General features: G+C 42.2%; 56 protein-coding genes, 1 tRNA gene and 1 other annotated feature (2 of these 58 only partly in view). Of the genes, 7 read left to right on the top strand and 50 right to left on the bottom strand.

Annotated elements, in window-relative coordinates; genetic code table 11:
* Positions 1–140: the final stretch of a putative ABC transporter permease gene (locus RIL182_RS22125; RefSeq protein WP_242655445.1), read on the top strand. It extends 367 nt beyond the left edge of the window; only the last 140 of its 507 coding nucleotides appear in the window; its start codon lies off the left edge, out of view; its stop codon occupies positions 138–140.
* On the opposite strand, the gene RIL182_RS03325 is transcribed toward RIL182_RS22125, so the two are convergent.
* The 8 genes from RIL182_RS03325 to RIL182_RS03285 all read right to left on the bottom strand — a co-directional run bounded on the left by RIL182_RS03325 (position 137) and on the right by RIL182_RS03285 (position 6998).
* Entirely contained in the window at positions 137–655 is a 519-nt protein-coding gene (locus RIL182_RS03325) for a DUF2798 domain-containing protein (protein WP_006855148.1), read from the bottom strand. The genes RIL182_RS22125 and RIL182_RS03325 overlap by 4 nt on opposite strands.
* Before the next feature lie 309 nt (positions 656–964).
* Positions 965–1219: a sporulation transcriptional regulator SpoIIID gene (gene spoIIID, locus RIL182_RS03320; RefSeq protein WP_006855150.1), complete on the bottom strand. Its 255-nt coding sequence runs from the start codon at positions 1217–1219 to the stop codon at positions 965–967.
* Positions 1220–1287: 68 nt separating this feature from the next.
* Entirely contained in the window at positions 1288–1584 is a 297-nt protein-coding gene (locus tag RIL182_RS03315) for a nucleotidyl cyclase domain-containing protein (RefSeq protein ID WP_022111986.1), read from the bottom strand.
* A 2-nt stretch (positions 1585–1586) separates the two neighbouring features.
* On the bottom strand, positions 1587–1856 hold the full coding sequence (locus tag RIL182_RS03310; RefSeq protein WP_006855152.1) for a DUF4230 domain-containing protein: 270 nt from the start codon (positions 1854–1856) through the stop codon (positions 1587–1589).
* A gap of 215 nt (positions 1857–2071) precedes the next feature.
* The gene (locus RIL182_RS21120) at positions 2072–4372 is read right to left on the bottom strand and encodes a penicillin-binding Tp47 domain C-containing protein (RefSeq protein WP_172606695.1); all 2301 of its coding nucleotides are present in this window, start codon (positions 4370–4372) and stop codon (positions 2072–2074) included.
* 26 nt (positions 4373–4398) lie between these two features.
* On the bottom strand, positions 4399–5439 hold the full coding sequence (locus RIL182_RS03295; protein ID WP_006855156.1) for an FAD:protein FMN transferase: 1041 nt from the start codon (positions 5437–5439) through the stop codon (positions 4399–4401).
* Positions 5440–5634: 195 nt separating this feature from the next.
* Complete coding sequence (locus RIL182_RS03290) at positions 5635–6243, bottom strand: ECF transporter S component (RefSeq protein WP_044998458.1); 609 nt, start codon at positions 6241–6243, stop codon at positions 5635–5637.
* A gap of 146 nt (positions 6244–6389) precedes the next feature.
* Positions 6390–6998 carry an ECF transporter S component gene (locus RIL182_RS03285; RefSeq protein WP_006855158.1) on the bottom strand — a complete coding sequence of 203 codons (609 nt, stop codon included), beginning with the start codon at positions 6996–6998 and terminating at the stop codon, positions 6390–6392.
* Positions 6999–7421: 423 nt separating this feature from the next.
* Here RIL182_RS03285 and RIL182_RS03280 point away from each other — a divergent pair, with 423 nt between their 5' ends.
* Positions 7422–7715 carry a metallopeptidase domain-containing protein gene (locus tag RIL182_RS03280; RefSeq protein ID WP_006855159.1) on the top strand — a complete coding sequence of 98 codons (294 nt, stop codon included), beginning with the start codon at positions 7422–7424 and terminating at the stop codon, positions 7713–7715.
* A 25-nt stretch (positions 7716–7740) separates the two neighbouring features.
* Entirely contained in the window at positions 7741–7962 is a 222-nt protein-coding gene (locus tag RIL182_RS03275; RefSeq protein WP_006855160.1) for a hypothetical protein, read from the top strand.
* 311 nt (positions 7963–8273) lie between these two features.
* On the opposite strand, the gene RIL182_RS03270 is transcribed toward RIL182_RS03275, so the two are convergent.
* From RIL182_RS03270 to RIL182_RS03240, 6 genes are all read right to left on the bottom strand, one after another.
* A complete protein-coding gene (locus tag RIL182_RS03270; protein WP_006855162.1) occupies positions 8274–9320 on the bottom strand; it encodes an electron transfer flavoprotein subunit alpha/FixB family protein in 1047 nt (348 codons plus the stop codon).
* Positions 9321–9346: 26 nt separating this feature from the next.
* On the bottom strand, positions 9347–10129 hold the full coding sequence (locus tag RIL182_RS03265; RefSeq protein WP_006855163.1) for an electron transfer flavoprotein subunit beta/FixA family protein: 783 nt from the start codon (positions 10127–10129) through the stop codon (positions 9347–9349).
* A gap of 56 nt (positions 10130–10185) precedes the next feature.
* Positions 10186–11340, bottom strand: coding sequence for an acyl-CoA dehydrogenase (locus RIL182_RS03260; protein WP_006855164.1), 1155 nt, complete (start codon positions 11338–11340; stop codon positions 10186–10188).
* A gap of 29 nt (positions 11341–11369) precedes the next feature.
* Positions 11370–12242 carry a 3-hydroxyacyl-CoA dehydrogenase family protein gene (locus RIL182_RS03255; RefSeq protein ID WP_015520873.1) on the bottom strand — a complete coding sequence of 291 codons (873 nt, stop codon included), beginning with the start codon at positions 12240–12242 and terminating at the stop codon, positions 11370–11372.
* A gap of 93 nt (positions 12243–12335) precedes the next feature.
* Entirely contained in the window at positions 12336–13517 is a 1182-nt protein-coding gene (locus RIL182_RS03250; RefSeq protein WP_015560964.1) for an acetyl-CoA C-acetyltransferase, read from the bottom strand.
* A 345-nt stretch (positions 13518–13862) separates the two neighbouring features.
* A complete protein-coding gene (locus RIL182_RS03240) occupies positions 13863–15002 on the bottom strand; it encodes a cell wall hydrolase (protein WP_242655433.1) in 1140 nt (379 codons plus the stop codon).
* Between the two features lie 225 nt (positions 15003–15227).
* On the opposite strand from RIL182_RS03240, the gene RIL182_RS03235 reads away from it, so the two are divergent.
* Entirely contained in the window at positions 15228–16523 is a 1296-nt protein-coding gene (locus RIL182_RS03235) for an HD-GYP domain-containing protein (RefSeq protein ID WP_006855174.1), read from the top strand.
* A 254-nt stretch (positions 16524–16777) separates the two neighbouring features.
* Here RIL182_RS03235 and carB read toward each other — a convergent pair whose 3' ends face one another.
* The 21 genes from carB to RIL182_RS03120 all read right to left on the bottom strand — a co-directional run bounded on the left by carB (position 16778) and on the right by RIL182_RS03120 (position 41921).
* A complete protein-coding gene (gene carB / locus RIL182_RS03230) occupies positions 16778–19984 on the bottom strand; it encodes a carbamoyl-phosphate synthase large subunit (RefSeq protein ID WP_006855176.1) in 3207 nt (1068 codons plus the stop codon).
* A gap of 46 nt (positions 19985–20030) precedes the next feature.
* The gene (locus RIL182_RS03225) at positions 20031–21089 is read right to left on the bottom strand and encodes a carbamoyl phosphate synthase small subunit (protein ID WP_006855177.1); all 1059 of its coding nucleotides are present in this window, start codon (positions 21087–21089) and stop codon (positions 20031–20033) included.
* Positions 21090–21446: 357 nt separating this feature from the next.
* Complete coding sequence (locus RIL182_RS03220) at positions 21447–22067, bottom strand: manganese efflux pump (protein WP_006855180.1); 621 nt, start codon at positions 22065–22067, stop codon at positions 21447–21449.
* Positions 22068–22211: 144 nt separating this feature from the next.
* Complete coding sequence (locus RIL182_RS03215; RefSeq protein ID WP_022112346.1) at positions 22212–22562, bottom strand: Hpt domain-containing protein; 351 nt, start codon at positions 22560–22562, stop codon at positions 22212–22214.
* 156 nt (positions 22563–22718) lie between these two features.
* Positions 22719–23921 (bottom strand): homoserine dehydrogenase, encoded by a 1203-nt coding sequence (locus RIL182_RS03210; protein WP_006855182.1) that lies wholly within the window; start codon positions 23919–23921, stop codon positions 22719–22721.
* Positions 23922–24053: 132 nt separating this feature from the next.
* On the bottom strand, positions 24054–24497 hold the full coding sequence (locus tag RIL182_RS03205; RefSeq protein WP_006855183.1) for an ACT domain-containing protein: 444 nt from the start codon (positions 24495–24497) through the stop codon (positions 24054–24056).
* A 143-nt stretch (positions 24498–24640) separates the two neighbouring features.
* On the bottom strand, positions 24641–25462 hold the full coding sequence (locus RIL182_RS03200; RefSeq protein WP_134523023.1) for a TPM domain-containing protein: 822 nt from the start codon (positions 25460–25462) through the stop codon (positions 24641–24643).
* Complete coding sequence (locus RIL182_RS03195; RefSeq protein WP_006855185.1) at positions 25459–26619, bottom strand: hypothetical protein; 1161 nt, start codon at positions 26617–26619, stop codon at positions 25459–25461. Before RIL182_RS03195 ends, RIL182_RS03200 begins: the two co-directional genes overlap by 4 nt.
* 2 nt (positions 26620–26621) lie before the next feature.
* The gene (locus RIL182_RS03190) at positions 26622–27956 is read right to left on the bottom strand and encodes an SPFH domain-containing protein (protein ID WP_015560959.1); all 1335 of its coding nucleotides are present in this window, start codon (positions 27954–27956) and stop codon (positions 26622–26624) included.
* Positions 27957–28040: 84 nt separating this feature from the next.
* Entirely contained in the window at positions 28041–28826 is a 786-nt protein-coding gene (locus RIL182_RS03185; RefSeq protein WP_006855187.1) for a TIM44-like domain-containing protein, read from the bottom strand.
* Positions 28819–29956, bottom strand: a protein-coding gene (gene prfB / locus RIL182_RS03180) for a peptide chain release factor 2 (RefSeq protein ID WP_118413000.1) whose coding sequence is annotated in 2 segments (ribosomal slippage) — positions 28819–29880 and positions 29882–29956 — 1137 coding nt in all. Because the reading frame shifts where the segments join, the coding sequence is not laid out codon by codon here. Before prfB ends, RIL182_RS03185 begins: the two co-directional genes overlap by 8 nt.
* Positions 29957–29990: 34 nt before the next feature.
* Positions 29991–30491 carry a VanZ family protein gene (locus tag RIL182_RS03175; RefSeq protein WP_006855189.1) on the bottom strand — a complete coding sequence of 167 codons (501 nt, stop codon included), beginning with the start codon at positions 30489–30491 and terminating at the stop codon, positions 29991–29993.
* Entirely contained in the window at positions 30488–31783 is a 1296-nt protein-coding gene (locus RIL182_RS03170) for a S41 family peptidase (RefSeq protein WP_006855190.1), read from the bottom strand. Before RIL182_RS03170 ends, RIL182_RS03175 begins: the two co-directional genes overlap by 4 nt.
* Before the next feature lie 232 nt (positions 31784–32015).
* On the bottom strand, positions 32016–33281 hold the full coding sequence (locus RIL182_RS03165) for a murein hydrolase activator EnvC family protein (protein WP_006855191.1): 1266 nt from the start codon (positions 33279–33281) through the stop codon (positions 32016–32018).
* Positions 33278–34186, bottom strand: a complete 909-nt coding sequence (ftsX, locus tag RIL182_RS03160; protein WP_006855192.1) for a permease-like cell division protein FtsX — start codon at positions 34184–34186, stop codon at positions 33278–33280. Before ftsX ends, RIL182_RS03165 begins: the two co-directional genes overlap by 4 nt.
* Positions 34176–34934 (bottom strand): cell division ATP-binding protein FtsE, encoded by a 759-nt coding sequence (gene ftsE, locus RIL182_RS03155; protein ID WP_006855193.1) that lies wholly within the window; start codon positions 34932–34934, stop codon positions 34176–34178. Before ftsE ends, ftsX begins: the two co-directional genes overlap by 11 nt.
* 15 nt (positions 34935–34949) lie before the next feature.
* Positions 34950–36038, bottom strand: a complete 1089-nt coding sequence (locus RIL182_RS03150; RefSeq protein WP_006855194.1) for a PucR family transcriptional regulator — start codon at positions 36036–36038, stop codon at positions 34950–34952.
* Positions 36039–36330: 292 nt separating this feature from the next.
* Complete coding sequence (locus RIL182_RS03145) at positions 36331–37206, bottom strand: YitT family protein (RefSeq protein ID WP_006855195.1); 876 nt, start codon at positions 37204–37206, stop codon at positions 36331–36333.
* An 8-nt stretch (positions 37207–37214) separates the two neighbouring features.
* Positions 37215–37880: a WecB/TagA/CpsF family glycosyltransferase gene (locus RIL182_RS03140; RefSeq protein ID WP_242655434.1), complete on the bottom strand. Its 666-nt coding sequence runs from the start codon at positions 37878–37880 to the stop codon at positions 37215–37217.
* Between the two features lie 94 nt (positions 37881–37974).
* Complete coding sequence (locus RIL182_RS03135; RefSeq protein WP_044998461.1) at positions 37975–39660, bottom strand: carbon starvation CstA family protein; 1686 nt, start codon at positions 39658–39660, stop codon at positions 37975–37977.
* 281 nt (positions 39661–39941) lie between these two features.
* Positions 39942–40218, bottom strand: a binding site (T-box leader).
* A 506-nt stretch (positions 40219–40724) separates the two neighbouring features.
* Positions 40725–41921, bottom strand: coding sequence for a C40 family peptidase (locus tag RIL182_RS03120; RefSeq protein WP_006855200.1), 1197 nt, complete (start codon positions 41919–41921; stop codon positions 40725–40727).
* A gap of 332 nt (positions 41922–42253) precedes the next feature.
* On the opposite strand from RIL182_RS03120, the gene RIL182_RS03115 reads away from it, so the two are divergent.
* Positions 42254–42466: a YjfB family protein gene (locus RIL182_RS03115; protein ID WP_006855201.1), complete on the top strand. Its 213-nt coding sequence runs from the start codon at positions 42254–42256 to the stop codon at positions 42464–42466.
* 144 nt (positions 42467–42610) lie between these two features.
* Here the strand turns inward: RIL182_RS03115 and RIL182_RS03110 are convergent, their stop codons facing one another.
* From RIL182_RS03110 to RIL182_RS03090, 5 genes are all read right to left on the bottom strand, one after another.
* Positions 42611–42985, bottom strand: coding sequence for a RidA family protein (locus RIL182_RS03110; RefSeq protein ID WP_006855202.1), 375 nt, complete (start codon positions 42983–42985; stop codon positions 42611–42613).
* Between the two features lie 53 nt (positions 42986–43038).
* Positions 43039–43875, bottom strand: coding sequence for a CvfB family protein (locus RIL182_RS03105; protein ID WP_006855203.1), 837 nt, complete (start codon positions 43873–43875; stop codon positions 43039–43041).
* Positions 43876–43877: 2 nt separating this feature from the next.
* On the bottom strand, positions 43878–44621 hold the full coding sequence (locus RIL182_RS03100) for an acyl-[acyl-carrier-protein] thioesterase (protein WP_006855204.1): 744 nt from the start codon (positions 44619–44621) through the stop codon (positions 43878–43880).
* Between the two features lie 190 nt (positions 44622–44811).
* Positions 44812–44883 (bottom strand) — tRNA-Gln (locus tag RIL182_RS03095).
* Between the two features lie 91 nt (positions 44884–44974).
* The gene (locus RIL182_RS03090; protein ID WP_015520851.1) at positions 44975–45613 is read right to left on the bottom strand and encodes a YigZ family protein; all 639 of its coding nucleotides are present in this window, start codon (positions 45611–45613) and stop codon (positions 44975–44977) included.
* A gap of 276 nt (positions 45614–45889) precedes the next feature.
* Here RIL182_RS03090 and RIL182_RS03085 point away from each other — a divergent pair, with 276 nt between their 5' ends.
* The gene (locus RIL182_RS03085) at positions 45890–48679 is read left to right on the top strand and encodes a transglycosylase domain-containing protein (protein ID WP_006855207.1); all 2790 of its coding nucleotides are present in this window, start codon (positions 45890–45892) and stop codon (positions 48677–48679) included.
* 241 nt (positions 48680–48920) lie between these two features.
* On the opposite strand, the gene RIL182_RS03080 is transcribed toward RIL182_RS03085, so the two are convergent.
* The 8 genes from RIL182_RS03080 to RIL182_RS03055 all read right to left on the bottom strand — a co-directional run bounded on the left by RIL182_RS03080 (position 48921) and on the right by RIL182_RS03055 (position 55449).
* The gene (locus RIL182_RS03080; RefSeq protein WP_044998436.1) at positions 48921–49301 is read right to left on the bottom strand and encodes a hypothetical protein; all 381 of its coding nucleotides are present in this window, start codon (positions 49299–49301) and stop codon (positions 48921–48923) included.
* Between the two features lie 37 nt (positions 49302–49338).
* Positions 49339–49509: a hypothetical protein gene (locus RIL182_RS21115; RefSeq protein WP_006855210.1), complete on the bottom strand. Its 171-nt coding sequence runs from the start codon at positions 49507–49509 to the stop codon at positions 49339–49341.
* A 19-nt stretch (positions 49510–49528) separates the two neighbouring features.
* The gene (locus tag RIL182_RS03075) at positions 49529–49990 is read right to left on the bottom strand and encodes a YcjF family protein (RefSeq protein ID WP_006855211.1); all 462 of its coding nucleotides are present in this window, start codon (positions 49988–49990) and stop codon (positions 49529–49531) included.
* A 42-nt stretch (positions 49991–50032) separates the two neighbouring features.
* Positions 50033–50317 carry a Mor transcription activator family protein gene (locus RIL182_RS03070; protein WP_006855212.1) on the bottom strand — a complete coding sequence of 95 codons (285 nt, stop codon included), beginning with the start codon at positions 50315–50317 and terminating at the stop codon, positions 50033–50035.
* Positions 50318–50481: 164 nt separating this feature from the next.
* A complete protein-coding gene (locus RIL182_RS03065; protein ID WP_006855213.1) occupies positions 50482–50853 on the bottom strand; it encodes a hypothetical protein in 372 nt (123 codons plus the stop codon).
* Between the two features lie 59 nt (positions 50854–50912).
* Positions 50913–51101 (bottom strand): hypothetical protein, encoded by a 189-nt coding sequence (locus tag RIL182_RS03060; protein ID WP_006855214.1) that lies wholly within the window; start codon positions 51099–51101, stop codon positions 50913–50915.
* Positions 51102–51226: 125 nt separating this feature from the next.
* On the bottom strand, positions 51227–51424 hold the full coding sequence (locus RIL182_RS21110; RefSeq protein ID WP_006855215.1) for a hypothetical protein: 198 nt from the start codon (positions 51422–51424) through the stop codon (positions 51227–51229).
* A gap of 32 nt (positions 51425–51456) precedes the next feature.
* Entirely contained in the window at positions 51457–55449 is a 3993-nt protein-coding gene (locus tag RIL182_RS03055; protein ID WP_242655436.1) for a protein kinase domain-containing protein, read from the bottom strand.
* A 193-nt stretch (positions 55450–55642) separates the two neighbouring features.
* Between RIL182_RS03055 and RIL182_RS03050 the strand changes: the two genes are divergently transcribed.
* Complete coding sequence (locus tag RIL182_RS03050; RefSeq protein ID WP_006855218.1) at positions 55643–56971, top strand: hypothetical protein; 1329 nt, start codon at positions 55643–55645, stop codon at positions 56969–56971.
* Positions 56972–57165: 194 nt separating this feature from the next.
* Here the strand turns inward: RIL182_RS03050 and RIL182_RS03045 are convergent, their stop codons facing one another.
* Positions 57166–57543 carry a HEPN domain-containing protein gene (locus RIL182_RS03045; RefSeq protein WP_006855219.1) on the bottom strand — a complete coding sequence of 126 codons (378 nt, stop codon included), beginning with the start codon at positions 57541–57543 and terminating at the stop codon, positions 57166–57168.
* Positions 57536–57671, bottom strand: partial view of a nucleotidyltransferase domain-containing protein gene (locus RIL182_RS03040; protein WP_015560945.1) — the final stretch only. The gene runs 203 nt beyond the window's last position; the window shows 136 of its 339 coding nt (coding positions 204–339); the start codon falls outside the window, past its right edge — the gene reads right to left on this strand; the stop codon is at positions 57536–57538. The genes RIL182_RS03045 and RIL182_RS03040 overlap by 8 nt, the downstream gene beginning before the upstream one ends.

The following is a 57671-nucleotide window of genomic DNA, read 5'->3' as shown; positions in this document are numbered from 1 at the left end:
CTGAAATTTTCCGAAAACTCTGGTTTTCCCTGCCGCCAGGCTTCAGACGTGGCTTCAACAGTGTGCTGATACTCTTATTTCTCGCGGACTGCGCTGCTGCGCTGATTTTTCCCAATACCGGACATGGAATAACTTTTTAATTTCTGACACTTCCGCCCTCTAAAAATTCGCTTTCCTCTTTCATGACCTGTTCTTCTTTTTCTTTAAAGATCATTCCGAAAATAGTTCTCACAAGCGGACCTGCAAAAAAGATCTGCCAGAAAAATGCCATTGGGAAATTCAGTGCTGTTGTCTGAAGCCACACTGCGATCACTTCTTTTCCTGCATGTTTAAATAAAAGTGTTGCTGCCAGGCTCATTGTCGGACACATCAGACAGACTGTGATTGATGAAATGGCAAGGATCAGCATGATCGGTTTGTCCACGCCCGGTGTCACGATACGAAATGCAAGTTTTTTGGACAGTGATCCATAGAGGAAAAAGTCAAGAATAAACGCAAGCGGTCCCATAATGATCAGTTCATGAAATGCATTTAAAAATACAACGTTGCTCATTCCTCCCATGTTCAGTGCAATGTTGTAGCAGATCATTGCGTACACCATGACGAACACCATTAAAATAGTAAATACGACTTCCTGTAACTTTGTTTTTGGCATATTTTTCTCTCCTCATTCTTTTGATAAAATAATTATTTTTGCCGACAAAAAAACAGAGAAAGCAATCTTTGCGATCGCTTTCTCTGCTGCACGTCGTGTGATTATTATAGCGTATTCCAAAAGCTCATATAATAGTTTTAATTTCACAAACTTTTTTTGTAATTCATGGAACTCATTGTGCAATTTTGTAAATTGTATTTTTCCATCTCCTGAAATACATTTTCCCGTTTTATGAAACACGTTTTTGTTTTAATAAACTTTTGTTTTATGAAACACGCCCATTTGTTTTAATAAACACGCTTTTACGTTTTATGCATGCTGATGCAGATATTTCTCCCTTGTTGCAAGTCCACCACGGATATGGCGCTCGGATTTATTGACATCTAACACTTTGCGTGCCTCCGCTGCAAGCGATGGATTGACCTGGACAAGGCGTTCTGTAACATCTTTATGTACCGTACTCTTGCTAATCCCAAAATGTTTCGCCGCCTGACGCACCGTCGTATTATTATCAATAATATATCTGGCTATTTCCATAGCTCTTTCCTCAATATAGGTTTTCACAAAAACTCCCCTGCAATACTTGTTTTTACATTGTATGCAGGGGAGTTATATACTATTCTTTCAAACATTTATTGCAGCAGTTCCTGTTGTGCAGCCTGCTGCTGTTGATGATATGCATTTTTCTGTTCATACATCCGCCAGTCAGCTTCCATGATCTTCTCATTAAATTCTTTTCCGTGCTCTGCCCAGGTAACTCCCACTGAAATGCTAATATTGTTGTTCATCATTTCACAGACAGATCTTACATTATCATAAAATTGCGTTTCTGTCGTACCCGGATCAAATACTGCAATGCCAACCTGAAACTGATCCATACTCTGATATTTTTCTATTTCCTCATTGTATCTGTTACGATTATCTTTCATATTTACATCCGACATGTCGATTTCAGTCTTAGCAACTCCGGTGTATTCGATCCAGAATTTTTTTCTTTTTCTCCCACATGTGCCAATCCGGTACCTTTTGTTTTCGCGGACTTTTCCACATTGTGATAATAACATTCTAGTGTTGCAAGTTCACAGATCGACCGGATCTGTGACAGGGCAGGTTTATTGACAACAATATTTTCCTCTTCCTTTGCCAGCACAAGCATATCCTTCTCTTCTACTGCACGCTCTGTCAGATCCGCTCTGCACATTTCATACGCTTCCTGCGATATCGTTTCTGTTTCATATTTTTATTTTCAAAAATATAATCCATAGAACCAAAACCTACCGCCATGTTCTGTATCTCACTCTCCGGAAGTGTGAGGGTGATTGTTTTTGTTTCCTCCTCAAAGGTTCAATTACACATTCCATTCTACAATAAGGTCTCTTCACCCCCTGTTTTTTAACAAAAGAATATTTTTTCACCCTACAGTTTCTTTATCTTAATATTTTTTCCAGCACCCTTTGACTTAAAAATAGCTTTATAATCAGAAACTTTTTTTGCCGGTACTTTAAAGGTTGCATTTTTCTTAATGTTCTTGAATGCATCCTTTCCAACACCTGATTTTTTCAGTTTTGTTGTCTTTAATGTGATATTTGCAAGTTTTTTATCACCGGAAAACGCTTCCTTTCCAATCTTGTTTAATCCGGTAGAAGATGCCGTAAATGTGGTAAGTTTTGTACATTTATAAAATGATTTATTTCCGATTGCCTTTACATTAGAACCAACCGTAACTTTCGTAAGTTTACTGCATCCGGAAAATGCGCTGTCTGCAATTGCAGTTACCTTAAATGTATATCCGTTGATTTTAACCGTTGCAGGAATAGATGCCTTTGTAATGTTTTTCTTTGCATATTTATTTACAGTTACTGTATTTTTTCCGGTTACTTTATACTTGATCTGTCCAACTGTTTTCACCGTTCCAACTGCCGGTTTTTTCTTTTTGTCTGTAGTTCCGGTATTTTCCGTATCAGCTTTTACCAGCGCCAAAATCGCTGTTTCCAGATCACTTGCTGCCTGATCTACTACAGTCTGTTCTGCTGTTGCATCTGTAAGTTTCTTTGCAGCATCGAGCGCAGTCTGTAAATTTTTCCAGCTCTCTGCTGTGTAATCACTCTGCTTTAATGCCTCCGCTTTCTCGATTACAGCGTTAAGTTTTGTAACATCTGTTTTTGTTTCTTCCTTTGTCTCTGCCTTTACCAGTGCTTTGATTGCAGCATTCAGATGCTCTGTTGCCTCATCTACAGTAGACTGCGTGTGCGGAGCCGCAAGCTCATCTTTTGCCTCTTTCAATTCAACGCAAAGATCAGACCAGCTTGCTGCCGTATAATCACTCTCAGTTAAGTTCTCTGCACTTTTAATTGCAGCTTCAAGTGCCGTCGTATCCACCGTTTCCTCTTCATCCTTAACAATATTTGCATCGGTTACCTTAAATTTTACCGTGTAATCATTGTAACCAAGTGCATATACCGTGATTGTCCAGTATCCGGTTCCGTCTGTTCCCGCCGGCAGTTTACAACGCAGTGAATCTGTAAGACCAAGCTGGATTCCCTGTGCTTTGTGCATCCAGTTATCTGATGCAAACTTGGTTCCATAAGATTGAAGTGGATCGGTATAAGTACTGTCGGATCCATAATAAGTCCACTCTACTGCCTGCATATCAGCACCAAGTGCACCGTAGCCCTCCCCAGTCAGATCGACACGAAGAAATTCTCCGTAAGAACCGTTTGCCTCTTTTACCGTTGTTGTAATATTCTCTGCTGTTTTTAATGCAGCGTCCTTGATTCCGGAATCCGTTCCATTGTTTACTCTCGCAGCAAACGAAAAACTTCCGTCCTCATTTTGGGTAACTGTTTTTAGACCATTGGTGTTTTCTGTTACTTCTGCAACCAGATCCGTATAGTTTTTCAGATTTTCCTCCGAAAATCCACCGGATAAAGTACTGCCATTTTCCACTACGGTATATGCTGCTTTAAAAGCTTCATAATCTTCAGTTTTTACTTTGACTGGAACATATTTAAGTCCTGTTACCACATAGCTTTCAATCTCATTTTTATCATAGGAAAAAGTCTCTCCGTTCGTCAGCACACCGGTGGCTGCTCCTGTATAATATGCCACTTTGAGCTTTGTACCATCTTTTTTTGTAATTTCTGACGTACACTGATAACTTCCCCTGTGCAGTCCGTGATTGGTGGTTGCTCTCGATACGGTATCAAATGCACCCATGTCAAGCTCAGCGCTGCATAAGCATACTGATACTCCTGCGTTTACTGCATTTATGATTCCTCTTGAACTGTATGTTGCACCGGAAACCGTATCCACATCCGTACTCTGTTTTGCAAGGATGCTCGCTGTCACACCTTCTTTTGCACGATTGAAAAAGGCTTCATCATCTGAATTACTCAAAATGTTGATCGACCGGATCGTCTGATTTTTTATCACAACTGAAACTTTGATCTTACCGGAAAATCCGTTCGCACTGCCTTCATAAGTTCCGTCTGCAAGATCAAACGCACCGTCTAAAACAGCAGCCGCTTCCGTATTTTCAACTTCCGTCTCTTCTACCGACTCCATACCGGCACTTTCGATAATAGTTTCCGTCTCTGTCAGTTCATCTTCTGACTCTGAACCATAAACCGGTGCTGTATAATCACTCAGGGAAACCACTGCACCAATTCCCACCACCGCTGCCAGAATGACGGGTACAATTCCTGAAATATTTTTCATACTTGTCTCCATACCAAATCATTCGTTTATACTTTTTTTTCAATGATCTTCGTATCCATTTCCGACTCAAAACTGTCTGCGATTCCCTCTGTGACATAGATTTCCCTGTCATCCGTCATCAGAATCATGTCAAATTCATCACTGTGATTTCTCCAATATTCCGTTGCGGCTTCTTTCCCCATAATAAAAACGGATGTAGAAAGTCCGTCCGCAAGCGTTCCATCTGCTGTGACAATGGAAACGGAAATTAACCCGTTCTCCACCGGATAACCGGTTTTGGGATCTATGATATGATGATATGTCCTGCCGTCCTGCTCAAAATAACGTTCATAACCGCCGGAAGTGATCACCGCCTTATCCTGTATGGAAAGCACCCCAAGATACTGATCTGTATCCTGTGGGTCCTGCACTGCCACGCGCCAGCTGCTTCCATCCTTCTTTGTTCCAAGTGCCTGCACATTTCCACCAAGATTGACCAGTCCGCTCTTGATCCCGCAGGCACGAAAAATATCCATGATACGTGCAGAAGTATAACCTTTCGCGATTCCTCCAAAGTCGATCTGCATTCCGTCCTTTTTAAAAACGATCTGCGATGTCTCTTTATCATAAGAAATATCCGATGCATCTGTCAGCGTGAGCAGATCCTTAAGTTCGTCTGCGTCCGGCACCCTGAAATTGTCATCTGTAAATCCCCATACTTTCATAACCGGATAAATCGCAATATCAAATGCACCATCTGTAGCTTCATACAGATCCAGTGAGCGTTCCACCAGATATGCTGTCTCCTCCGAGAGTATTCCATCTCCGCTCTGATTGATTTTATATATCTCACTGTCCTCATTTCCCGTAGACAACAATTGATCCAGCCGGCTGATCTCATCTGCCGCCTGATCCACGGCCTCTGTGGCTCCTTTGCCATAAGCAGTTACCGTCATATATGTGTCCATTGCAAAGAGATCTCTGCTCGCCTCGGTATCTCCCCCATCGGTACCACAGCCACCTGCCACAACCATGACTGCTGCAAAAATCAGAAATATAATTTTTCTTTTTACTTTACCTTCGCTCATTTTCCCTCTAACTTTGGTTAGTATTTTCTAATCATTTTAGCTTACAATGCACCAGACGCAAATGTCAATCTGCACTTTTGAGACTTTTTCTCATTTTGATCTCCATTTCCCATGTTACCGCAAAAAAATCCCCTCACATACAGACAACAACCTGCATATAAGAGGATTCCTCAATTATATTATATTTCATTCAATTTAATTATATTTCAATGCCTTTTTGAGAGCTGCTGAAATCGCCGTTCCCACAACAAAGCAGACAATTGCCTCAACCAGTCCGTTGACACCTACAAATGCTAAAATGAACAGCAATGCATTTTTTGCACCAAGAGCTGATACAAATGACTGGATGTATTCCGTATTGTAAAATCCAATCACTAACATTCCCATAAAAAATGTGGTGTTCAGCAGCGGACAACAAAGGTTGCTGATCGTAACAGATGCACCTGACGGCAGCTTTGTTTTACGAAGTCCTTTATAGATCAGACCTGTCAGCCATCCCATTAAAATACGGGTAGGTACGCATACTAAAAATGTTAAAAATCCGTTGATTCCAAGCAGTGCAGCACCAAATGGGCTCATGCCGAAGCACTGGATGAAACTTGTAACACCGAACACGCCGCCTAAGATTGCGCCTGCCGCCGGTCCTAACGTAACAGCTCCTACCGCTACCGGAACGACGATCAGCGTGATCTCAAGACCAGCTGTTCTGATATATCCGATCGGGGTAAAAGCCATGATGAGAATGATAGCAACTAAAAGTGCCATCTCCACAAGATACTTTGTGGAAAACTTTTTCTGAGTCATAGTCTCTTCCTCTTTTCTTGTAATATGTAATTTTACAACATTATTAATGTATAACACTTGCATGCTCATTCCGCAATCCCGCATCCATATTTACTTCGTAATGTCATGTTTTTATTTTCATCCAATTTTTACCATATTCCATCCAATTAACTATATTTCAATGCTTTCTTCAAAGCCGCGGAAATTGCGGTTCCGACGATAAAACATACCACCGCCTCAACCAGTCCGTTGATTCCGACAAATGCTATCACAAACAAAAACGGATTGCTGACACCAAGCGTCTGAACAAACGACTGGATGTACTCGGTCTGGTAAAACCCAAATACCAGCATGCTCATAAAAAACGTGGTATTTAAAAGCGGACAGCACAGATTCGCGATTGTGATTGATACATTCGATGGTATTTTTGTTTTGCGGATTCCCTGATAAATCAGTCCTGTCAGCCAGCCCGTCAGGATACGGGTCGGTACATACAGCAAAAATGCCAGAAACGGATTGATGCTAAGAAGCATCGCACCAAATGCATTCAGTCCGAAGCAGCGCAAAAAACTGGCAAGTCCAAATACACCTCCTAAAATTGCACCAGCCGCAGGCCCTAAAGTAACAGCTCCTACCGCCACCGGAACAACGATCAGTGTAATCTCAATACCTGCCGTCTTAATGTATCCGAGTGGGGTAAAAGCCATGATAAGAATGATGGCAACTAAAAGTGCCATTTCCACAAGAAACTTTGTGGAGAACTTTTTCTTGGTCATAGTCCCTTCCTCTTTTCTCGTTTTTATGTAATTTTATACGAAACACAGGACGAGCCATTTGTGGATCAGTATAAATTTCCGGCATCCTGTATCTCTGCAACGTTACTAAGTATAACATCTGGCAGTATTTTCCGCAATCTTAGATTGCGTTAATCCTAAAATTGTGCCATTCTCAGAATTGCAGTACCACTTTTTTATATTTTTAATGTTTCCTTATATTATCAATAAATGCCATTGACTTTCTGCTTTTTGCGTGCAAAGCTAACCATATATTTATAAGAAAAGAGTTTTTACCATGATACAGACAGACGCCTGTCCGATGAAGAAATTTCCTCCTATCTGTTTGGCACAGACAATACTGAATTTTATCCCTGTGAGAGCCTGACTAGTTATTTTGACCGTGCTTCATACGGATCACTGCATATGACCGGAAATGTATTTCATTACACAGCGAAAGGTACGATCGCATCCTACGAAAAAACGAACGATGGATACGAAACGCTGGTGCGTGAGGTTCTTTCCGGTTTAAATGATACGATCGACTATACCAATTATGATTCTGACGGCGATGGCTATATCGACGCTCTCTGCCTTTCTGTTCCAAGCAGAGGCAATGCTGATTTCTGGTATGGCTGTACGGCATCCTGGTGGGCTTCCACCCTGCCGGATTTAGATGGCGAAAAATTAAGGAAGCTGTCTGATCATACCGCGCACTGATGCTTCCAGTTATTTTTCAGAATACATGATCCTTGACTATATCACCCCGAATGGTAATTATGACGGTCTGTTTTCTTCCGGCGGACTTCGTATTTATCACGTCGATGCCACCCTTGCAAACGACGAATACGTTACCCCCTATCTGACTGCTGATAACTACAGTCCTGTCTACGATTCCACCAATAACGGCAGGCGGATCTTAGACTGGTCAATAACGGAAATGGCTTTTACCGGGACGGTGACGTGATCGGAGGCACTGCCACAGGCTTTGGCTGGTATGACAACAACGGACAGTTGACCATTGTGATACCGGGTATACGATCACGGTCGACTCCGTATCTGAGGATCAGAAAAACTGTACCATAACGATTTTGACAAACAACTAAGTATATTTTCCCTCAACTCCTGACCAAGAGCCTCAAATTTCCTCCAACTCCAAACAAGAAGCCTCAAATTTTCTCCAGCTCCCAGCAAAAAGCCCGTCCTTCCTGTCAGCTTCCTCACAGAAGCCGCACACGAAAGACGGGCTTTCTATCTTACAGGTTATTCACCTATGTATTATTTGCCTAACTCAGCTTTTAATGCTGTTGTTAAAGCAGGAACGATCTTATTCAGATCACCAACCAGACCGTAATCAGCTACGTCGAAGATTGGAGCATCTTCATCTTTGTTGATTGCGATGATCAGGTCAGAATCTTCCATACCAGCTACGTGCTGGATTGCTCCGGAAATACCGATTGCAAAGTAGATCTGAGGACGAACAGTTTTACCAGTCTGACCTACCTGTAAATCAACTGGTAACCAGCCATTCTCTACAACTGCACGGGAGCAGCTTACAGTACCGCCAAGTACCTCTGCAAGATCTTCCAAAAGTTTGAAGTTCTCTTTGGAACCAACTCCACGACCACCGGAAACAAGGATCTTTGCTTCCATAATGTTTGCTGTGCTCTTAACAGCTTTTACGATGTTTAAGATCTCAACATATCTGTTGTTTGGTGTAAATCCCGGGTTGTACTCTACAACGTTTGCTTTTGCACCGCTGATCGGAGCGATCTTCTGCATAACACCTGGACGTACAGTTGCCATCTGAGGACGGTTGTCCGGGCAGGCAATTGTTGCGATGGTGTTACCACCAAATGCAGGACGTGTCATTAATAACTGGTTGTGTTTCTGCTCTGATTCTTTACCAGGTGCAGCAACCAGTGGGAAATCACCGATCTCAAGAGATGTACAGTCTGCTGTCAGACCTGTTTTTACTCTTGCAGAAACAGTAGGTCCTAAGTCACGGCCGATAGCAGTTGCACCAACTAACATGATTTCAGGTTTGAACTCGTTAATTACAGATGCTAATGCATGAGCATACGGCTCTGTTCTGTAGTCTTTTAATTCAGGATCATCTACTACGATAACTTTGTCAGCACCATACTCAGCTAACTGATCTGCTAATCCTTTTACACCAGAACCAATTAATACAGCAGTTACGTCTGTACCTAAATCTTTTGCTAAGTCTTTGCCTTTTCCAAGTAACTCAAATGCAACGCCATCTAATACGTTATCTACCTGCTGTGCAAAGACAAATACTCCTTTATATTCTTCTAATGCCATGTTATTCACCACTTTTCCTTTTTTTATTAGATAATGTGTTTCTCTTTGAATTTACCGATCAAATATGCTACGGATTCTGCCGGATCAAGGTTTACTTTCTCACCAGCACCCTTTGCAACTTTATCAGATGCTTTTGCAATCTTAGTAGGAGATCCCTTTAAACCAAGATCAGAATCGTCAACATCCTTTAAGTCTGCTCTGCCCCAAACGGTTACTTCTTTGTCAAATGCATCGAAGATTCCGCCCGGTGTCATGTAACGCGGCTCATTTAATTCAGAAAGAGCAGTTACCAGACAAGGCATTTTTGCTTTTAACTCATGATATCTGTCTTCGTACTGACGTTTTACAACAACAGAATCACCCTCTACTTTGATGTCTGCTGCGTAAGAGATAACCGGAAGTCCAAGATGCTCAGCGATCTGAGGACCAACCTGTGCAGTATCACCATCGATAGCCTGACGTCCTGTGATGATCAGGTCATAGTCTAAGTTACGAAGTGCACCAGCGATTGTGGTAGATGTTGCCCATGTATCAGCTCCACCTAATACGCGGTCTGTTACAAGAACTGCTTCATCAGCACCCATTGCTAATGCTTCACGAAGAACTGCATCAGCCTTTGGAAGTCCCATGGTAAGAACTGTAACTTTTGCTCCTGTCTCATCTTTGATTCTAAGTGCTGCTTCAAGACCAGCTTTATCATCTGGGTTCATGATAGCAAGCATTGCTGCTCTGTCAAGCGTTCCATCCGGGTTGAACTTAACGCCGCCCTTTGTATCAGGAACCTGTTTAATACATACTACGATATTCATGTATTTTTCACTCCTTATGTTTTATATGTTTAAATTTTACGCGGATTGATTCGAAATTACTTTAACAGTGCACCGGAGATTACCATACGCTGGACTTCGCTTGTACCCTCGTAGATCTCAGTGATCTTAGCATCACGCATCATACGCTCTACATCGTACTCTCTGATATATCCGTATCCACCGAATAACTGAACAACCTCAGTTGTAACAGCCATTGCAGTCTCTGCTGCGAATAATTTCGCTTTTGCAGCTTCTACAGAATATACTTTCTGAGTAGCTTTTGCCATTGCAGCTTTGTAAACTAAAAGCTGTGCAGCTTCGATTCTTGCAGCCATATCAGCAAGTTTGAACTGTGTATTCTGCTGCTGTGCGATTGAACGTCCAAACTGTTTTCTCTCTTTTGTATAAGCGATAGCTCTGTCTAATGCGCCCTCAGCGATACCAAGTGCCTGAGCAGCAATACCGATACGTCCACCATCAAGTGTGTGCATTGCGATCGGGAAACCTTTTCCTTCCGGTCCTAACAGATTCTCTTTCGGGATTCTGCAGTCTTCGAAGATCAGCTCATAAGTAGATGATCCACGGATACCCATCTTCTTCTCTTTTGTTCCGAATGAGAAACCAGGAGCTCCCTTATCTACGATAAATGCAGAGAAGTTTTTCTTCTTTCTGCCTCTCTTGTCCTCTGTGATGCTTGTGATAGCGATTACAATATAAACATCTGCAACTTTACCATTGGTAATGAAGCATTTTGATCCATTTAATACCCACTCGTCACCATCTAAAACAGCTTTTGTCTGTGCACCCTGTGCATCAGTACCAGCACCCGGCTCAGTTAATGCGAATGCACCTAACTTCTCGCCTGTTGCAAGTGGTTTTACATATTTCTGTTTCTGCTCTTCTGTACCATATGTCATGATCGGATCGATGCAGAGAGATGTATGTGCAGATACAACAACACCTGTGGTTGCGCAAACTTTAGATAACTCTTCTACGCACATAACGTATGTAAGAGGATCACAACCCTGTCCACCATATTCTTTCGGAACCGGGATTCCCATGAATCCGTATTTCTGCATTTTCTTAACCGTTTCTGCCGGGAAAGCTTCTGTCTCATCTGTTTCCTGTGCAAGCGGTTTTACTTCTGTTTCAGCAAATTCCTTGAATAAGGAACGCGCCATTTCATGTTTCTTGTCTAAAGTGAAATCCATGATCTAATTTTCCTCCATAAATATTTATTTTACTGAGCATCGACCGGAGTCTTTGTACGATCAGCATTGTATACATAGAATCCCTTGCCGCTCTTTGCTCCAAGGTTACCACCACGAACCATCTTACGGATCAGTGGGCATGCACGATATTTGCTGTCGCCTGTCTCTTTGTAAAGTACATCCATGATAGCAAGGCAGATATCAAGACCGATGAAATCACCTAACTCTAACGGTCCCATTGGGTGGTTAGCACCAAGTTTCATAGCTGCATCGATACCAGCGATATCGGAAACACCTTCCATTTTGATGAATGCAGCTTCGTTGATCATTGGGATTAAGATACGGTTTACAACGAAACCAGCAGCCTCATTAACCTGTACCGGAGTTTTTCCGATCTCTTCAGAAATTTTCTTAATAGCGGAAACAGTTTCATCCGGAGTATTCACACCAGCGATAACCTCGATCAGTTTCATACGGTCTGCCGGATTGAAGAAATGCATACCAACCATTGGACGGTTTAATCCGTTTCCGATCTCTGTGATGGAAAGACTGGATGTGTTAGAAGCGAAGATACAATCTGGTTTTGCGATCTCGTCTAATTCTTTGAAAGTAGTTTTCTTTACTTCCATGTTCTCGAAAGCTGCCTCTACGATCAGATCACAGTCTTTGCAAAGGTCTTCTTTTAAACCTGGAGTGATTTTTGCAAGGATGCCATCAACAGCTTCCTGTGTCATTTTTCCTTTTTCTACTAATCTTGCATAACCTTTTTTGATTTTCTCTTTTCCGCCTTCAGCCCACTCCTGCTTGATATCGCAAAGTGCTACTTCATATCCTTCTACCTGAGCAAATGCTTTTGCAATGCCCTGTCCCATAGTTCCTGCACCAATAACGCCAACCTTCATTTCGGTTACCTCCTGAAAATAATTATGTTAACTGTATGTTTGAAAAATGCAATCCCCGGGAAGTCATTCCCCGGGAATTACTATAAAAAACTATTATCTCTCAACGATTGTAGAGCATCCCATACCACCGCCGATGCAAAGTGTAGCAAGACCTCTCTTAGCGTCTCTCTTCTGCATCTCATGCAGTAATGTAACAAGGATACGGCATCCGGAAGCACCTACCGGGTGTCCTAATGCGATTGCACCACCGTTTACGTTTACTTTTGACATATCGAATTTCAGATCTCTTGCTACTGCGATAGACTGAGCTGCGAATGCTTCGTTTGCTTCGATTAAGTCCATATCATCAATAGATAAACCAGTTTTTGCTAATACTTTTCTTGTAGAAGCAACAGGTCCAACACCCATGATTTCAGGCTCAACTCCGCCAAGAGCACCTGCTACCCATGTAGCCATTGGTGTAACACCAAGTTCTTTTGCTTTCTCTTCGCTCATAACAACGATTGCTGCTGCACCATCGTTGATACCGGAAGCGTTACCTGCTGTAACAAGTCCGCCCTCTTTACCAGAGCAGCATTTTAATTTTGCTAAAGACTCAGCAGTTGTACCGGCACGTGGTCCCTCATCTTTCACGAAATCAACGATCTCTTTTTTCACTTTAACAGGAACCGGAACGATCTCATCATCAAATTTGCCTTCAGCGATTGCTTTTTCACATTTCTGCTGGCTGTTTGCTGAGAACTCGTCAAGTTCTTCTCTTGTAATGCCATATTTATCACATACGTTCTCTGCAGTGATCATCATATGATAGTGGTTGAATGCATCTGTTAATGCATCATTTACCATTGTATCGATGATCGTTGCATTGTTCATACGATATCCAAAACGAGCTTTTGTCATAGCATATGGTGCCATAGACATGTTTTCCATACCACCTGCAACAACGATATCAGCTTCACCTGCCATGATCATGGTAGCTGCATCATTGACACATTTTAAACCAGAACCACAAACAACGTTGATTGTGATTGCCGGAACTTCGATTGGCAGTCCTGCTTTGATTGCTGCCTGACGTGCAACGTTCTGTCCCTGAGCTGCCTGGATTACACAACCCATTTTTACCTCGTCAACCATCTCCGGTTTAACGTTTGCTCTTCTTAAAGCCTCTTTGATAACGATTGCACCTAAGTCTGCTGCTGGAGTATTGCTTAATGCTCCACCCATTTTACCGATTGCGGTACGGCAGGCACCTGCTAAAACTACTTTCTTTGCCATTTTGAATTCTCCTTTCAATTTAACACAAAGCTCTGCTTTTGCAGAGAATTTGTTTCTTTCTCTTTAAAGTTGCCGAAAAATGCTGTTAATTTTTTAACAATCTTTTTTAAAAAAATAAATTCAAACTTTCGGTTGAAATTTATCTTTTTTTCTTTCATTTTAAAAAGCTTATTTGCTATGTAATCAGCTATTTTTCTGCATTTCTTGTACTTTCTTATGCTAACATATTTCACAATTAATTGCAATAGCTTTCTTTATTTTTCATCTTTGTAAACAATTTTTTACTTCCTTTTTGCTCCATTTTGCGGGGTTTTTTGTTAAATTTTTATCATTTTATCATTTTGTTTAATAAAACACATGATTACCTATAACTGTTCCTTCTATAATGCCGTTATTCACACGAAAATACAGACAATTTGTTGTGCTCGTTCCACCCAGAACCGCCTGTGCCGCACTCATACAATCGGAAGCGACTCCCTGCTCCAGACGGTATGCAAGACGACCGCTGGCAACCGGAGAGAACTGCCCTCCCTGATAAATCACACCGGAAACCGTATTCGGAAAATAGGAGCTTCTGACACGGTTCATGATCACGCTGCCCACCGCAAGTTTTCCATCATATGGCTCGCCCCATGCCTCACACTGGATGATGGCAGCTAACAGATACGCATCGCTCTGTGCCGGTGCGTATGTCACATTCGACCTGTTTTCCTGTTCCTGCTTTTTGATGGCTGCAAGGCGCGCAGCATCCTCTTTTGCCTTCTGTATCTCAAGCTGCTTTTCGTATTCGATCATTTTCTCGATCTTTGCATCGATCGATTCCACATCGGACTGTGCATCTTCAATTTTCTCGCTGGATTCCTGTATCTTCTTCTGCGTATCCTCGATCAGGCTGTTGACTTTTTCCTGCTCTTTCTGTTTTTCCTGCTGTAATACAGTCAGTTCTTCCTTCTGCTCCTCGAGTTCCTTTTTCTGTTTTTTGATCTGCTCCGTGAGCTCCTGATATGCCGTAAGCATATTTCTGTCATACTGATTGATTGCACTTGTATATTCCGCCTGATTTAAAAATTCTGCGATGGAGGACACATGAATAAGCATGTCCCATACAGACTGATTGCCATTTTCATAAATATACTGAATGCGCACTTTCATATCTTCATACTGTTCTGCAGATCGTTCCTCGGAACGTTTCAGATCTTCCGCCGCCGTATTGATCTCGTCTTCTTTCTGCGCTGCCTGCTGCTCTAACTGGTTCATATCAGAAGTGATCGTATTTAACTGTCCGTTCAGTCCGCTAAGGTCGCTCTCCAATCCCTGTTTTTCATTGGTCAGGCTGTCCACCTGATCTTTCGCATCTTCTTTCTGTTTTTTAAGGTCTGTGATCTGGTCTTTTGCCTTATCAATATCTTTCTGTGTCGTTCCTGCATGGACAGTTGCCGTAACAAGTATGCAGCCGGTCAGTATTCCTCCCAGGATTCTTCTCAAAAAATTGTGTCTCATGCTGTTCCTTTCGGCTGAACAGTAAGCTTTCTGCTACTGTTGTATTTTTCGTTCATTGTATTTCTTCTATTAATATGGTATTATAGCATGTAAAGCACAATATGAATATTAATTTTTTCACATACCATTATTGGGGGAATATTCAGGCATCTGATGTCTGGATATGGTATAAAAAGAGCCTGATAATCATCACAGGGGGAGGATTTACCTATGCAATTTGTAAAAACAGCAGATTTAAAACCCGGCATGAGACTTGCAAAACCAATCTACAATAAGATGGGTGTTCTTCTTTATGAAAGAGACACACTTTTAACCATGCAGGGTATTAACAGTATCGAAAACTTTGGTCTGATCGGTATTTTTATTCTTGAGCCGGCAGAGCCGGTACCGCCTCTTTCCAGAGAGGATCTTGAATTCGAACAGTTCCAGACTATATATGTTTTTAAATTAAAAGAAAATATGGATCGTCTGCAGGCCAATCAGGCACCTGTTTCGCTGAGCGATCTCGTCAGAGACATCCAGACACATTACGGCAGTCTTGATCACAAATTAAATTTTGCACAAAACCTGCGAAGTTCTGCAGATTTTGTTTACAAACATTCCATCAGTGTCGGCATTCTCTGTGCGATGATCACAAATCAGATGCATCTGCCTGCTGCAGAACAGACAGCCCTTATCACAGCTGCGCTTCTCTACGATTTTGGTTATCTGTATGTACCACAGACAGTGTTAGACAAAGGGGATGACCTTACAACAGCAGATAAGGATTTTATCCAGCTCAACTTAGAGCGCGGTTATGAAACACTCCGCCCGGACCGTGGTGATTATAAATTCCCGGTACATACGCTTGATATTATCCAGCAGATCATTTTTAAAAACAGCCGTACTTTAAAAGTCAAAGAACCGGCAGACAATATCCGTCTTCTCGTCGATATTTTAGCAGTAGCGGACGAATTTGACCATCTGACCGCAATGAACATTAACAAACCGCCAATTTCAGAAATTGCTGCCATGGGACGTCTGAAAAAGGATAAAGCCACCTACAATCCGCTCGTACTTTCCGCTTTAGCAGAATGTATCCATATTCTTCCTACCGGTGCATGTGTAGATCTTTCCGATGGCGAAAAAGCCCTTGTGCTTGCAGAGAATCCGGCTGATTTTCTTCATCCGATGGTACTGAAGTTTTCCACAAACATGATATACGATTTAAGTGACCCGGTGATCAACAAATCTTTAAAGATCACAGATATCATGAAAACCATGGACAACCGTATCGCATTGGATAAAGATTCTGTAAAGCATTTTGTTTCCGATGCCTACATCAAAGAAACGGCAGACCGTTTCCGCAAGGTCAAGCTTCAGATTGCACAGCACAATCAAAGTAAACTGGAACAAAAAGCGGCAAGCGCCTTAATGAGTAGTGCATCTGTGATCCCGCAGGATGCTTTGGGCACAGAAAAACCACTGGCCCAAAAGAAACCGCGCAAAAAAATGAAACTCCGTTAATCCGCGCGACTTTTTTCTATATGTTGGAGTGGATATTCCGGCGATATAAAAAACGACATGAAAGCAATTTCTTAACTGCTTTCATGTCGTTTTTTCATGTTGTCGCCAATATCCATATTCCGCAAAAGCAAAAACAGCACGCCTCCTTTTGGATTTGTGCTGTCTTTTCTATATTATAAGATTCAAAGAACTACAAGTTTAAAGAATTATAAATCCAAAGAACTACAAGTTCAAAGAATTATAAATTCAAAGAACTACAAGTTCTTTACGGTCGCAATATCCACCGGTGTCAGATCATCGGTCGCAGTCTCTAAGCTGCGTGCCAACGCATTTGCCGTATCCATTGCTGTGATACAGTAAACACCTGTCTCGATTGCATTTCTCCGGATCAGGAATCCGTCTCTGGTCTTATCACCATTTCCCTGTGTCGGTGTGTCGATGACAAGGTCGATCTTATGTCCTAAGATTAAGTCCATAACGTTCGGTGACTCCTGGGAGATCTTGTTGACACGAAGTGCATTGACGCCGTGCTCCTGTAAATATTTTGCGGTACTTCTGGTTGCGTAAATCTTGTAGCCAAGTGCCTCAAAACGTTTTGCAACGCCGACTGCTTCCGGCTTATCTGCATCTTTGACGGTCATGATCATCTGTTTGTATTTCGGTAAAGTCACACCTGCGCCGAGGAATGCTTTGTAGAGAGCCTCGTTGAAGGTCTTTGCAATACCAAGGCACTCACCGGTTGATTTCATCTCCGGTCCTAAGGAGATCTCAGCGCCACGCAGTTTCTCGAAGGAGAATACCGGCATCTTGATTGCAATGTAATCTGCGGTCGGTGCAAGTCCCGGCTCATATCCAAGTCCGCGGATAGTATCACCGATAATTACTTTCGTTGCAAGGTCAACGATCGGAATACCGGTTACTTTGCTGATGTATGGCACGGTTCTCGAAGAACGCGGGTTTACCTCAATGACATATACCTGCTCGTCCATAGCGATGAACTGGATATTGATCAGTCCGATGACATGCAGTGCCTGCGCCAGACGTTTCGTATACTCAACGATTGTCTCTTTTACATGGTCACTGATCGTCGGTGCCGGGTATACGGAAATACTGTCTCCGGAGTGTACACCGGTACGTTCGATATGCTCCATGATACCAGGAATTAAGATATCGGTTCCGTCACATACAGCATCGACCTCGATTTCTTTTCCCTGTAAATATTTATCTACGAGAATCGGGTGATCCTGTGCGATACGATTGATGATGCCGATAAATTCCTCGATCTCATCATCGTTGAATGCGATCTTCATACCCTGTCCACCGAGTACATAGGAAGGTCTTACCAGTACCGGATAGCCGAGACGGTTTGCAACTTCTTTTGCCTCCTCTGCGGTATATACAGTTCCACCTGCAGCTCTCGGAATCTGTGTTTTTTCCAGAATCTCATCGAAAAGCTCACGGTCCTCTGCCGCATCGACATCCTCTGCTTTTGTTCCAAGGATCTTAACACCCATCTTCATCAGGCTCTCGGTTAACTTGATCGCGGTCTGTCCACCAAACTGTACGACAGCACCATCCGGTTTTTCCAGTTTTACGATGCTCTCTACATCTTCCGGTGTTAAAGGTTCAAAATAAAGTTTGTCTGCGATATCAAAGTCAGTGGAAACGGTCTCCGGGTTGTTGTTGATGATGACGGTCTCCCATCCCTCTTTTGCAAATGCCCAGGTACAGTGTACGGAGCAGTAATCAAACTCGATACCCTGTCCGATACGGATAGGTCCGGAACCAAGTACAAGTACTTTTTTCTTCGGATTTGTCTCAATGGCTTCGTTCTCGCTTCCGAATACGGAATAGTAGTACGGTGTGGATGCCTCAAACTCTGCGGCACAGGTATCTACCATCTTGAATGCTGCCACGATACCATTTTCATAACGCATGTCATGGATCTCTTTTTCGGTCTTTCCGGTCAGTTTTGCAATAACGCTGTCCGGGAACTCGATGCGTTTTGCTTCTTTTAATAATTCTACAGTCAAAGGCTCATTCTTTAACTGGTTTTCCATCTCAACCAGGATGGCAAGTTTGTCAATAAACCAGCGGTCGATCTTCGTGATCTCATGGATCTTGTCATAGCTTACGCCTCTGCGCAGTGCCTCTGCGATCACCCAGATACGGCGGTCATCCACTACATGCAGCTGCTCATCTAACTCTTTATCGGAAAGTCCGGTAAAGTCGTAAGACATTAAACTGTCCACATGCTGCTCTAAGGAACGGATTGCTTTCATCAATGCACCCTCAAAGTTATTGCAGATACTCATAACCTCTCCGGTTGCCTTCATCTGTGTGGTCAGGGTTCTCTTTGCCGTGATGAATTTATCAAATGGAAGTCTCGGAATCTTTACAACACAATAGTCAAGCATCGGCTCGAAACTTGCGTAAGTTTTTCCGGTAATTGCATTTTTAATTTCGTCTAAGGTATAGCCCAATGCGATCTTTGCGGCAACTTTTGCAATCGGATATCCGGTTGCCTTGGATGCAAGTGCAGAAGAACGGGATACACGCGGGTTAACCTCGATGACGCAGTACTCAAAGCTGTCCGGATTCAATGCATACTGTACGTTACATCCTCCGGTGATATTTAACTCGGAAATAATATTTAATGCAGATGTACGGAGCATCTGGTATTCCTTATCGCCAAGTGTCTGGGAAGGTGCAACAACGATGGAATCACCGGTATGTACACCGACCGGATCGATATTTTCCATGTTACACACGGTGATACAGTTGCCGTTCGCATCACGCATTACCTCATACTCGATCTCTTTCCATCCTGCGATACAACGCTCTACCAATACCTCTCCGACACGGGAAAGACGCAGACCGTTTGTTAAGATCTCAACCAGCTCGGTCTCGTTATGTGCGATACCACCACCGCTTCCGCCAAGCGTATATGCCGGACGAAGTACGACCGGATAACCAATGGTATTGGTAAACTTGATACCATCTTGTACGTTGTGTACGACCTGGGATGCTGCACAAGGCTCACCGATCTTTTCCATGGTATCTTTGAATGCCTGACGGTCCTCTGCTTTAAAAATCGTCTCTGCTGTTGTACCGATCAGTCTGACATTATATTTTTCAAGTATGCCTTTTTCCTCTAATTCCATACCGAGGTTTAATCCGGCCTGTCCACCTAAAGTCGGCAGTACGCTGTCCGGTTTTTCTTTTGCGATAATCTTCTCTAAGACGGATACCGTAAGCGGCTCAATGTAAACCTGATCTGCAATATCTTTATCTGTCATGATCGTCGCCGGGTTTGAGTTTACCAGCACAACCTCAACGCCTTCTTCTTTTAATGAGCGGCATGCCTGTGTACCTGCATAGTCAAACTCTGCAGCCTGTCCGATTACGATCGGGCCGGAACCAATTACTAAAACTTTTTTTATGTCATGATTTCTTGGCATTAATTCTTCCTCCTAAAATTTGTTAAACAATAACGTAAGAATTTTTCTACATCATCGAAATAAAACGATCAAACAGGTATGCAGAATCCTGCGGTCCCGGACACGCTTCCGGATGGAACTGTACGGTAAAAATGTTTTTGCCTACATAGGAAAGTCCCTCATTGGTTCCATCGTTTACATTCACAAATGCCGGTTTCGCGATCACCGGATCAAGTGTATCCGTATCTACCACATAACCGTGATTCTGGGAGGAAATATATACTCTTCCGGTTTCTAAATCTTTTACCGGATGGTTGCCGCCACGGTGTCCGTATTTCATCTTATGTGTGTCAGCGCCGGTTGCAAGTGCCATCAGCTGATGTCCTAAGCAGATTGCAAAGATTGGTGTATCGGAGTCATATAATTTTTTGATCTCAGCAATGATCTCCTTGCACTCCTTCGGATCTCCAGGTCCGTTGCTTAACATGATTCCATCCGGATTTGTTGCAAGGATCTCTTCTGCAGTCGTATGTGCCGGATAGATCGTCACTTCACAGCCGCGTTTATTTAAAGACTGGGCAATATTATTTTTTGCTCCAAGGTCAAGCAAAGCAACTCGCTTGCCATTTCCTTTTAATACTCGTTTTTCACTGCAGGTAACTTTGTCCACAACATTACCTGTCGTGTATGCTTTTAATCTGGGAATAATTTCTTCTATATTATAGTTATTATTCGTGGTGATCATACCATTCATGGTTCCCTTCTCACGAAGGATCTTGGTCAGTGCACGGGTGTCGATCCCTGCTATACCCGGAATGTCATATTTCGTGAGGAAATCCTGAATTGTTCCCTCCTCACGGAAGTTACTCGGCATTCTTGATAACTCCCTTACGATATATCCATCCGGCCACGGTCTGCCTGACTCCATATCCGGTGTGATTCCATAATTTCCAATCAGCGGATAAGTCATAACAACCGCCTGTCCCGCATACGACGGGTCAGTCAGAACCTCCAGATAACCTGTCATCGACGTATTAAATACGATTTCACTGATGACTTCCCTAGTAGAACCTATACTTGTTCCGGTAAATACATTCCCATCTTCGAGTATTAAATGAGCTTTCATTCGTTTCCCTGTCCTTTCACTTTTTTTCCAAAAAAAAAACGTCGCCGTTTTTCTTCTTTTTCCATCCAGACAGTCCCCTGACTGAACTTTCCCTTATTAGTACCTATAGTCTTTTTCCTAAATTGTAAAAAGTGTATCATATCATAAGATATTTTTCAACCTTTTTCCTAAAACAAATAGCACTAAGATTTTATGCATATTTATGTATATTTATACATTATTTCCAAATCCATAGAAAGCGGCAGTATGTGCCGCCCATACGCAGAAAATCTTTATTACCCAAACGCCCGGCAAGGCATAAACAGTAACAGACTTTTCTGATTTTCCTGCAGCAATGGGCAGCATGGAACTGACTTTTTAAATAATCTTCTGAAACGCAAGTATTACAAACAACACGCCGCCAAGCCATGATACATCTGTCTTCCACCGCTTAGATGCCTGCATGCCAATCCTGCATCCGCAAAGTACGGCACAGAAACTGACAACAAAACTTCCCATCACTGTAAAATAAATATTCTTTCCGGTAAATCCTGCACCAAGTCCTCCAAACATCCCGTCCAATGACATTGCAAGTGCAAAAAATACAGCCTCCACACACGACATCGTCGCCGAGTGATCGCGGTCTGCCATTACCGGATTGTTGTAGATACTCAGAATAAAACTGAGCTGTGAAAAAGAGATTTTGACTTTCTTGCAAAGGAACTTATGACGCTCAATATATTTTCTGATCGCATACTCTGTCAGCTTAAAAATTCCCACTGCAAGCAGTCCGAAAAAACTTAAGTATAATGCATATTTTTTTAAAAGTACCCCCTGTAACGCCATCCCCGCATAAAGTGATATCCCTAATATTCCACTGCAGACCGTGCTGATGCATAACGCTGCCGCAGATCCGATCTTTATCTGCTCACTCCCACACGCCACACATGCCACAAAGACATCCACACTGACTGCTATGATCAAAAGAATTACCTGCACTTTTTTCTACCTCAGACATAAAACCTTCTGTTTTATCATATGTCAGAGATTCAAAAATGCATCTTTACCTTTGATACTGTTCTCCATTTCCGAATAACTCATTACAAAGAATCAGCCAAAATCCCAGCTTTTCACACTGTTATCTCAGTCAAGTCTTTCGACAATACCAAGGACTTTCTGATATGCCGCCGCCACCTCATCCAAAAGCGGTTTAAGCTCCCTTTCCGGTTCGCCATCCCTAAGTTCTTCGCATAACTCCTGTGCCGGAACCAAAAGCGGTGTCAGTCCCAGATTCATTGCCAGCCCCTTTAAATTATGTATATATGTAAACGCCTGCTCATAATTCTTTTCTTCCAGCGCCTTACACAGCGACTCATAATTCGTATCCTTCAGAATCAGTTTTAAAAATTTCCCGATCCTCTCCTCCGTCTTTAGCCGCCGCAGCACTTCGTGCAGATCCGCGCCCATTTCTTCGTAACATTCACTTAACGTCATATTCCTCTCCATTTCCACGCTGCTTTTGCGTATCTCAAATTCGTGTGTAAGCACAAATCTATGTGCAAACAATCTTACTTTTCACACTCTTCCGTTTTCATAAAAAGAGCAGACCCGTGAACCGCCTTCCATGTGATCCACGATCTGCTCTTTTTTCTATGCTACACGAATGACATTCAACACTTCCCCATATGCTGCTTTTTTGTTCTCCAAAGCTTCTTCTGTCATCACTTCGGTCACAAAACCAAGCTCTCCTGTAACACCCTGTGCATCAATATATTCTACATTTCCAAATACTTTTTCCACAGATGCCTTATCTGTACCTGACACTCTGACAAAGAAACGGTTCTCTGCGCTGCGGTAATCTACCAGCTCTAATTTCTTTGAGCTCCACTCAACCGGTATATTCTTGTCAACATTCTTTGCCATCTCCACAACATCTGCTACAACCGCACTGGCTGTCGGAAGTTTTCCGGCACCGCTTCCGTAAAACATTGCATCCCCAAGTACATTTCCATGAACAAAAATTGCATTGAATACGCCGTTTACATTGTATAACGGATGCTCTTTCGGCAGTAAGAACGGTGCTACCATTGCCACATATCCGCCATCTGTTTTTTTGCTTGTTGCAAGAAGTTTAATGGCTCTTCCCATGGCTTTTGCATATTTAATATCGGTCGCAGAGATATGTGTAATTCCTTCTGTGTGGATATCCTCAAAATCTACCTGCTGTCCACAGACAAGTGATGTCAGAATTGCAATCTTTCTGCAGGCATCATACCCTTCAATATCGGCTGTCGGATCTTTCTCCGCATATCCTTTTGCCTGTGCATCTTTTAATACCTCATCAAAATCAGCACCTTTTTCTGACATTTCAGTCATCATATAGTTCGTTGTTCCATTGACGATTCCTGTGATTTCCTCAATCTCATCAGCAGTCAGACAGGAATTTAACGGACGGATGATCGGGATACCGCCACCGACGCTTGCTTCGAACATAAAGTTAACATTTTTCTCTTTTGCAAGTGCGATCAGCTCTGCTCCTTTTGCTGCTACTAACGCTTTGTTTGAAGTAGTAACATGTTTTCCGACCTCTAACATTGCTTTTACAAAGGTATAAGCCGGTTCCACACCTCCCATGGTCTCAACGACGATCTTTACCTCAGGATCTTCTGCAATCGTCTTATAGTCGTGTACGATCTTATCCTGGATCGGATCTCCCGGAAAATCTCTTAAATCCAATACATATTTGATCTCTACCGGCTCTCCGACACGTTTTGCTATGCTGCTTCCGTTGATGTCAAGTACTTCCACAACACCAGAACCGATTGTTCCATATCCCATTACTGCTGCTTTCATTTTTCATCCTCCAAGTTCGTCTGCCAGACTATCGCTTCCATCCTCTCAGACAGACTTTATTATCTTTCTATCATTTTACACATCTTACATGCATATTTTATGAACTACAATATATGACGCATCTGCCATGTCTTATTCTCTTGCGAGAATTTTCACATAATGGATGCCTTCCTGTTCCTCAATGTGCTCTAACATTTCAGCCACATCACCAGTCTGTGGCAGGACATCCACACTGAGTGTAAGAGAAGCGATACCGTTGATCGGTATACTCTGATGTATCGTAAGAATATTAGCATGAAACTCTGCTACGGTCTTTAATACAACGGATAACAGCCCCGGTTCATCATCCAACTGGATGACTAATGTGATCGTCCTTCCTTTTGCCGTGTCATGAAATGGAAAAATATCATCTTTATATTTATAAAAAGAACTCCTGCTGATGCCAACTTTTTCTGTTGCCTCCTGCACGGATGCAATCTTACCGGATTCAATCAGCCGCTTTGCCTCGACCACCTTTAAGAGGACTTCCGGAACTGCTTTTTCTTTCAGCACATAATACTGACCTTTTTCTTTCATGTGACTCTATCCCTCTCTTTAGAAATTCATCTGTTGTGTTTGTTGCACGCTGACACTTGTCCTCATGAGGAAGATAATAACATAAAGAGGCTGCATACGCAACCTCTTTTTTATCATGTCAGGAACATTTTTTTATTATGCTGTTAAAATTTTTTACTGCCTCCACCATGTTTTACGCCGCTGCTGCTCGTATGTACCGTACTCCTGCCGCTGTCTTCTGCTTTCTTCTCTTCTATATGACGGTGTGTCACAACAGTGTTCACAAGCACATCGCTGTGTTTCTTTATATTCACTGTTCCGGACTCATGAGCGTCATATTTATATTTGCCATTCCTTAATTTACAAAATAGTACAAGCACCAGGAATACAATAGCGCCTGGGATCAGAGCTAAAACAACGGATGTGATGACATATTCTGCCGGCGTGATCTCAATATCCGTCTCCTCATACTCATACTGATTTGACGGGATTCCTTCATCATAATAAACCAGCACATCTTTTAACATTACAGACAGACACTGTTCATATTCTCCATCTGAGATCGGTTCATATCCGTCATTTAAAATATCTTCAATATGCGCATCCGTAAGATACCTGCTTGCAATGCCACCGGTAGAAATACAGATTTCACGGTTCTGCATATCGATCAGGAGTGCAACACCATCACCGTTTTCTGCAATCGCATCAAAGAAATCATCCGCATATTCCTGCGTGGTTTTTCCATTTGTGTCATCCGTCGTCAACATCAGCATATTCCATCCGGTCTTCTCTCCCGCAGCGTCCAGTTCACTCTCAAGCGTCTCGATCTCTTCCGGTGTCAGAAGCGCAGCATCATCATATACCGTCTGTTGTGGAACATTTTCTTCTGCTGCAAAGCATACATGCTGTCCGCCCGCTGCAAGTAAAATCGTAAACAGCCAGGCAAATACAATACCCTTTAAACATAAAAATCTTTTCTGTCTCATGCTAGCCCTCCCAGTAATAAAATGACCAGTGTTACCAGACTGACGATTCCACTGACAAGTGAGATTTTTTTATAGTCGATCGGGAGTTCGCCGTACACCTTTCCAGTCTGTCCGTTCATGGAAAAATAATAGATTTTTCCGTTTTTCGCCTTGTATGTAATTGTCCATACCGGCAGAAGCGTATACGACCACTTTTCTTTTAATGCCCGGAAATCGGCATTTTTTACCGACACGGAACTGTATCCATTTATTTGTTCCCGCATCAGTTTCTCTGCACTCTCACGCGCTTCCTGCTGCACTTTCTTTTCTATCTGTTTTTTCTCAATATCACGCTTTTCTGCCAGAAATCCAGACAGAAATCCAAGCTGAAACTTTTTCACATCCTTAAAATCATAAGGCATTACACCGCAGATCAGCTCCTGATTTGCCTTTCCAAGTGCATTTTCCGTCAGGTTTTCAAGTTTTACATCACCTTCTCTTGATACCTGATAATACTTTGTCTCCGTATATTCCGTGTTTCCGGTTCGCCACACGCGGACATTTCTCGCCTCGCCCTGCATTTTTCCCTCCAGTCTGGTATTGTAATGCCAGTATGGAAAATATACACCTGTGATGCTCTCGACCTGCTTTTTGTTATAAAAGGCACGCGGGACAAATTTTTTCTTGCAGACATAATCTTTAAAACCTTTTTCTGCATCTTCCCGCGACACAGAAAACGGAATCACCTGATCCGGCAGGAATTTACCTTCCAGCCGTCCGCCAAGCACGACCGGATTATGGCAATAATAACAGAAAGTCGCCGCTGTAGTGGCATCCGTCACAATCTGTGCACCACAGCTCGGACAGGTATAGGTCACTGCATCAGCTTCCTTCCCTGCTTCTTTATCTGACTCTTTATTTTCCGTGTTATCTTTTTCTGTTCCACTACCTGCTTTATTTCCCGGCTGGCTCTGCTTCTTATCCTCCGGTTTACCTGATGCTTTTCCTGCGCCCGCAGCATCTGCATTTTGAGGTTCCGTCGTCTGTGCCGGCTTCATGGCATCTAACTCTTCCTGTGAAAACAGACTGAAACAATATTCACATTTATACTTTTGTGTGGAAGGATCAAAAATCAGTTCTCCATCACAATTTGGACATTTAAAACTGATCACTGCCATAATTAGTCCCTCGCTTTTCCACAGTTACTGCAGAATTTTCCTTTGTTGACCTGACCACATTCACACGTCCACTCTGCTGCCGGTGCCGGTTTTCCACACTCACTGCAGAATTTTCCTGTATTGACATGGCCGCATTCACATGTCCACTCATTCTTTGGTGCAGGCGCTGGTTTTCCACATTCACTACAGAATTTTCCCGTGTTGGTGCGGCCGCACTCACAGGTCCATGTGCCCGCTGCACTGCCTGCCGGATTTGGCTGGCTCTGGTTCATGGCTCCCGCATTCTGCCCCTGATTCATGCCTCCTGCCATCTGGCTCTGTGCTGCATTTCCATACATCTGCCCCTGCTGATCCTGCGGTGTCTGAAGTGCGCCAAGTCCTGACAACGTCTGGTTCATCGCATTCATGCCCATGCCGACTCCCATAAACCCGTTCATGGCTCCTGCTGCATTGCTTCCTGCATCACGCACACCCTCGGTCAGATTTTTGACTGCCATACCGCGCATTACATTGAAGTCACCACCGAGCATTGCGCCCTCATTTCTCATGTTGATGAGTTTCTGGGACTCCTCATCATAAGATACGCTCGCAATACCGACACTCTGGATCTCCATACCGCGCATCTGGTTCCACTCTTCATCGAGTGTATTCGCCATATACTTTCCAAGTTCTCTTGCTTTTGAAGTCACATAGGAAATTCTGGTTCCGTCCGCTGACATCTGGTTGATGGATGCCTGCAGTGCCTCTAAAAACTCGGACAGATACTGTTCATTGATGGATGAGATCTCCACATGATCCTGATTTTTCGGGATGGCTTCCGCATAGAACTGCAGCGGATTGGTGACTTTGATGGAATAAGTTCCATGTGCACGCAAAAACAATTCTGCGTTATAAAAATTATCAAAATAATTGATCGGATTTCTGGTACCGAATTTGATTCCTTTGATCTCCTGCAGATTGATAAAAAATACCTTCTGCATCGTCGGCGTCTGTCCGCCGAATTTGAAACGATTGAATGTTTCTTTTAAAGATTCTCCAAATTCACCGTTGAACATGGATGGCATGGATGAATTATCCACTTTATAATATCCCGGCTCTGCCGTGTAATCTACGATCTTTCCACCGTCTACGAGCATCATGAACTGATTGTCATACACATGAATGATCGAACCGTTGCTGACCGTATCCGGCGTTCCCTTCCGGTTCTGTCCTTTTCGGATCAGCACACCGCTCGTAAAGACAGTGTTGTCCCCCATGTCATCTGCTTCGTAAACTTCTAACCACTGATCGGCAAGACCTCCGCCGATCGCCTGCGTAATTGCTCTGATAATTCCCATAATTAATCCTCCTTGTTTTGCGGAGCAAAATGCGACTGCCTTTGCAGAAGCAGAGGATTTTCCTCCATTGTTTTCCACCATTTGTTATGAATGATGATAGTCCGTCTCATCAAAACTATGTAATGTCCATACTTTCAGGTTCAAAAGCGTCACCGCCGAACCACAGTACTCACAGTAAGCTGCGCCGAGATTTGTGATCGGCGCACCGCAGTTCGGGCAGGTAGTTCCGACTGCATTGTCCATTCCTGCAAGTTTTTCATTCTGAATATACATAAGCTGTACATTATATCTGGTCTGTTCCGTCAGCTCTTTACTGCCGCTTAAGACTTTTCCCGCTTTTTCACAGTAATGCAGATACCCGACTGCACTCTGGAATGTAATCATACAGGTACCCTGCTTTTTCTCATAATTGGCAATCTCTGTCTGATGAATCTGTATCTGTTCGTAGTGCTCTGTGACTGCCTCCGTCTCATTTTCACGGATTCTGTTTTTGATCTGCGCTAAAAATTCTTCCGAAACGCCATCTTTTATCTGTCTTTCAAAAATGCCGGCATCTGCGGCAGAGATTGCCTGCAATGCCAGCATGAGTGCATTTTCCACTTTATCCTTAAACTGTTCGATATGAAAATCAGGAAAATCCCTCTGGATCTGCGGCAGAAAAATCCGTGTCATCGCAGAAACGGATTTCGGTGTTACCGCAAGCTCTTTTGCCTGTTGTTCTAATCCCTCTGTGATGGAATCTGTGCCAAACGCCATGCGGGACAATCTACGCAGTTTTTCCCGCACGATCCGGTATGCCGCATATCCCGCGCCACAGGATATGCAGACAACAAAGACAATCACAAGGAGCGTGACCGTTCCCTTACTCATCGTCTCCTCCAAGTCCCTTCGGGCATCCAAGTGAAAGCCATTTCAGGTAACCATTGATAAAAATATCAATCTTTCCATCCATGACGCTGTCTACATTTCCGGTTTCTACACCGGTTCTGTGATCTTTTACCATCGTATATGGCTGCATAACATAAGAACGGATCTGGTTACCCCAACCGATCTCCGTTACCTCTCCACGGATATCTGCAGCTTTTTCCGCATTTTCCTGCTGCTTTAACAAATACAGTTTTGCCTTCAACATCTGCATTGCCTTATCCTTGTTCTGGAACTGGGAACGCTCATTCTGGCACTGTACCACGATTCCGGTCGGAATATGCGTAATACGGATTGCGGAAGATGTCTTATTGATATGCTGTCCACCGGCACCACTTGAACGGTAGGTATCGATCCGCAGATCGTCCTCATTGATCTCAACGTCAAGATCTTCCTCGATATCCGGCATGACATCGCAGGATACAAACGAAGTCTGACGCTTACCCGCCGCGTTAAACGGTGAAATTCGCACCAGACGGTGTACACCCTTTTCGGATTTCATATAACCGTATGCATTTTCTCCATTGATCTGGAATGTGATGGATTTAATACCGGCTTCCTCCCCGTCAAGGGAATCTAAAACCTCCACAGAAAATCCTTTGTCCGATGCCCATCTTGTATACATGCGGTAAAGCATTGCCGCCCAGTCACAGGACTCCGTGCCTCCGGCTCCTGCATGCAGTGAGACGATCGCACCATCCGAATCATATTCCCCGGATAACAAAGTCTTGATACGGATACCCTCATAGGTCTTCGTAAATTCATCGAGCATTTCCTGGATCTCCGGGATCAGGGAAGCATCATTTTCCTCATATCCCATCTCGATCAATGTCTCAATATCCTCAAATTCTGTCTTTAAGGATGCATAAGTTGCGACATCATCCTTCATGCTCTTTAATTCTTTCATTTTTTTCTGGGAAACGACCGGATCATCCCAAAAATTTGGGGCCTCCATTTCCCTTTCTAATTCCTGGATCCGCTGCTCTTTATTAGCCAGGTCAAAGTGAATCCCTCACTTCCTGCAGCGGTTCCCTGTATGTGTTCAGGGTCACTTTAAATTGATCAAGTTCTACCACAGTATCACCTCTTTCTGATATTTAAGATTTGTTTCTATTGTAAAGTATGCGCGCTTTTTGCGCAATGCCTTCTCCCTATTTTTAAGAGAATCGCAAGCAGTAAAAGACCGATCGCGGCTCCTGCCGTATCAATGCAGACATCCGTAAACTGTCCGGAACGCCCCGGGATAAACAGCTGATGAAACTCATCTGTCGATGCATAGCAAAAGGCAAATCCAAGTGCCGCGATATAATGCACTTTCTGTCTCATTTCAAATGTTCCTGAAAATGCAAATGCAAGCCATCCTAAAATCGCATATTCTGTCATATGTGCAGCTTTCCGGATGGGATACTCAATGTTTCCTGCAATATTTCCAATCTGGTCTGTCGTCAGTCCCCAGTTAAAAATTTCATCTGTATCTTCGACCAGACGGTAAGAGATCGTACCGCTGATCTCGGAAGATTCCGTCGCCGGCTGATTGGAAAACCAAAATATGATGATCATCCAGCCTGCCAGCATGATTCCCAGAATCAGCCGCATTACTGTTTTATTCATTTTCCGCTTAATTCCTCCGTGAGTACTTCCACTGCTTTCTGGATCTGGTTGTCATATTTCACATCATATTCTGTTCCATCCGGATTGAGATATTCATATTCAAGTTCAATATCCGGATCAATTCCGACTCCATGGATATAATTTCCATTCGGTGTAAAATATTTTGCTGTGGTAAGTTTCACCGCATCTCCGTCCTCAAGCGGGAAGATGGTCTGAACAATTCCTTTTCCGAATGTTGTCGTTCCGATCAGTGTTCCATATTCATAGTCCTTGATTGCTCCGGCTAAAATCTCGGATGCACTTGCACTGTCCTCATTGATAAGAACCGCCAGAGGATACTCCATGTAAGTATCCCCGCTTGATGTATAAGTCTCACGGTGACCATTTTTATCCTCTGTATACACAACCGTACCCTCAGGAAGAATATCATCTAAAATCTGTACAACAGCGGTAACAAGTCCGCCGCCGTTATAGCGCACATCCAGAACAAGCGCTTTCATCCCCTCGCTATCTAATTCTGCCACAGCTTTTTCAAACTGGTCTGCTGTTTCTGTTTCAAAAGAATCGATATGAATATAACCGATGTTATCACCAAGCATCTGGGAAGATACGCTCGGCAGTGTCACATTTTTGCGCTCCACGTCAAAGGACAGATTTTCCCCGGTTGAAGGACGATATACCTCCAAATGTACCGATGTTCCCTCCTCGCCACGGATCAGTTTTACCAGCTCTGTCACTTCCATGCTGGTCGCATCTGTTCCGTCGACCGAAGTGATCACGTCATCTGCAAGCAGTCCGGCTTCATCGGAAGGTGTTCCCTCATATATTTTTGAAATGGATACCACCATGGTATCCGGATCCTGTCTGAGGCCTGCACCAATTCCGTAATACTGTCCGGTAGTGCTCACCTGCATCTGTTTGTAATCTTCCTCATTATAATAGACGGAATATTTATCTCCAAGCCCGCTGATCATCCCTTCATACAGTCCATCTTTTAATTCGGTATCATCCACATTATCATAATAATACATATCCGTGTATGCCTTCAGTTCATTGATCTTCTGAACTGTTTTTGTATCCAGTATTGAATCTGTCTTAGCGGTTGCATTCGTTATGTAAATTTTCGTTCCCGTTATTTTAGTGACCACGTTCAGTGCGACAAATCCAACTAAAATCGTTCCTGCAATACCGCAGGCCACACCTTTTGCCATCTGTCCTTTTTTGCTTTTCTTCGGTTCTTCGATTGGCTCTGGCATAATCTCCGAAACCTGCTGCTCATTTTTATTTTCCATATTCTGTCTCCATTCCTGCGCTGTTTTTATGCTGCCGTTTTTGCTGCCGTTTTACACCGCTATTCCCACCTGTTGTGTGACCAGCCACATTTTTATTTTATATTGCCTTTTATACTACACTCCACATTACTTATCATATCATTCATATGTGAAAATTCGCTGTCCTACTACACAAATCCAACCAATTTAAAAAGGACCACCGCGCATTGCGGCAGTCCCAAAAACATCCGCATCATCTGCCCAGATAACTCCACGGGCTGACATAGCTTCCGTTTAATGATACACCAAAGTGTAAATGATTTCCAGTAGAAATACCGGTACTTCCGACCTGTGCGATCGTCTGTCCTGCTGAAACCGTCTGTCCAGGCGAAACAAGAAGTGCAGATGCATGCATATATACGGTATACAATCCGCCGCCATGATCGATCATCACATAGTTACCGGCAGCACTGCTGTAAGCCGCAGTCGTAACCGTTCCATCCGCCGCAGCCACGATCGCAGCGCCTCCGGACGCACCGATGTCAATTCCTTTATGATTGGAAGAAGCGCCTCCCATCGGCGACACACGCGTTCCATAATCACTGGTCACACGCGTACTGCTCGGACACGGCCAGGTAAACACACCTCCGGTATAATGGTTATCCTGTTTACCGGCAGCAGCCTTCTCTGCCTCAATGCGCCTGATCTCGGCAATGATCTCCTCCTGCGCCTGAATCTCCGCAGCATAATAATCCGCGTCGCTCTGTGCAGAATCAATGTTTCCCTCAATTCCGGCAAGTTCCGTCTCCCGCTGCTTCATAAGCGCTGCAACTGAAGCCTTTTCCTGCTCCACAGAGGCTTTCTCCTGCTCCACTTCTTTTTTCATTTCCTCTAACGTGGCATAGTCTTCTTCTAACTGCTGTTCCACGCCGTCAATATAGGCAACCGTCTCCTGATATTCCTTTAGCTTTTTCCGGTCATATTCCTGGATCTGTATGATATACTCAGCAGAATTTAAAAAATCCGAAAAACTTTCCGAATCAAAAAGTGCCTCAAAGTAAGACTCCTGTGCATTCTCATACATAAACTGTATGCGCACTTTCATGTCCGTATACTGCTGCTCTTCCTGCTTTTTTGCATCTTCAAGCTGGTCTTTTGTGTCCTCGATCTGATCCTTCTTCTCTGTCAGCTCCTGATTTTTCTGTGCAAGCTGGTTTTCTAAAGCTGTGATCCGGCTCGAAATATTCATGAGCTGCGTATTCAGATCATTTACTTTTGCCTGCACATCTCCCTTGGACTCTTTTAGCTCGTTTATCGTCTGTTTTGCCTTTTCCAGAGCTTTTTCCAAAGCCGCTTTTTCCTGCTGTGCCTCTTTTAAAGAAGTGGATGTATTTTCACTTTTCTTTGCGCTGCTGTTTTCTGCTGCTGACGTCATCTGCACTGTGGCAGCCATGCCGGTCATCACAATAAGCAATACCGCCGTTATCCTGTGTATCCATTGCCTTTTATTAATTATCATACCTTTAAATGTTTGCGGATCGTAATCCGGCTTCCGATAAATCCAATACCAACACCAAGTAACAGTGCCACAGGAACCAATGTGTGGAATACCTGGTCCACACTTAAAAACTGAATCATATTGCTGATAAATTTAAACTTATCTCCAATATATAATATGATCTTCTCATATAAAACATACAAAATGCCAAGCGGGATCGCCGCTCCGATCAGTCCGATCACAATTCCCTCAACAACAAACGGTGCCCGGACAAAATAATCTGTCGCACCGATCAGTTTCATGATACCGATCTCTTCACGGCGCACGGAAATACCGACTGTAATCGTATTGCTGATCAGGAAGACCGCAACACCGAGCAGGATCAGAATGATACCCGCGGAAATATAACCGATCAGACTGTTAAAATCGGTCAGTGTGTGCGCAACCATCTCCGACTGCTTTACTGAACGGATTCCATCTATAGACTCTAAATAAGTTACCAGCGTACTCTGCATTGATATATCATTCATATAAATGGAATAGCTTGCTGAATTGGCAAGCGGATTATCGCCTGCAAAACTTGAAGCAGCATCTTCATTTCCATCAAAATAAACATCTTTAAAACTTTCCCACGCTTCATCTGCAGATGTATATTCGCAATGTGATACCTCAACACGCTGCTTGATCAGATCACCGATTTCCTCAATGCGCTGTTCTGAGATGCCCGCATCAAAAAATACTGTGACTGCAACACCGGATTCCGCATCCTTTACCATCGCCTGGAAGTTGGTCACGATCGAATAGAACAGACCAAACAGAAAAATACAGGCCGTCATCGTCGCTATGGATGCAAGCGAAAACATTTTATTTTTCCAGATGTTGACAAGTCCCTGTTTAATCGTATAGAAAAAAGTACTAATCCTCATAATCGTAGTCCCCCTCGCGTTTTAATACATCACGCTCAGTCAGGCTGCGGCTGATGGCATTATCGCCTGTCACAATACTGCTGGCTGTATCACTGTCATCCACGATCACACCCTTTTGCATGGTGATGACACGTTTGTTCATGGCTTTTACGATTTCAAGGTTATGTGTAACAACGACAACCGTTGTGCCATTGTTATTGATCTCCTCCATCAGTTTCATGATCTCCCAGGCATTATTGTTATCGAGATTACCGGTCGGCTCATCCGCAAGCAGGATCTTTGGCTTATTGATCAGTGCCCTTGCGATTGCAACTCTCTGCTGCTCACCACCGGATAACTGTTTGGGATAAGAACGATACTTTGCTGCCAGTCCTACCATGGAAAGCATCAGTGGTACATTCTTTTTGATGGAACGTGTGGACTCTCCGATGACCTTTTGGGCAAATGCGACATTATCGTAAATATTGCGGTCCTTTAACAAGCGGAAATCCTGAAATACCACGCCGATCTTACGACGGAATTTCGGGGTTTGTCTTCGCCTGATCTTATTTAATTTCTGACCGTTTATCGTGATCGTACCCTCCGTCGGTTCAAGTTCCTTCAACAAAAGCTTGATCAGCGTAGATTTTCCAGAACCACTGTCCCCGACGATGAATACAAATTCTCCTTCCTCAATGTTAAGACTCACGTCATTAAGCGCAGGTATTCCCGCGGAGTACGACTTGCTGACATGTTCTAACTTAATCATAGTGCTTCTCCATTTCTAGTAGTCCAATGACTCCATGTACTTCATATATTTTACTACCATAAGTGCGATCTTAAATGTAATAGCATCTTCAAACACACGCAGATCAAGTCCGGTTGCCTTCTGCAGCTTGTCCAGACGATATACCAGCGTGTTACGGTGGATATAAAGCTGTCTGGAAGTCTCTGAAACATTCAGACTGTTCTCAAAGAACTTATTGATCGTTGTAAGTGTCTCCTCATCGAACTCATCTGGTGATTTCCCGTCAAAGATCTCCTTGATAAACATCTTACAGAGCGGGATCGGGAGCTGATAAATCAAACGTCCGATTCCAAGTGTTGAGTAAGCGATGACATCTTTTTCTTCAAAAAAGATCTTCCCTACGTCAAGTGCCATTCTTGCTTCTTTATAAGAACGTGATACTTCCTTGATCTCTCCGACGATCGTACCATATGCCACATGCACATCGCTGTCCGAATCAGAGCGGAACAGATTCACAATGACCTCTGCGGTCTTATTCATCTCCTCGTATCCTTCATTCTCCCCTACTTCTTTTACAACAATGATATTTTTCTCATCCACTGCTGTGACAAAATCTTTGGTCTTTCCACCGAAAATGCCACGGATGCGCTCCAGTTCATTGCCGTCTTTGTCGCGGTTGGTCTCCACGATAAACACAACACGTCTGACCTCTGTATCGATATGCAGCTTCTTTGCACGGTTATAAATATCAACTAAAAGCAGGTTATCCAAAAGCAGGTTCTTGATAAAGTTGTCTTTATCAAATCTCTCTTTATATGCTACCAGAAGATTCTGGATCTGGAAACTGGCAATTTTACCCACCATATAGACATCATCACTGTCGCCATTGGCAAGCAGGATATATTCTAACTGATGATCGTCAAACACCTTAAAAAACTGATAGCCGTTTACAACCTGGCTGTCTGCAGGAGATTCCACAAATGCAAGCGCCGGCTCCATATATTTGTCTGCTTCCGGAAATGTAGCAGCCAGCACCTTCCCCTCTACATCGATAATGCATAAATCAATGCGGGTAATCCCTTTTAACCCGTCAATCGTATTTTGAAGTATCTGATTTGAAATCATAAGCTCCACTCCTTCTATCTTCGTTTCATTTGAAACACACCCGGCAAATCAGGTTGCTGCAGCTGTCAGCTGTCCGAATGATCCTATGCCACAGTGCATAACCTCCATTGCACGCATGGGCAACTTTCACAATAAAAATATACCCATTGTCCCCACTCAAAAATACCTAGATTCTATTTTAATGCAAAACAGCAAAAAAAGAAAGAGGAAATGCATATTTTTTATGCACTTCCTCAATGTATGCTGCTTTTTTCCTATTTTTTACAGTGTACATAGTTCACAAAGAAAAAATTTATGACATCTGTTCCTGAAATCCTTCACCGAGCACTTCCCGCGCATCGGAAACGATCACAAACGCATCAGGATCTACTTCCCTTACGATCTCTTTTACCTGCACAATCTCTTTTTTAGATACTACGCAGTAAAGCATACATTTTTCTGCACCGGAATACATGCCCTTTGCCCGAAGTCCTGTAACACCGCGTTCTAACTCTGTCATGATACGTTTTGCTACCTGTTCATAGTGATCCGTAATGATAAATGCTGCTTTTGAGAATTTCAAGCCTTCCATCAGTGCATCTGATACCTTGCTCGTCACAAAGATCGCAACGATCGCATACAATACTGCGTGTACACCAAATACAAATAATCCGGCAACTACGACTGCACCATCTAAAAACTGTATGATCTGCACCACAGAATAATGTTTATAATAATGCTGGATCAGCGTCGCGACCATCTCTGTTCCACCGGTCGTTGATTTTGCAAGCAGTACAAGGCCCATTCCGACACCGCCGATACAGCCGCCAAAAATTGCTGCAAGTACATAATCACCATCGGTAAGATCCACAAGCGGCAGTATATAGAGCCAGAGAGAAAGTAACAATGTTCCAACGATCGTTCTCCATATAAAACGTTTTCCTTTGATCTTTAAAGCTGCCAAAAAAAGCGGCACATTGAGTGCAAGGTTCGTCAGCCACAGAGGAATTCCACCCGGAATCAGATACCCTGTCACATCTTTGATAATGATCGCAAGACCGGTAAAACCTCCTGTTACCATGCTGACCGGATCATACACGCACTGAATACTTACTGCAATAAGTGCGGTTCCCACAAGCATGAGGATATAATCCCAGACCGGAGATCTCTTATAAAAAAACTTCTGCATACCGAACCTCAGCTTTCATATTTTTCAATACTGTTTTTTAATCTGACACGGTGGATCAGATTCCAGAAAAAACCTTTGATTCTCGATCTTTTCCGGTGAACCTCAAATCCGCCGATTCCATACCATAAATTGGCATTGATCTTGTCGCGGTGTTCCACAAGAAAATGTTCCTGTCCCGGAGATGGAATGATTGAAATGATCACATCCGGCGTCGCCGCATTCATTTCATTGATCACACCCTCGAGATCTCCGACACAGTTTTCCGTTGCCGCCGCCCCTGCTAACACCAGTTTCGGGTATTCCTCTCTGAGTTCCTGTGTAAATTCATCAACAGCTCCCTGTGTCTCTCCAATAATAAAAACAGATTTGCGGTTGCGCTCCACACGTTTCAAAAATTCATCTGAAAAATCATTTTCTTCTGTCTCGCGGATCCGCTGCATCGTATCGACTCCAGCCGCCTGCAGAATGCCTTTTTCTCCGATCACTGCCAGATCAAGAGAAGAAATAACCTCTTTTAACACAGGATCTGATTCTGACTCAGTCAGCATCTGCATGGAAACCATCTCAATCACATTTAACATGTTATTATCATACCAGGCTTCCACGCGCATGATTGCTTCCCGCACTGTGTAATTGTCCAGTTGTATTCCAAGAATATCTATTTTCTTAATCATTTTACACCCATATTCATTTCCATATATTGAAAAAATATACGCGAACAGTATATCAAACATGGTGTAATATTTCAAGAAATACTGATCTTAGCTTTTATTTCTGTTCCGAATTTTTCGTTGTTGTAAACAATTTCTTTAAGCAGCTGTACGCAACCAGAACACCTAATATCATAAGAAGAAGTGCAACGATCAGCTGTAATCCATCTACTAAGAATGTTGCGTTGTGTGCCGCAATATTTGCTACCAGAGCAATTGTTTTCTGTACCAGTGCGGTAAATGTAACTGCTAACATCACAAACATCGGTATGTAAAGTGTCCATCCGGTTCTTCCCGTCGTCTTTAAGAATACAGCCAGTGCGATCAGTACCATAGCAGCAAGCAGCTGGTTTGCAGATCCAAACAGCGGCCATACATTGCTGTATCCGCCAAGTGTCAAAAGATATCCAAAGAATAATGTGATCACAGTTGCAAAATATTTATTTGTCAGTACACGCTGTGCCGGTGTCATCTGTTTCGGATCTGTGCTTTCACCGTAAAACAGTTCCTGGAAAGACATACGTCCGATTCTTGCCACGGAGTCAAGTGAGGTAAGTGCAAGTGCCGATACACACATGGTCATAAATACGGTTGCAACCTGAACCGGTACACCAAGTTTCTCTAAGAACCCTGCAACACCGGAAGAGAAGATTGCAAACGGTGTTCCTTCCGGTTTTGTTCCACCAACTGCGACTGCTCCAACAACGACAAGTGCCACGATACCAAGTAATGACTCCACTACCATTGCACCATAACCGATCATCGGCATATCTTTTTCATTGCTGACCGTCTTTGAGGAAGTTCCGGAAGATACAAGACTGTGGAAACCGGAAACTGCACCACATGCGATCGTTACAAATAATGTCGGGAATAATCCACTTCCATTTACATTGAAACCATTAAATGCATTTAACTGCATCTGCGGATGTGCAACAACAACACCAACAACTGCACCGATGATCATACCGAGCAGCATAAATGTTGTCATGTAATCTCTAGGCTGCATTAAAAGCCACATCGGAAGTACGGATGCAAGGAATAAGTATGCCATGATGATGTAGATCCATGCTGTCTTTGAAGTATAGATTGGAAGTTTCATACCAACTGCAAACATTGCAACCAAAAGAGCGATTGCAACGACCGCTTTGACCCACTCGTTCATTTTTCCAACATGTTTCTGAATCACACCGAAGATAACAGCTACCACGATAAACAGCATGGAAATGGAAGCTGCTGCTGAGTTTGCATAAGCGGTTTCTGCGCTGTCAAGTCCGACACCGTTAAATGTTCCGGCTACCATATCCGTGAATGCTGCGATAACAAGCAGTGTAAACAGCCAGCAGAACAGCATAAACAATTTACGCCCTGTCTTACCGATGTATTTTTCGATGATCATTCCCATCGATTTTCCTTCATTCTTGACAGATGCATACAGTGCGCCAAAATCCTGCACAGCACCAAAGAATAATCCACCGATGATCAGCCACAACAGAACCGGTACCCAGCCAAACACGGATGCCAAGATCGGTCCGGTGACAGGTCCTGCTCCTGCGATGGATGAAAACTGATGTGAAAATACGGTAAATTTTGATGACGGTACATAATCCTGCCCATCCTCATGTGTGTAGGCAGGTGTCTTTGCCTTTGGGTCGATCCCCCATTTTTTTGCAAGCCATCTTCCATACAGCAGATATCCTGCCGAAAGCGCTACAATACCGATTAAAACAATTACTAATCCATTCATAACCATTTACCGTCTGCAGATTGCAGACAACTCCTTTCTTTTTTTCAGATAAACAATTTTCAGTGCAATTTTTTACTCATGACAATAAATTGCTGCTCTGCAAACATTCTATTGTCATAAAGAACAAAGAGTCGCTTGCGACTCTTTCGCGCTCGAGCGGTGCTGTTTACAGCTAACTTCTACTCCGCGGGATGCGCATCCCGCCCGGAGGGCTTTTTAATTCATAGGATGTAATTTCCTATGAATTAAAAAAAGCTTTCGTCTTTCTGATGTTCACACATCCAAAAGACGAAAGCCCGTACTTCCGCGATACCACTTTTCTTGCCATGTTTCCATGACCTCTCTGCCCCGTCATATATCTGTCCACTTGTCTTTGTACAAATATCCCTAACAGGTCTCTCTGTAACGGGAGAGTTCCGGTGCCGCTTACTGACCTCATGGCTTTCAGCGTACTGCTCGCAGAGGATATTATCAAAAGATGCATGTCATTTTCCACCTGCCAATGACTCTCTGTGATGCATTGCCTTCCAATAACGGTATTCTGTTCACTGCATTTGTTCTATTTATCTGTATGCCACATAGTTTAACACTCTTTTTTGAAATGTCAACCTCTATTTTTACATTTTCCTTTTTTTAGATATCTTTTCTGAATTGTCAGACATTTTCCTTAATGTTTTCATCTTTTTTCATATTTGAAATGTCAATATGTTTTCCACAGTTTTTCATTTTATTGCAAACTTTATGATTTCTACACAAAACAAACATTCGGTTTTTTTACTATGTAAACCACTCTTTTGGGGATAAAAAATGTGGATAACGTGGATAACTTCGTGTATAACTTTATTTTTCCACGTTTTAAGTGCATTTTAGCAGTGGACAACTTTTGGGATAACTTTTCTTCTTTGTTTATTACTTTTTTGTGCCCCGATATTTTGTGCATGTTGTATATTCTGCAAAGAACAAAAAAACCTTTTTAATTCACAGGACAGAGACTGCTTTTGAGGCTATGAGTGAAAAAAAATAGCTATCGTCCTAAGACAATAGCTATTCTTCATATTTATGAATTAGAAAATTCTTCTTACACAGATCGGACTTCTGTAATTTACATTAGAGAACTTGATACCGCTAGACGGTGTACTTGCATGAACGATCGTGCCGCCACCGACATAAATAGCAACGTGACCACTGTAGCATACAATATCTCCCGGCTGTGCATTAGAAAGACTTACCTCGTATCCAACACCTCTTAATGCGCTGGAAGAATGTGGAAGTCCTACGCCAAATGCTGCATATACACTCATAACGAAACCGGAGCAGTCTGCCCCGTTTGTCAGACTGGTTCCACCGTATACATAAGGATTACCGATAAACTGTGATGCATAACTTGCAACTGCCTGTCCATTTGAGCTTCCTGCTGACGCATAACTCTTTGAACTTCCGGAGCTCTTTGAAGAAGATGACTTCCTGTCAGCTTTCTTTCTTGCTGCATTTGCTGCTGCATCAGCTGCCTCACGCTCTGCCTCTTCTTTTGCAAGTCTTGCTTTTTCTTCTTCCTTCGACTCTGCCTGTACAAACTCAATGTTGAAATCTACATAATCTTTATGTACCCAGCCGTCACCCTCTTCTGTTGTTACTTTAGCCCAGTCTTCTACAGATTCATCATCAATAACAACCAGATCATCACCAACCGGTACCTGTGTCAGAATGCTTGCATCTGTAGACGGCTCTGTTCTTACATGAAGTGTTGTGGTATTAACTTTAGCATATTTTGTGCTGACTCTTTTTGCCAGTTCTTCATCATTTGGTACTACATATTCACATTTTACATATCCGTCAACATTACCGGACTTGATACGATACCAACCATTGTCAGTTGTTTCAAGGATTGTTCCTGCGGAATTGTTATACAGCTTTCCAAGTACCTCGCTGTCCGTATTTGGTTCTGAACGAACATTTACATAATTATCTACCTGCGCGATTGCAATATCTGTATATTCCGAAGCAACAACCGGTGTATCATTCTCACTGACCTGCTCTGCCTGCTCTGCTGCCTTCTGGGCTGCTGCATCATTGCTGTCCGCAAGACACTGTGCCAGTGCCTGTGAAACACCTGCTGCCGGAGTCTGTCCCTCTGCGATCTCAACTGCAGTCACACTTGAAACGCCTGCGACCGGAGCTGCATATGTATTTAATCCAAAACTGCCAATGGATAACGCTCCTGCTAAAAGACAGCCTGTAATTCTTACCATTCTCTTCTTCATTTACGAAAAGCCTCCAACTGAGTTCTCATGTTTTCCACAACAAAAAACAGCTTAACACTGTTTTTATTGTTTGTTACGAATTTGTTACATTTATTACACGATTATTATAACAAAGGCATATTTCCATGTCAACCTGTATTCATCGTGAATTTTACTAAAATATTACATTCCTTTTTATTCAATTTTTCAAATAAAACAGCGAAAAATCATCATATTTCCAGGAAAAACATTGTTTTTTTCCGAAAAATCATTGTCTTTTCTCATAAAAAGCTTGTTTTTTATGTTGATTATTGTCATAATAAGGTCACAATTAAGTTTTCAGGAGGTGCAGCATGGATATTTCAGGTATGACACCGGCACTTAGTGCATTACAGTCCTACGACGCAGGTTCTTCCGTCAGCCAGACCAGTCTTTCCTATGCCGTTTCAACCGAATTATTAAGTCAGCAGCTTGATATGACACAGGAGATGGGCACCGCTATGGTTCAGATGATGGAACGTTCCGTAACACCGGGACTTGGCGGAAATATTGACGTCTACATTTAAACAATATATATTCACGGATTATATGTTGTGCCGGCAAAATAGGAAAAATCCCGATACAGATGGAAACATATCCATTTGTACCGGGATTTTTCATGTTAACCTATGGTAACAGATCTGCTTACACAACGTGTAATCCATTGCTTTTTATTTTACAGCAATAGCTTCGATCTCAAGCATGACATCTTTTGGCAGGCGTGCAACTTCCACACAGCTTCTGGATGGAAATGCTCCGTCAAAAAATGTTGCATATACTTCATTGATTGCCCCGAAGTCGTTCATCTCTTTGATAAATACAGTTGTTTTAACAACGTTTGCCATACTGGTTCCAGCTGCTTCTAACAGGTTTGAAAGGTTAGTCAGTGCCTGTTTTGCCTGTGCCACAGAACCTTCCGGGATCTCACCGGTTTCCGGTACGACCGGAATAATACCTGATGTATAAACCATTCCGTTTACTTCGATTGCCTGTGAATAAGGTCCGATTGCTGCCGGAGCCTTGTCTGTGCTGATGACTTTTTTCATAAGATTCTCCTTCTTTCTGTCAATTTTTTCCTATCATAGCATATGCTTTTGAATTAATCAATTTTACGGATCGATTTTTCATTGATCTCAATCCTGCGCTCTTTATAAAGTCTTCCAACCGCTCTCTTAAATGCATTTTTGCTGAGTCCGGTCTCCCTTTTGATGACTTCCGGGGAAGATTTGTCTGTAAAAGGAAGCACGCCTGCAAATTCCTCAATGACCTGCATTACCTTTTCGGCATCTGCGTCCATCTGAAGATAAGCTTTCTGGCGCATAGTAATATCTAACTTTCCGTCCGGTTTTACATTGGTCACAGTCGCCTCAATGACATCACCGATACGCAGCATACTGTGATCTTCGAAAGCCGGCAGCATCGCAGAGTACTGATCGTCCACTGCTACAAATGTTCCAAAATTATCACTGAACTCATAGACACGGCCATTGACAATATCACCTGTATGATATGGTGATTCTAATGACAGAAGATCATACAAATGCTTCATGCTTGCACACAGACGTCTGCTCTTGTCAATATATAATGTCACTAAGACTTCATCCTCCGGCTGAACCTTAACCGTCATCTCTTTATATGGAAGAAACAGATCTTTTTCCAGTCCCCAGTCAAGAAATGCACCGATCTTTCCAACCTCTTTTACAGTCAGCACCGCAAGACCTCCCAATGTCAGCTTCGGTGTGTTTGTCGTCGCAATGAGCCGGTCATTAGAATCCTTATAGAGAAACACCCGGAGTTCATCCCCGATCTTCGTTCCTTCCGGCACCTGTTTTTCCGGCAGTAACACGCGGGTTTCATTCTCCATGCGCTCTGCGAGATAAACGCCAAATTCTACTTTTTTTATCACAACAAGTTTCTGATATTCACCTAATCGCATTTTTATGATTGCCTTTCTTTTTTCTGAATCTGAAAGCAGATGATGGCATATGACGCCCCTTTTTCATCTGCCAAAGTAACTGTAATCTGTTTTTCTTCCATCGTGACAACCGGATACAGCATATCTCCTAACATTGCAGCTTTACGATACTCCGCACGAAGTCCACAGACAAAAACCTGTTCCGGCAGATATTCCTCCGCCACCAGAATGTATTTTCCATTATTCATATGATGGTTTGTATCAATGTAAAAACGGGAAACACGTACCGGTTCCTTTTCGACACTTTTTTGCACTGCCTCATCCGGTAAACTGATCTTACGATCTGCCCATTCTCCCGGTATTTCATCCCTGATCTCCGGTATATAAACTTCTTGCATCCGTTCCGATACCCGTGCCGGGCGCATTTCCTCAGTGTCCATAAATACCCACACCGAGTTTGCCTCTGCAAATATTTCTCCATCTTCTCCCTCAATGCGGAAGTTCCGGTACCCATAAAATCCACGGAATGCATACGGCCATGTACTGACCTTAATATGCTGTCCCATCTGCGGATATCGGTAAACTTTGATTTCCCAGGAAGATAAGATCCATGCCACCTGTTCTTTTGCAAGATAATCCACACCTACTCCAAAATCCTCTGACTCAAACGTACAACAATCCTGCAGATAATCCAATAATGACGGTAACGTCAGTTCCTTTTCACTATTTACTTCACTGTAACGCACACGGTTGCTAAAACTATACATACGATGCCTCGATTCCGGGTATTTGAAACGTCCATAACTGCTTTACTGTTTTTGTTCTTTTGTTATGCTACCACATTTTTCTGAGTTATGGTAGGGATATTCGAAATTTTCTGTCTGTGACCACTGGCTGTTGCGCCTCCCCGGGCAAAAAAATAACCTCAGCAGTTTCTCACTGCTGAGGTCTCATTAGCAGGGCTACAAGGATTCGAACCTTGAAATGACGGAGTCAGAGTCCGTTGCCTTACCGTTTGGCGATAGCCCTTTGTGTTATTTTGTTTTCAGCGTTTCACGCCGTCAACAATAGCTATTATATATGAGTGAAATAAAAATGTCAACTGTTTTTTGAAAAAATTTTAAAAAATTTGCAATTTTCCTTCAACCATTGCATATAATACCATTTCACCCCAGGAAATATCAGCTTTTCCATTGGTTGCCTCGATAATTTCTTTTTCGGTCTGCTCCTGCATCTCAGAAGGAACCATGAGAAGCAGCTCCACTTTTTCGGTATAAACGGTGTCGATGAGTGTCAGCCCGTTTTGTGCAACCAGATACTGTAATTTCCCAAGTCCGGTATAATCGGTTCCCACTGACAGTCTGCGTCCTTCCTTTTTATCAATAATGACGCTTGCCGCAAGTCCTTCCTGGACTGATTTCTGATATGCACGCACAAGTCCGCCTGTTCCAAGGAGTACTCCGCCAAAATATCTTGTGACGACCACAGCCACATTGTGGATATCTTCCCGCAGCAATACATCAAGCATCGGTCTTCCCGCTGTCTGTGCCGGTTCCCCGTCATCCGAGCAGCGGCTCATCTCCTGTCTGTCTCCAATGACAAAAGCAGAGCAGTTATGTCTGGCATCCCAGTATTTCTTTTTCATCTCTGCAATAAATGCAACTGCTTCTTCTTCTGAAGAAACCGGACGCACCGTTGCAATAAATCTTGATTTTTTTTCTACAATTTCTGCCTCTCCACCGGAATATACTGTTTTCATACTCATTCCTCTCGTCACAAAACTTTTTATATTTTATCAGTCAGATATTTCTACATATAAATAGGTATATTTTCATCTCTGATTCTTCGCGTGTTCCTATGGTATCATGTTTTTTTTTGAAATTCAATTCTTAAAAATAAATGAAGAACACCTGTATTTTCAGTTTTTCCTTTATTCCGACACATTTCTTTGCTATAATATGAAGATGGTTCATTTTGATTATAAAAAGGATTATAATTTCATACCTTATTTTTATTACAAAAAAGGAGACCTAACATGAATTATGGAAAGAAAAGTACGCAAAAGCGCGAAAAAGAATTAACTTCCAAAAGTACCATGATTCGCAAAAAGTTTTATGTGATTTTTTGTAAGTCGCTGCTTGTATGTGTATTTGCCGTCATGGTAATCGGCGCCTGCTCCGGTGTTGGAGTCATTCGCGGAATCATCGCCTCAGCTCCAACGATCGATGATATTGTTGCCACTCCTACCGGTTTCTTATCCACGGTTTTAGATGCAAATGGCAACCAGACTGCCACATTGGTTGCATCGGGTTCTAACCGGCGCGCCGTTACGATCGATGAGATACCAAAGAATCTGCAGCATGCATTCGTTGCCATCGAAGACGAACGTTTTTACGAGCACAACGGTATCGATGTAACAGGTATCATTCGTGCCGGCGTAAAAGGTGTCGCATCCGGTTTTCATTTCTCGGAGGGTGCCAGTACCATCACGCAGCAGCTTTTGAAAAATACCGTCTTTACCAGTTGGACAAGCGAATCTTCCATGGCTGACAAGTTTGAACGAAAGTTCCAGGAGCAGTATCTCGCCCTGCAGTTAGAAAAAGTGGTGGACAAGGACTGGATTCTGGAAAATTATCTGAATGCGATCAACCTCGGACAAAATACTTTAGGTGTCGGTGTCGCCTCGGAACGTTATTTTGGCAAAGACGTTTCTGATCTTACTTTATCAGAATGTGCAGTCTTAGCCGCCATTACCCAGAATCCTTCCAAATATAACCCGATTACCAATCCGCAGGAAAATTCCAAGCGCCGCATGAAAGTGCTTAACAACATGAAAGACCAGGGTTATATCTCGCAGGAAGAATACGATGAAGCTGTTGCAGACAATGTTTACGACCGCATCCAGCTCGTCAACATTGAATCTGAAACCAACAGCATTAATTCTTATTTTGTTGATGAACTGACAGATCAGGTCATCCAGGATCTGGTGGAGCAGAAAGGCTACACTGAGACGCAGGCTTACAAAGCACTTTATCAGGGTGGACTTACGATCTACTCTACACAGGATCCGGAAATTCAGGCGATCTGTGATGATGAAGTGAATAATCTGGACAATTATCCGACTGCGCCGAAAGTATCGTTTTCCTATCGTTTATCTGTCCGCTCTGCCGACAGTTCCATATCGAATTACAGTGAACAGACGATGCTTTCCTATTATCAGTCTTCCAACAAGAGTTTTTCGATCAACTTTAACTCCGAAGAAGAGGCAGCTGCTGCAATTGAACAGTACAAAACTGACATCATGAAAGACGGTGATACGATCGTAAATGGAAGTGAAACCGTTACCTACACGCTTCAGCCGCAGGCAGCTCTTACGATCATTGATCAGAGTACCGGAAATGTCAAAGCATTAGTCGGCGGACGTGGAGACAAAACCGCCAACAAGACTTTAAACCGTGCAGCAGATACCACAAGACAGCCGGGATCTACTTTTAAGATCATTGCCGCATATGCGCCAGCACTCGATGCCGGTGGTCTTACCCTTGCCTCCGTTCAGGATGATGCACCATACAATTACGGCAGTGGTCAGGGTGGTGCCGTTAACAACTATGACAACCGTTATCGCGGTTTCACAACACTGCGTGAGGCAATCACTAACTCCATCAATATCGTTACCGTAAAAACGTTAGCACAGATTGGTCCATCCCTCGGATATGATTATATCTGCGATTTCGGCATCACAACCGTCGGTCTGGATGAGAGTTCCAATGAGACTTTAGCACTTGGCGGTCTGACACATGGTGTTACCAACTTAGAGCTTACGGCTGCTTATGCAACGATCGCCAACAGTGGGACTTACATCAAGCCAAAATTCTACACTAAAATTTTAGATCATGATGGAAATGTACTGATCGACAATACTGAACCTGTCTCACACACCGTCTTAAAAGACACTACCGCATGGCTTTTAACCGATGCCATGAAAGACGTTATGACTCAGGGAACCGGTACCCCGGCTTACTTTGGAAGCTCTATGGCCCAGGCCGGAAAATCCGGTACAACAACCAAAAACCGTGATGCATTGTTTGCCGGCTTCACACCATATTATACCTGTGTTGTATGGGGTGGATTTGATGATAACTCGCCACAATCCGGCGGTCAGACCACTTATCCAAAGAAAATCTGGAAAGCGGTTATGAGCCGCATCCACGAAAATCTGGAATATCAGGATTTCACAAAGCCATCCGGGATCGTTACAGCCCAGGTCTGCAAGGAATCCGGAAAACTTGCAATCGCCGGTGTCTGTGATGCGGATCCACGCGGCAGCCAGGTCTATACCGAATATTTTGCTGAAGGTACACAGCCTACCGAATATTGTGACCATCATATCGTTGCAAATATCTGCAATGCTTCCGGTCAGCTTGCCGGTGGTTACTGCCCGGCAGATTCCATTTCCTCCAGAGTATTCGTCATTGGCGGAACGGTTGGAACAGAGGATACTCCATATCTTCTGACGGATGATTTTAAGAATAATACCTGTACAATGCACAACGAAGGAAATTCCACCTACCAGGGAACTTCTGCTTTCTCCGCAGTTCCAGGTGTAAATAATGATACTTCCGGCGGCACACAGGCTCCTGCCGACAATACACAGCAGACACAGCCGCCTGCTAATAATTCCGGCGGGGATAATTCTGATAGCACTCCTGCCGATACCGGCGGTACAGATAATTCCGGCGGAGGCAGTTCTGATAATACTCCTGCCAATACCGGTGGTACGGATAATTCCAGCGGAGACAACAACTCCGACGGAAATGGCGGATGATCACTCATAAAACAGAAAAATACCGGGGCTCCTTTTCATGGAACTCCGGTATTTTTCTGTTTAGTAAACTAAAAATCTTTCGTCTATTTTTTTGTGGCAATTAGGACAATAACAAACCTTTTTTATTTTTCGCTTCCAGTTCTCTTTCATTCCCAATTTCTCATAACAAAACGGGCATCTGTTTCTTAAATATTCAGGTTCCTGGATTATTTTACCTTGTTTCATCTTTTTCCCTTTTCTATTAGGCTCCTGCCTTAAGTCTAAGCGACACTTTACCTGTTTCAACTTCTACATTATATCCTCTAAATATTCCAATAATGGTAGCTATTCCTAATATACTTATTACATAAATTGCGACATTAGCTTCTGCTGCCTCTACAACTCCTCCTGCAGTTAATGCACTAACAGTTAATACGCCACCTCCCGGCACTGCTGCTAACGATGTTAGTAATGCTATGATTGCAGCGATTTTTACCGATGAAAGTTTCCCCATCCATTTCATCTTCTTTGCCAGATCCCCCTGAACTTCAATATATGGCTCCTTACGTTTAATTGCTGTCTTTAATTCTTCTTTTGAACTGACCACAACTTTATTGATATTATTTTTCTTTTTTCCAAACATAATTTTCCATCTCCCATAAAGTATATTTTTATTACACCTATCTCTTTTTATTTTCACTATGTTCTTTGCGGATTGTTCCTATTCTTTTATCGGATCTGGTATCCCGTCCATTACTATTACGAAAAGTTCCCGGCGGAAGTCCATGTTTCTTTTCAAATGTACCTACCGTACAGTCACTTCTTGTTTTTCTCGTTTTTTTATCAGCCATATTACACCTTTCCCTTACTTCATTCTTTTTTTAATCTTACATCTTGAAATGAACCTTTTAATTCACTGGCAACTTCTACAATATTTTCCGGATCTTCACCTTGTGACATTCTGAAAAAGTCATCAGCTACTACCCATCCTAAAAATTCCGTTAATACCGCAGCCGTAGCTCCACTTATCATTCCACCTATTAACGTGCCAACTCCCGGAATCATTTTTAAAAATCCTGAAGCAACGGAACGTCCCGCTTGTTGTGTTAATGCAACTCCAGCAATTGATTTTGCCGCTGCTTCTGACAAAGAGATATCGAATAAGTCACCTATTTTTATAATCATACCTATCTGTGCTGCTGTGATAGGTATTGCATCAGACATTGGTATCGGTATAAGTCCTGCCACTGTCGATGCACCAGTCGCTGAATGAATGATTATACTGCATTTCCTTTTCAATTCTTTTGGCATGTTCACTTTTGATTTGCTCATATTTCTTCCTCCCTCGTTTTGCCTTATATAAAATTTAAAATTTTATACAATCTCATCTTTTGCTTCCCTCAATATCTGCCTCACCCTACTCTCTGAATACCCGTATTTTCTTGCCAAAGCATGTACATTTTTCCCATTATACTCGGAACAGATTTGCTGCATTATGTATTCCTTGGAATAAAATTTCAGCGGAAACATTAACTGTAATCCTTTAAAATGACTATATATTTTATAAGCATTTTCAACGCCAACCGTTTCTGCCACTTCCTTATATACTCCAGCCAGATCTTCCGAAGTAACTTCCGCAATAATTTCCAAGCATATCACCTCGCATATAAAATATTTCTTTCATTATATTGGGTTTGCATTGCAAATTACAGTTATAGATTACATTGCAATTTTTACTTGCAAATTACAATTTCAGGTAAAGCAGTTTAAACCGTAACGGGTTCAAACTGCCACTACTGTAACCTGGGGTATCGCTATTTTTATTATTTCTGTTTTTCCTGCAACTTACTGCGCACCATTTTTTTGAATTTTCCATAAAACCCATACCAATAATCATACTGATAAAAGGTGTCTGCCGTCTTATCATAGATCCATATGTTTCTTCTCAGGCTGTGTCCGCCCTGGCTGGAGCAGGAGCGCATCTGATAGTTTCCATCTTTTGTATAAATCATTTTATCAAAAAGGATTCCTCTTTTTATGACTTTCCAGATCTGTTTGTACTCTTCTTCTGTCTCCGCATTTTGTATAAAATGCTGATCTACCAGATCCGCCATCTCTTCACGGCTTACGTGGATTGTATTTAATTTTCCTTTGCTTACCTTACTCACCAGTTTATCTTCGATTGTCTGCTTCATAATCTGTTTACTCCTTCTTTTCTGTTATCTTGCGATTGCTCTTATTCCCAATCCCGAATCTATTTGAAAAAAATGCATTTTAAAATCGCAATCGGAATCAGTATCCAGCCAAACATCATTCCTATTAAAAATTTTTTCATGTAATGCACATAAGCGGAAGAGTAAAATACAACTTTTCCCTCATACAATACCTTGTTTGTTGCCCAGTAGGATGCTGCCGCATAAATGATTAAAAGAACTGTTTCCATGACGTATGCCCTCTCTTTTCTTAAAGACTTGTTTTTGTTTACAGGCTCATTTTACCAAACCGGCTATTTTTACTTGTAAGAGTGATTAAAAAACTGCCACACCGGGTTGTCCGATGTGGCAGTTTTTATTTTTGCCTTATGTCATGTTTAAATTCAAAATCCTTATACTGATACTTTTCTGCTATTTTTTGCAGCAAAAGCAAAACTCTCTCCTGGTCATAAGCCGTATCCTCCAAAAATTCCTGCAAATGCCTTTTCGCTTCTATGATCGAATTGGTTACATCTGAATCGTATTCTTTTTCCAATAACTGCTGCAGTACCACGCACAACTGTCCGATCCCGTCTTGCCTGTCTGTCAGGATTTTGGAATCTGTTTTTTTTCAAGCAGGATATACAAGGCTGCTAAATATATCCGGATTGTTTCATTTATATTTGCTATATCCTCATATTTAAATGCAATATAATCTATATCCCAATAGTGATCCGTTGTATCCTCTTTGACATTTTTTTCTAAAATATGCGCAGCTGTCTTATCGTACAACAGCGCAAGATTCTGTTCTGCTGTCTCTAATTTTCCATTATCAATCTCTAATGTGACAAGATCATGCTGCATGCTCGAATAGTCCGTCCAGAACTCGCTGGCTTCTATCTTTTCCCATGTTTTTTCTGCTATTTTGATTGCTTCTTTAAGACACTCTTCTTCCTTTTCTCCATCTTCTATATAGCTATACTGATTTGCAGCCTCCTTCCATATCTCAATCTGTTCTTCCGGTGTATATTTTTTTTGCGCGATCTGTTTTTCTGCTAACAGTCTGTAGTTACACATTTTCCTGATCTGCGTGATCTGCTCATAATCAAAATTCCCCTCATTCATAAGTTCTTCCCTTGTTTTATAAATAAGGCTTTGAAGAAACGCATCATTCAGATCGTATTTATTGTATATATCCTGTGCCTGGTTGCATAGCTCTAACCCTTCCTTTATATTTTTGCAACGATATTCCTTCGAAAGTTCCGCCAGCCTTATCAGGCAGATGATCTGATTCTTTTCAAAATGGTTCTTTCCCTCATATTTTTTTATGACATTCCAGAGAATTGTTTTTCTGATATTATTTTTTCCATATTCACGGACTCTGTCTATTACAGATAAAACCTCCTCCATGGAAGAGGTTTCTTTCTGTATATATTCCACAAGAAAATCACCGCAATGTTCCTCAATTTCATTTGTTCCAAGCATCTTATAATATTTCAGACATTCTTTCCACAACTGCGTTTTTTCTGTCTTATTCTCTTCAATGGAATACAGAAAATAGCAGACAGCAAGCATATATCCGGTATCATACGCATTTTCCGGTGCAGGATCCATCCTTTGCTTTAATTGAATGGCATACTGTCTGGCTTTTTGCAATTTCTGGTGTTCTTTTAATATTCCAATCAGCTCTATGCAGATATCTTCCGATTCTGTATCAGAAAAAGCTCCTTCTAATGTCTGAATGGCAGAATCTATATCACCTTTTTTCCGGTAAATTTCTGCAATACTTTTCGCTGCATATTCCCGGCTTTCCGGAATACATATTCCTTCCATCGTCGCAAAATCTTCCTCGTATACTTTCTGATAACACGCGATCGCTTCCTGCTCTTTTCCGTTATTTTCATATTCTTCTGCCAGTTCTGCATAAGACATATTGTTTCCATCATCAATTTCATGGAAAGATGTATCTTCTCTTAACTGGTTTAAAAGTTCCTGATACTGGTAGCCTTTTTTCAGATTCAGGCGAAATTCTCCCCGGTAAGTCAGACCAGGATCTTTCGAATAATAATCTCTTATTTTTTGATATGCTTTTTCTTTTTCCTTTGGCATATAGGAAGTCAATGGCATTTGTTCCATTACCAGATCAAATAATTGACTGATTTTTTCATAAAGATTTTCCATCTGTGGAATCGGTACATCTGCCGCACACCATTCCACACGGTCATCTAACATGTCGGAAGTCTCACTTGCCATTTCAAAATATTCCCTTACCAGATAATCCGGATTTTCTGAACTTTTTCTGCAATATGCTGCTGCACTATCCAGATGTCCGGCCATCTCATCTAACTTTTGCATTGCACTTTCCGGATAATCTGTGGCAGACCAGTCAATTTCAATACTGTCATTCACCATTTTGATCCGTTTCCTCTCAATCCTTTGCAACAGATCATACGCCTCTGTATCTCCTTGCCCGAGACAGATTTTTTCTGCCTCTTGAAGTTTTTCCTCATCTCCTGCTCTAAAGCAAAGCCATGCATAAGACATGTTATTTCCGGTAAGGCGTTTTATAAAAATCGCAGCCATTTTCTCCCGGATATCATGTTGTGCATAAACTTCCGGCTCTACTGACAGATATTCATTCATCCCGGCAACAATGTGTCTGCAATTATCCGCATCAGGCACTAATTCATGGTAAATCAGATCCTGTATCACCTGGTGCAGCGATATTTTTCCGGTAACTTTGTTCCATATAACCCAGCCATTTTGAATAAAACCGTCGAGTTTTTCTGCGGTTTCTTTGATTCCACATAATAATATTTCAAATTGTGACCGGCTAATACGGATTCCATCAAACAGGGAAAGGCTTGCAATAATTTCTCTTTCTATGACATCAAACCCGGAAATATCAAACAGAATCTTTAAATGGCTGTTTACACTCTCAGAGCGGAGTTTCCTGTCTTTTCTCTGTCTGATTTGGACTTCTTGTGTGTTCGTAACTCCGTCTTTTTCCAAAAATTTCTGATAGAGTATTTCCGGAGAAATCTCTGTATTTCTCAGATATTTGGCAATCAGTTCCACGGTCATCGTATGATGTTCCACATATTCGATTAACTGCCGGACTGCTTCGTTTTCTTTTTCCGTATATGGAATGGAATTATAAGTATAAAACAGATTTAAGATTTCCTGAATATCTTTGATCCGGTCAACATTGATCTGCTCATAATTATAATCTCTGAAATCTTTTCTTGTCGTAATGATAAATTTACAGGGACAGGCGAACAGGGTTTCTAAATCTTCATCTGCATCTACGTCAAAATTATCAATAATAATCAGATCTTTTGGCGTTGCAGCCTGTTTTAAAACTTCGATCTTTCTTTTAAAATAATCCCGCTCTGTCTCATCTTCTTCACAACTGATCTGGTTGATTCCAATTTCATCCCGCACAAGTGACTCTATATTTTTCTCATACACTGCGAAAACAACGGTATCATACTGCGCCCGGTGCCGGTATGCATACTGTTTTGCAAGTTCTGTCTTGCCAATTCCTCCAATTCCGGAAAGGAATACAAGCTGATTCTTTGCAAGAAGCTCGTTGATTTCTTCTAAATCATCCTGCCTTCCAACAAAACAGGCAGAATTATACTGGAATGAATCCAGCAGATATACATCATTGATGTCTGCTAACTTTATCAGTTCGTCAAGCGCATCGATTACCTTCTGCATCTCATGCCATCTCGGTGCCGTCGCAATAGACAATGTCTTTTTCAAAAATAAATCTAACATTTTATAAAGCTTCGGCTGATATTTTTCGCTTCCATACCGCATTTTTTCAAATGAATAGCTGCTCGCGATTCTGCAGTCAGCCTCACACGGTTTTCTTACAAAAAGTTTAAAAAACAGCATAGCACCAATGGAATATACATCGGAATGAAATCCTATTTTTTTGATTTTTCCCTGCATCTGTTCCGGCGCAGAAAATCCATCCGAATAAGGGATTCCTGCATTTTTCTGTAATTCCCCGATTGCAGTTACGGAATCAAAATCAAATAGAATCACATGCTCCGGTGTTTCCGGTAAAATCAGCACATTTTCCGGCTTTATATCCAGATGAAGATATCCCTTCTGATGATATTTCAGAATAATCTGCGCAAGACTTTTCATATGCCGGAAAAGTTCCTGCAATGACTGATCCTCATAATACCTGTAATCAATTCCTTCATCCATTGGCAGCAGGATATAAACTGTGTGATTACAGGAAATCACATCGACCGCATTGACGGTAGAGTTCGTCAGCCCTAACGTATTTCTGATATCCGTATTTCTTTTATACGCATCTGTAAAGCGGTTTTTTGCTTTTTCAAATTTTTCTGGATTTCCAGAAGGCACCAGCTCTCCGGTAGCAGCTCTGGTCAGTTGGATGTATGCCGGATAACACTCCCGGACTCTTATTTTGTGTTTTATCTGCATCTGATCCCAGTAAATGGCATCATATACAATACATCCGGCGCCTCTCCCTGCTTCGTCTGCAATCCGGATTTTCCGGTTTTCTGAAATTTTCATTTCATATCCATTGCACAATGCAATTCTCATATCCCGCATTTTTATCCTCATTGATTATAAAAAATAATTTCTCTGTAACTATCAGATTAACTGTTTCCCGTTTATTATAACGATATTGCTCTGCAAGTTTGTAATTGTATTTTTTGTAGAAAAATTTATCGGTTTCAGCTATAATCTTAGCAGAACATATCTGCATTTAACAGAGTATTTTTATCATGAAAAAGAAACGAGAATGAAAATGAAATCAGACTATACACTTTATAATCAGAGCAGTATCCAGAATTATTCTTCGATAGACAATGTCGATCAGGCAGTTGAATATTTAAAAGATCCGACTCATTTCCGCTCTTTCGGACAAGGTCTGACCGAACTTCTGCAAAAAAAGAACGCTCCTGTAGACTTTTCAGACAATGCTGAAATGGCTGATTATCTTTTCTCTAAACTGAAAGATATCGGTTCTACAATCAGCCGTGCAACAGTGATGTCCTGGTTTACCGGAAATCACCGCCCAAAAGTAGAGGCTGGAAGCCGTCCGAAAATATATGAACTGTGTTTTGCCATGCAGCTAACCTATGAGGAAACTGTCTGGTTTTTTCAGCATGTCTATTATGACCGTGCTTTTAACTGCCACAACATCCGTGAAGCAGTCTATTATTATTCTTTTTTACATCAGCTTTCTTATCAAAAAGCTCAGGAAATAATTCAGAAAATTGACGCGGCACCCGTTACTTTACCAGTTTCGGATGACATCGATACTTATTATACCAGTTATGTACAGAATACGATTGCTGCAATGGAATCTGCCGATGAATTAATAGATTTTTTAATTGCAAATAAAGCAGACTTCTGTCACTGGAACAAAAGTGCTCTTCATACGCTGCATGACCTGATTTCCCAGCTCATCGGTTCAAAAGAAAGTGATGATGCTGTCAACGAACTTCGAACCACACTCTATGCAATGTCCCGTAACAGAAATATGATCTCCGGCAAAATTTCCATTGATATTCATAAGTATCAGAATTGCAGCCTGCTGGTGCGCGAAATTTTATATGACGCACAGTCTTACAGCACGAACTCTTCTGATCGTGATTATGAATATATTCTCGATTTTATCGGCAACAGAAATCTTTACAATAACAGTTTTATTTTAGACCGCCTGGTGTATACACACTCTGGAATGAACAAAAATCCAAATATTCCTTATATTGTAAGAAATAACTTTCCGAGTAAAAAAACAATGTCGGATATTCTGTCGGAAGAAAAATCATCTGTCTCGACTTCCTATGATTCGATTCGGAAAATGATAGTGCTGCTTGATTTTTACCGTTTCTGGCTGAATGTAAAACTAAGTGTCGGCTATACTGAACTGACAAAATCTGAACTGACAGAAACTTATATCGATGAAGCCAATGCATGTCTGGTAAAATGCGGTTATGAAGAACTTTTCGCTGCCAATCCCTATGACTGGCTTTTCCTATGTGCTGCATACAGTGAAAAGCCTATCGAATATTTCCGCGCCTGCATGTCACCTGACATGTGGACGGACGATGAAGATTTCTAGATTTTTCAGCAAAAACCCCGAAGTCACCTTCGGGGTTTTCACTGTTGATGTATATACTAACTAAGGGGATACATTTTTTCGCATTTTCCTTAGTTTCTGATTTGATAAAAGCCTTTATTTTCGGCATTTTCTGATTATCTGTCGTTTTGCTCTAAGCTGAAATTCCCAGTCAGATTCCCAGACAAATTCCCAGACTATTTTTCCAGAAACGCTTTTACTTCTTCATACAGTTCTTCCGCTTTCTGATACTGTTCCTCTGCATCTTGCCGGGAAGCAATAAAGAAATCATCATAATCACAACTGTTACGGATTTGAAATGCTGACTGCACATACTTTGAATACTTCTTATCAAAAATGCCTGTCTTAATATACTCTCTCTGAAAATATGCAATTACACCTGCATGCTTAGAAAAATCCACTCCATCTTTTGATAAAACTGCCCGCAAAGAAGTAAATATTGCATAATAAGAACGCCCGATAGAATCCTTATACTTTCCCGCATCCAAAAGCAATTTTGCAGATTCCAACTTTTCTTTGGCATTAGCCAAACGATACTCTGTCAGATTATCCAATCTGCATTCCCTCCCTCGCAATGTTTCTATAATACGGAAGTTTCTCTTTGTACTCTTCAAATTCATCATAAGGAATTACCGTTGGAGAAACAACCACATCATTTTCCAAGCCTATATCCGCTGAAATA

Origin of the sequence: Roseburia intestinalis L1-82, from assembly GCF_900537995.1 — a bacterium.
Lineage (GTDB): Bacteria > Bacillota > Clostridia > Lachnospirales > Lachnospiraceae > Roseburia > Roseburia intestinalis.
The sequence above is the reverse complement of the archived record's forward strand: the minus strand, read 5'-3'. Positions and strand labels throughout refer to the sequence as shown.

What these genes read in the sequence shown, in the direction of transcription:
- RIL182_RS03060 (WP_006855214.1), bottom strand. Translation starts at nt 51,101, where the DNA reads ATGGAAACAGTTCTTTTAATCATTTATGCGGCAGCATCCTACTGGGCA.
- ftsX (WP_006855192.1), bottom strand. Translation starts at nt 34,186, where the DNA reads ATGAGGATTAGTACTTTTTTCTATACGATTAAACAGGGACTTGTCAAC.
- RIL182_RS03235 (WP_006855174.1), top strand. Translation starts at nt 15,228, where the DNA reads ATGCAATTTGTAAAAACAGCAGATTTAAAACCCGGCATGAGACTTGCA.
- RIL182_RS03265 (WP_006855163.1), bottom strand. Translation starts at nt 10,129, where the DNA reads ATGAATATCGTAGTATGTATTAAACAGGTTCCTGATACAAAGGGCGGC.
- RIL182_RS03195 (WP_006855185.1), bottom strand. Translation starts at nt 26,619, where the DNA reads ATGGCAGTGATCAGTTTTAAATGTCCAAATTGTGATGGAGAACTGATT.
- RIL182_RS03120 (WP_006855200.1), bottom strand. Translation starts at nt 41,921, where the DNA reads ATGAAGAAGAGAATGGTAAGAATTACAGGCTGTCTTTTAGCAGGAGCG.
- RIL182_RS03085 (WP_006855207.1), top strand. Translation starts at nt 45,890, where the DNA reads ATGAATTATGGAAAGAAAAGTACGCAAAAGCGCGAAAAAGAATTAACT.
- RIL182_RS03270 (WP_006855162.1), bottom strand. Translation starts at nt 9,320, where the DNA reads ATGGCATTAGAAGAATATAAAGGAGTATTTGTCTTTGCACAGCAGGTA.
- ftsE (WP_006855193.1), bottom strand. Translation starts at nt 34,934, where the DNA reads ATGATTAAGTTAGAACATGTCAGCAAGTCGTACTCCGCGGGAATACCT.
- RIL182_RS03055 (WP_242655436.1), bottom strand. Translation starts at nt 55,449, where the DNA reads ATGCGGGATATGAGAATTGCATTGTGCAATGGATATGAAATGAAAATT.
- RIL182_RS03145 (WP_006855195.1), bottom strand. Translation starts at nt 37,206, where the DNA reads ATGCAGAAGTTTTTTTATAAGAGATCTCCGGTCTGGGATTATATCCTC.
- RIL182_RS03175 (WP_006855189.1), bottom strand. Translation starts at nt 30,491, where the DNA reads ATGAATAAAACAGTAATGCGGCTGATTCTGGGAATCATGCTGGCAGGC.
- RIL182_RS21115 (WP_006855210.1), bottom strand. Translation starts at nt 49,509, where the DNA reads ATGGCTGATAAAAAAACGAGAAAAACAAGAAGTGACTGTACGGTAGGT.
- RIL182_RS03050 (WP_006855218.1), top strand. Translation starts at nt 55,643, where the DNA reads ATGAAAATGAAATCAGACTATACACTTTATAATCAGAGCAGTATCCAG.
- RIL182_RS03290 (WP_044998458.1), bottom strand. Translation starts at nt 6,243, where the DNA reads ATGACTCAGAAAAAGTTTTCCACAAAGTATCTTGTGGAGATGGCACTT.
- RIL182_RS03170 (WP_006855190.1), bottom strand. Translation starts at nt 31,783, where the DNA reads ATGGAAAATAAAAATGAGCAGCAGGTTTCGGAGATTATGCCAGAGCCA.
- RIL182_RS03250 (WP_015560964.1), bottom strand. Translation starts at nt 13,517, where the DNA reads ATGGCAAAGAAAGTAGTTTTAGCAGGTGCCTGCCGTACCGCAATCGGT.
- RIL182_RS03275 (WP_006855160.1), top strand. Translation starts at nt 7,741, where the DNA reads ATGATCCTTGACTATATCACCCCGAATGGTAATTATGACGGTCTGTTT.
- RIL182_RS03215 (WP_022112346.1), bottom strand. Translation starts at nt 22,562, where the DNA reads ATGACGTTAAGTGAATGTTACGAAGAAATGGGCGCGGATCTGCACGAA.
- RIL182_RS21120 (WP_172606695.1), bottom strand. Translation starts at nt 4,372, where the DNA reads ATGAAAAATATTTCAGGAATTGTACCCGTCATTCTGGCAGCGGTGGTG.
- RIL182_RS03140 (WP_242655434.1), bottom strand. Translation starts at nt 37,880, where the DNA reads ATGATTAAGAAAATAGATATTCTTGGAATACAACTGGACAATTACACA.
- RIL182_RS03090 (WP_015520851.1), bottom strand. Translation starts at nt 45,613, where the DNA reads ATGAAAACAGTATATTCCGGTGGAGAGGCAGAAATTGTAGAAAAAAAA.
- RIL182_RS03285 (WP_006855158.1), bottom strand. Translation starts at nt 6,998, where the DNA reads ATGACCAAGAAAAAGTTCTCCACAAAGTTTCTTGTGGAAATGGCACTT.
- RIL182_RS03325 (WP_006855148.1), bottom strand. Translation starts at nt 655, where the DNA reads ATGCCAAAAACAAAGTTACAGGAAGTCGTATTTACTATTTTAATGGTG.
- RIL182_RS03185 (WP_006855187.1), bottom strand. Translation starts at nt 28,826, where the DNA reads ATGAGTAAGGGAACGGTCACGCTCCTTGTGATTGTCTTTGTTGTCTGC.
- RIL182_RS03075 (WP_006855211.1), bottom strand. Translation starts at nt 49,990, where the DNA reads ATGAGCAAATCAAAAGTGAACATGCCAAAAGAATTGAAAAGGAAATGC.
- RIL182_RS03105 (WP_006855203.1), bottom strand. Translation starts at nt 43,875, where the DNA reads ATGCGATTAGGTGAATATCAGAAACTTGTTGTGATAAAAAAAGTAGAA.
- RIL182_RS03255 (WP_015520873.1), bottom strand. Translation starts at nt 12,242, where the DNA reads ATGAAGGTTGGCGTTATTGGTGCAGGAACTATGGGACAGGGCATTGCA.
- RIL182_RS03065 (WP_006855213.1), bottom strand. Translation starts at nt 50,853, where the DNA reads ATGAAGCAGACAATCGAAGATAAACTGGTGAGTAAGGTAAGCAAAGGA.
- RIL182_RS03135 (WP_044998461.1), bottom strand. Translation starts at nt 39,660, where the DNA reads ATGAATGGATTAGTAATTGTTTTAATCGGTATTGTAGCGCTTTCGGCA.
- carB (WP_006855176.1), bottom strand. Translation starts at nt 19,984, where the DNA reads ATGCCAAGAAATCATGACATAAAAAAAGTTTTAGTAATTGGTTCCGGC.
- RIL182_RS03315 (WP_022111986.1), bottom strand. Translation starts at nt 1,584, where the DNA reads ATGAAAGATAATCGTAACAGATACAATGAGGAAATAGAAAAATATCAG.
- RIL182_RS03280 (WP_006855159.1), top strand. Translation starts at nt 7,422, where the DNA reads ATGACCGGAAATGTATTTCATTACACAGCGAAAGGTACGATCGCATCC.
- RIL182_RS03260 (WP_006855164.1), bottom strand. Translation starts at nt 11,340, where the DNA reads ATGGATTTCACTTTAGACAAGAAACATGAAATGGCGCGTTCCTTATTC.
- RIL182_RS03310 (WP_006855152.1), bottom strand. Translation starts at nt 1,856, where the DNA reads ATGTGCAGAGCGGATCTGACAGAGCGTGCAGTAGAAGAGAAGGATATG.
- RIL182_RS03190 (WP_015560959.1), bottom strand. Translation starts at nt 27,956, where the DNA reads ATGGGAATTATCAGAGCAATTACGCAGGCGATCGGCGGAGGTCTTGCC.
- RIL182_RS03110 (WP_006855202.1), bottom strand. Translation starts at nt 42,985, where the DNA reads ATGAAAAAAGTCATCAGCACAGACAAGGCTCCGGCAGCAATCGGACCT.
- RIL182_RS03200 (WP_134523023.1), bottom strand. Translation starts at nt 25,462, where the DNA reads ATGAGACAGAAAAGATTTTTATGTTTAAAGGGTATTGTATTTGCCTGG.
- RIL182_RS03100 (WP_006855204.1), bottom strand. Translation starts at nt 44,621, where the DNA reads ATGTATAGTTTTAGCAACCGTGTGCGTTACAGTGAAGTAAATAGTGAA.
- RIL182_RS03295 (WP_006855156.1), bottom strand. Translation starts at nt 5,439, where the DNA reads ATGAGCGAAGGTAAAGTAAAAAGAAAAATTATATTTCTGATTTTTGCA.
- RIL182_RS03205 (WP_006855183.1), bottom strand. Translation starts at nt 24,497, where the DNA reads ATGAAAGAAAAAGGTCAGTATTATGTGCTGAAAGAAAAAGCAGTTCCG.
- RIL182_RS03080 (WP_044998436.1), bottom strand. Translation starts at nt 49,301, where the DNA reads ATGTTTGGAAAAAAGAAAAATAATATCAATAAAGTTGTGGTCAGTTCA.
- RIL182_RS03225 (WP_006855177.1), bottom strand. Translation starts at nt 21,089, where the DNA reads ATGAAAGCTCATTTAATACTCGAAGATGGGAATGTATTTACCGGAACA.
- RIL182_RS03115 (WP_006855201.1), top strand. Translation starts at nt 42,254, where the DNA reads ATGGATATTTCAGGTATGACACCGGCACTTAGTGCATTACAGTCCTAC.
- RIL182_RS03165 (WP_006855191.1), bottom strand. Translation starts at nt 33,281, where the DNA reads ATGATAATTAATAAAAGGCAATGGATACACAGGATAACGGCGGTATTG.
- RIL182_RS03150 (WP_006855194.1), bottom strand. Translation starts at nt 36,038, where the DNA reads ATGATTTCAAATCAGATACTTCAAAATACGATTGACGGGTTAAAAGGG.
- RIL182_RS03210 (WP_006855182.1), bottom strand. Translation starts at nt 23,921, where the DNA reads ATGAAAGCAGCAGTAATGGGATATGGAACAATCGGTTCTGGTGTTGTG.